Origin of the sequence: Hydrogenophaga sp. (assembly GCF_036675665.1) — a bacterium.
Classification (GTDB): Bacteria; Pseudomonadota; Gammaproteobacteria; order Burkholderiales; family Burkholderiaceae_C; genus Hydrogenophaga.
This window is the reverse complement of sequence record NZ_JAKFEO010000007.1, coordinates 221,964-278,325: the sequence shown is the minus strand read 5'-3', so window position 1 is coordinate 278,325 and position 56,362 is coordinate 221,964. Positions and strand designations below refer to the sequence as shown.

56 protein-coding genes (2 of these 56 only partly in view) are annotated in these 56,362 nt (G+C 64.7%); 32 read left to right on the top strand and 24 right to left on the bottom strand.

The genetic code is table 11. The features are described from left to right. The 17 genes from fabG to nagZ form a co-directional block, all read left to right on the top strand. A protein-coding gene (gene fabG, locus V6M63_RS04090; protein WP_332739711.1) for a 3-oxoacyl-ACP reductase FabG crosses the window boundary here: on the top strand, positions 1–215 show its final stretch. 547 nt of this gene lie to the left of the window's left edge; the window shows 215 of its 762 coding nt (coding positions 548–762); its start codon lies off the left edge, out of view; its stop codon occupies positions 213–215. Positions 216–335: 120 nt separating this feature from the next. After that, positions 336–575 carry an acyl carrier protein gene (acpP, locus tag V6M63_RS04085; RefSeq protein ID WP_332739709.1) on the top strand — a complete coding sequence of 80 codons (240 nt, stop codon included), beginning with the start codon at positions 336–338 and terminating at the stop codon, positions 573–575. Positions 576–667: 92 nt separating this feature from the next. Further along, positions 668–1,912, top strand: coding sequence for a beta-ketoacyl-ACP synthase II (gene fabF, locus V6M63_RS04080; RefSeq protein ID WP_332739707.1), 1,245 nt, complete (start codon positions 668–670; stop codon positions 1,910–1,912). A 33-nt stretch (positions 1,913–1,945) separates the two neighbouring features. Continuing rightward, the gene (locus tag V6M63_RS04075; RefSeq protein ID WP_332739705.1) at positions 1,946–2,419 is read left to right on the top strand and encodes a hypothetical protein; all 474 of its coding nucleotides are present in this window, start codon (positions 1,946–1,948) and stop codon (positions 2,417–2,419) included. A 94-nt stretch (positions 2,420–2,513) separates the two neighbouring features. Beyond that, positions 2,514–3,152 carry an RNA polymerase sigma factor RpoE gene (gene rpoE, locus V6M63_RS04070; RefSeq protein ID WP_332739703.1) on the top strand — a complete coding sequence of 213 codons (639 nt, stop codon included), beginning with the start codon at positions 2,514–2,516 and terminating at the stop codon, positions 3,150–3,152. 60 nt (positions 3,153–3,212) lie between these two features. After that, the gene (locus V6M63_RS04065; protein ID WP_332739701.1) at positions 3,213–3,938 is read left to right on the top strand and encodes a sigma-E factor negative regulatory protein; all 726 of its coding nucleotides are present in this window, start codon (positions 3,213–3,215) and stop codon (positions 3,936–3,938) included. Positions 3,939–4,058: 120 nt separating this feature from the next. Beyond that, a complete protein-coding gene (locus V6M63_RS04060) occupies positions 4,059–5,039 on the top strand; it encodes a MucB/RseB C-terminal domain-containing protein (protein ID WP_332739699.1) in 981 nt (326 codons plus the stop codon). 118 nt (positions 5,040–5,157) lie between these two features. After that, positions 5,158–6,648, top strand: coding sequence for a DegQ family serine endoprotease (locus V6M63_RS04055; RefSeq protein ID WP_442909531.1), 1,491 nt, complete (start codon positions 5,158–5,160; stop codon positions 6,646–6,648). 523 nt (positions 6,649–7,171) lie between these two features. Then, positions 7,172–8,980, top strand: a complete 1,809-nt coding sequence (gene lepA, locus V6M63_RS04050) for a translation elongation factor 4 (RefSeq protein ID WP_332739697.1) — start codon at positions 7,172–7,174, stop codon at positions 8,978–8,980. Next, complete coding sequence (gene lepB, locus V6M63_RS04045) at positions 8,980–9,957, top strand: signal peptidase I (protein ID WP_332739695.1); 978 nt, start codon at positions 8,980–8,982, stop codon at positions 9,955–9,957. The genes lepA and lepB overlap by 1 nt, the downstream gene beginning before the upstream one ends. Positions 9,958–9,984: 27 nt before the next feature. Further along, positions 9,985–10,332 carry a DUF4845 domain-containing protein gene (locus tag V6M63_RS04040; RefSeq protein ID WP_332739693.1) on the top strand — a complete coding sequence of 116 codons (348 nt, stop codon included), beginning with the start codon at positions 9,985–9,987 and terminating at the stop codon, positions 10,330–10,332. A 43-nt stretch (positions 10,333–10,375) separates the two neighbouring features. After that, complete coding sequence (gene rnc, locus V6M63_RS04035) at positions 10,376–11,116, top strand: ribonuclease III (protein ID WP_332739691.1); 741 nt, start codon at positions 10,376–10,378, stop codon at positions 11,114–11,116. Positions 11,117–11,120: 4 nt separating this feature from the next. Next, entirely contained in the window at positions 11,121–12,140 is a 1,020-nt protein-coding gene (gene era / locus V6M63_RS04030; RefSeq protein ID WP_332739689.1) for a GTPase Era, read from the top strand. A 19-nt stretch (positions 12,141–12,159) separates the two neighbouring features. After that, the gene (gene recO / locus V6M63_RS04025; RefSeq protein WP_332739687.1) at positions 12,160–12,975 is read left to right on the top strand and encodes a DNA repair protein RecO; all 816 of its coding nucleotides are present in this window, start codon (positions 12,160–12,162) and stop codon (positions 12,973–12,975) included. Then, positions 12,972–13,742 carry a pyridoxine 5'-phosphate synthase gene (locus tag V6M63_RS04020; RefSeq protein ID WP_332739686.1) on the top strand — a complete coding sequence of 257 codons (771 nt, stop codon included), beginning with the start codon at positions 12,972–12,974 and terminating at the stop codon, positions 13,740–13,742. Before recO ends, V6M63_RS04020 begins: the two co-directional genes overlap by 4 nt. Next, entirely contained in the window at positions 13,739–14,131 is a 393-nt protein-coding gene (acpS, locus tag V6M63_RS04015; protein ID WP_332739685.1) for a holo-ACP synthase, read from the top strand. Before V6M63_RS04020 ends, acpS begins: the two co-directional genes overlap by 4 nt. Positions 14,132–14,159: 28 nt before the next feature. Next, a complete protein-coding gene (gene nagZ, locus V6M63_RS04010; protein ID WP_332739684.1) occupies positions 14,160–15,254 on the top strand; it encodes a beta-N-acetylhexosaminidase in 1,095 nt (364 codons plus the stop codon). Positions 15,255–15,269: 15 nt separating this feature from the next. Here nagZ and V6M63_RS04005 read toward each other — a convergent pair whose 3' ends face one another. The 20 genes from V6M63_RS04005 to V6M63_RS03910 form a co-directional block, all read right to left on the bottom strand. Then, positions 15,270–15,947 (bottom strand): LON peptidase substrate-binding domain-containing protein, encoded by a 678-nt coding sequence (locus V6M63_RS04005; protein WP_332739683.1) that lies wholly within the window; start codon positions 15,945–15,947, stop codon positions 15,270–15,272. Next, positions 15,944–16,822, bottom strand: coding sequence for an acetyl-CoA carboxylase, carboxyltransferase subunit beta (gene accD / locus V6M63_RS04000; RefSeq protein WP_291085960.1), 879 nt, complete (start codon positions 16,820–16,822; stop codon positions 15,944–15,946). Before accD ends, V6M63_RS04005 begins: the two co-directional genes overlap by 4 nt. A gap of 44 nt (positions 16,823–16,866) precedes the next feature. After that, a complete protein-coding gene (trpA, locus tag V6M63_RS03995) occupies positions 16,867–17,676 on the bottom strand; it encodes a tryptophan synthase subunit alpha (protein ID WP_332739682.1) in 810 nt (269 codons plus the stop codon). After that, on the bottom strand, positions 17,673–18,956 hold the full coding sequence (gene trpB, locus V6M63_RS03990) for a tryptophan synthase subunit beta (RefSeq protein ID WP_332739681.1): 1,284 nt from the start codon (positions 18,954–18,956) through the stop codon (positions 17,673–17,675). Before trpB ends, trpA begins: the two co-directional genes overlap by 4 nt. A 43-nt stretch (positions 18,957–18,999) precedes the next feature. Beyond that, positions 19,000–19,677: a phosphoribosylanthranilate isomerase gene (locus tag V6M63_RS03985; protein ID WP_332739680.1), complete on the bottom strand. Its 678-nt coding sequence runs from the start codon at positions 19,675–19,677 to the stop codon at positions 19,000–19,002. Beyond that, complete coding sequence (truA, locus tag V6M63_RS03980; protein ID WP_332740133.1) at positions 19,674–20,462, bottom strand: tRNA pseudouridine(38-40) synthase TruA; 789 nt, start codon at positions 20,460–20,462, stop codon at positions 19,674–19,676. Before truA ends, V6M63_RS03985 begins: the two co-directional genes overlap by 4 nt. Before the next feature lie 68 nt (positions 20,463–20,530). Further along, positions 20,531–23,251, bottom strand: a complete 2,721-nt coding sequence (locus V6M63_RS03975) for a FimV/HubP family polar landmark protein (protein ID WP_442909530.1) — start codon at positions 23,249–23,251, stop codon at positions 20,531–20,533. A 234-nt stretch (positions 23,252–23,485) separates the two neighbouring features. After that, positions 23,486–24,613, bottom strand: a complete 1,128-nt coding sequence (gene asd, locus V6M63_RS03970; RefSeq protein WP_332739676.1) for an aspartate-semialdehyde dehydrogenase — start codon at positions 24,611–24,613, stop codon at positions 23,486–23,488. An 81-nt stretch (positions 24,614–24,694) separates the two neighbouring features. After that, positions 24,695–25,783 (bottom strand): 3-isopropylmalate dehydrogenase, encoded by a 1,089-nt coding sequence (gene leuB / locus V6M63_RS03965; protein WP_332739675.1) that lies wholly within the window; start codon positions 25,781–25,783, stop codon positions 24,695–24,697. Between the two features lie 114 nt (positions 25,784–25,897). Next, a complete protein-coding gene (gene leuD / locus V6M63_RS03960; protein ID WP_332739674.1) occupies positions 25,898–26,551 on the bottom strand; it encodes a 3-isopropylmalate dehydratase small subunit in 654 nt (217 codons plus the stop codon). 17 nt (positions 26,552–26,568) lie between these two features. Continuing rightward, positions 26,569–26,730: an entericidin EcnAB gene (locus tag V6M63_RS03955; RefSeq protein ID WP_332739673.1), complete on the bottom strand. Its 162-nt coding sequence runs from the start codon at positions 26,728–26,730 to the stop codon at positions 26,569–26,571. Between the two features lie 34 nt (positions 26,731–26,764). Continuing rightward, a complete protein-coding gene (gene leuC / locus V6M63_RS03950; protein WP_332739672.1) occupies positions 26,765–28,186 on the bottom strand; it encodes a 3-isopropylmalate dehydratase large subunit in 1,422 nt (473 codons plus the stop codon). Between the two features lie 29 nt (positions 28,187–28,215). Continuing rightward, a complete protein-coding gene (locus tag V6M63_RS03945; RefSeq protein ID WP_332739671.1) occupies positions 28,216–29,142 on the bottom strand; it encodes a LysR family transcriptional regulator in 927 nt (308 codons plus the stop codon). Between the two features lie 159 nt (positions 29,143–29,301). After that, positions 29,302–30,612 (bottom strand): citrate synthase, encoded by a 1,311-nt coding sequence (locus tag V6M63_RS03940; protein ID WP_332739670.1) that lies wholly within the window; start codon positions 30,610–30,612, stop codon positions 29,302–29,304. Between the two features lie 25 nt (positions 30,613–30,637). Continuing rightward, a complete protein-coding gene (locus tag V6M63_RS03935; protein WP_442909529.1) occupies positions 30,638–30,955 on the bottom strand; it encodes an FAD assembly factor SdhE in 318 nt (105 codons plus the stop codon). A gap of 19 nt (positions 30,956–30,974) precedes the next feature. Continuing rightward, positions 30,975–31,679, bottom strand: a complete 705-nt coding sequence (locus tag V6M63_RS03930) for a succinate dehydrogenase iron-sulfur subunit (protein WP_332739668.1) — start codon at positions 31,677–31,679, stop codon at positions 30,975–30,977. A 43-nt stretch (positions 31,680–31,722) separates the two neighbouring features. Continuing rightward, the gene (gene sdhA / locus V6M63_RS03925; protein WP_332739666.1) at positions 31,723–33,528 is read right to left on the bottom strand and encodes a succinate dehydrogenase flavoprotein subunit; all 1,806 of its coding nucleotides are present in this window, start codon (positions 33,526–33,528) and stop codon (positions 31,723–31,725) included. A 4-nt stretch (positions 33,529–33,532) separates the two neighbouring features. Next, positions 33,533–33,898: a succinate dehydrogenase, hydrophobic membrane anchor protein gene (gene sdhD, locus V6M63_RS03920; RefSeq protein ID WP_332739664.1), complete on the bottom strand. Its 366-nt coding sequence runs from the start codon at positions 33,896–33,898 to the stop codon at positions 33,533–33,535. Between the two features lie 29 nt (positions 33,899–33,927). Further along, entirely contained in the window at positions 33,928–34,359 is a 432-nt protein-coding gene (sdhC, locus tag V6M63_RS03915; RefSeq protein WP_056271458.1) for a succinate dehydrogenase, cytochrome b556 subunit, read from the bottom strand. A gap of 164 nt (positions 34,360–34,523) precedes the next feature. Continuing rightward, entirely contained in the window at positions 34,524–35,333 is an 810-nt protein-coding gene (locus tag V6M63_RS03910; protein ID WP_332739661.1) for a GntR family transcriptional regulator, read from the bottom strand. Positions 35,334–35,548: 215 nt separating this feature from the next. On the opposite strand from V6M63_RS03910, the gene V6M63_RS03905 reads away from it, so the two are divergent. The 9 genes from V6M63_RS03905 to V6M63_RS03865 all read left to right on the top strand — a co-directional run bounded on the left by V6M63_RS03905 (position 35,549) and on the right by V6M63_RS03865 (position 46,456). Beyond that, a complete protein-coding gene (locus tag V6M63_RS03905) occupies positions 35,549–36,535 on the top strand; it encodes a malate dehydrogenase (protein ID WP_332739659.1) in 987 nt (328 codons plus the stop codon). Next, entirely contained in the window at positions 36,536–37,552 is a 1,017-nt protein-coding gene (locus tag V6M63_RS03900; protein ID WP_442909540.1) for an HpcH/HpaI aldolase/citrate lyase family protein, read from the top strand. Between the two features lie 66 nt (positions 37,553–37,618). Beyond that, on the top strand, positions 37,619–40,222 hold the full coding sequence (acnB, locus tag V6M63_RS03895; RefSeq protein ID WP_332739655.1) for a bifunctional aconitate hydratase 2/2-methylisocitrate dehydratase: 2,604 nt from the start codon (positions 37,619–37,621) through the stop codon (positions 40,220–40,222). A 98-nt stretch (positions 40,223–40,320) separates the two neighbouring features. Next, positions 40,321–43,266, top strand: coding sequence for a monovalent cation/H+ antiporter subunit A (locus V6M63_RS03890; protein WP_332740129.1), 2,946 nt, complete (start codon positions 40,321–40,323; stop codon positions 43,264–43,266). After that, positions 43,266–43,610 (top strand): Na+/H+ antiporter subunit C, encoded by a 345-nt coding sequence (locus V6M63_RS03885; protein ID WP_332739653.1) that lies wholly within the window; start codon positions 43,266–43,268, stop codon positions 43,608–43,610. The genes V6M63_RS03890 and V6M63_RS03885 overlap by 1 nt, the downstream gene beginning before the upstream one ends. Beyond that, positions 43,607–45,310 (top strand): monovalent cation/H+ antiporter subunit D, encoded by a 1,704-nt coding sequence (locus tag V6M63_RS03880; RefSeq protein WP_332739651.1) that lies wholly within the window; start codon positions 43,607–43,609, stop codon positions 45,308–45,310. Before V6M63_RS03885 ends, V6M63_RS03880 begins: the two co-directional genes overlap by 4 nt. Then, positions 45,307–45,798 (top strand): Na+/H+ antiporter subunit E, encoded by a 492-nt coding sequence (locus V6M63_RS03875; protein ID WP_332739649.1) that lies wholly within the window; start codon positions 45,307–45,309, stop codon positions 45,796–45,798. The genes V6M63_RS03880 and V6M63_RS03875 overlap by 4 nt, the downstream gene beginning before the upstream one ends. Then, the gene (locus V6M63_RS03870; protein WP_056271433.1) at positions 45,795–46,073 is read left to right on the top strand and encodes a K+/H+ antiporter subunit F; all 279 of its coding nucleotides are present in this window, start codon (positions 45,795–45,797) and stop codon (positions 46,071–46,073) included. The genes V6M63_RS03875 and V6M63_RS03870 overlap by 4 nt, the downstream gene beginning before the upstream one ends. Then, a complete protein-coding gene (locus V6M63_RS03865; protein WP_332739644.1) occupies positions 46,070–46,456 on the top strand; it encodes a Na+/H+ antiporter subunit G in 387 nt (128 codons plus the stop codon). Before V6M63_RS03870 ends, V6M63_RS03865 begins: the two co-directional genes overlap by 4 nt. Before the next feature lie 11 nt (positions 46,457–46,467). Here the strand turns inward: V6M63_RS03865 and V6M63_RS03860 are convergent, their stop codons facing one another. Beyond that, a complete protein-coding gene (locus V6M63_RS03860) occupies positions 46,468–47,301 on the bottom strand; it encodes a helix-turn-helix domain-containing protein (protein ID WP_332739642.1) in 834 nt (277 codons plus the stop codon). Positions 47,302–47,415: 114 nt separating this feature from the next. Between V6M63_RS03860 and V6M63_RS03855 the strand changes: the two genes are divergently transcribed. Then, positions 47,416–47,841: a hypothetical protein gene (locus V6M63_RS03855; RefSeq protein ID WP_332739640.1), complete on the top strand. Its 426-nt coding sequence runs from the start codon at positions 47,416–47,418 to the stop codon at positions 47,839–47,841. A gap of 61 nt (positions 47,842–47,902) precedes the next feature. Here V6M63_RS03855 and V6M63_RS03850 read toward each other — a convergent pair whose 3' ends face one another. Then, on the bottom strand, positions 47,903–49,066 hold the full coding sequence (locus tag V6M63_RS03850; protein WP_332739638.1) for an OmpA family protein: 1,164 nt from the start codon (positions 49,064–49,066) through the stop codon (positions 47,903–47,905). Between the two features lie 355 nt (positions 49,067–49,421). Between V6M63_RS03850 and V6M63_RS03845 the strand changes: the two genes are divergently transcribed. Together V6M63_RS03845 and V6M63_RS03840 are read left to right on the top strand one after the other, a co-directional pair. After that, positions 49,422–49,742 (top strand): hypothetical protein, encoded by a 321-nt coding sequence (locus tag V6M63_RS03845; RefSeq protein WP_332739636.1) that lies wholly within the window; start codon positions 49,422–49,424, stop codon positions 49,740–49,742. 30 nt (positions 49,743–49,772) lie between these two features. Next, a complete protein-coding gene (locus tag V6M63_RS03840; protein ID WP_069047099.1) occupies positions 49,773–49,931 on the top strand; it encodes a DUF3309 family protein in 159 nt (52 codons plus the stop codon). Positions 49,932–50,036: 105 nt separating this feature from the next. Here the strand turns inward: V6M63_RS03840 and V6M63_RS03835 are convergent, their stop codons facing one another. Then, positions 50,037–51,203, bottom strand: coding sequence for an OmpA family protein (locus V6M63_RS03835; protein ID WP_332739632.1), 1,167 nt, complete (start codon positions 51,201–51,203; stop codon positions 50,037–50,039). 35 nt (positions 51,204–51,238) lie between these two features. Then, a complete protein-coding gene (locus V6M63_RS03830) occupies positions 51,239–52,057 on the bottom strand; it encodes an ice-binding family protein (RefSeq protein WP_332739630.1) in 819 nt (272 codons plus the stop codon). Positions 52,058–52,419: 362 nt separating this feature from the next. Here V6M63_RS03830 and V6M63_RS03825 point away from each other — a divergent pair, with 362 nt between their 5' ends. The 3 genes in view from V6M63_RS03825 to V6M63_RS03815 are tightly spaced (at most 52 nt apart) and all read left to right on the top strand, a layout consistent with a single transcriptional unit that may run on beyond the window. Next, complete coding sequence (locus V6M63_RS03825; RefSeq protein ID WP_332739628.1) at positions 52,420–55,332, top strand: aconitate hydratase; 2,913 nt, start codon at positions 52,420–52,422, stop codon at positions 55,330–55,332. Between the two features lie 52 nt (positions 55,333–55,384). Next, positions 55,385–56,314, top strand: a complete 930-nt coding sequence (locus V6M63_RS03820; protein WP_332739626.1) for a S1C family serine protease — start codon at positions 55,385–55,387, stop codon at positions 56,312–56,314. A 26-nt stretch (positions 56,315–56,340) separates the two neighbouring features. Further along, a protein-coding gene (locus V6M63_RS03815; protein ID WP_332739624.1) for an AAA family ATPase crosses the window boundary here: on the top strand, positions 56,341–56,362 show its 5' portion. Its footprint extends 980 nt past the window's final position; the window shows 22 of its 1,002 coding nt (coding positions 1–22); the start codon lies at positions 56,341–56,343; its stop codon lies off the right edge, out of view.

Below are 56,362 nucleotides of genomic sequence, written 5' to 3'. Positions count from 1 at the left end.
TCACGGTGAATTGCGTGGCGCCAGGTTTCATCGAAACAGACATGACCGCGGCGCTGCCCGAAGAGCAGCAAAAGGCTTTGTTGGGCCAGATTCCACTCGGGCATCTGGGCAAACCGGCCGACATCGCGCACGCGGTGGCCTACCTGGCCGGCCCGCAGGCGTCTTACGTGACGGGCCAGGAGTTGCACGTCAATGGCGGCATGTTCATGGCCTGAGAGGCCTCTCTTTCAATTTTGTCGAATCGCCGCGCCAGCCGCCCGGCGGGCCATCTGGGGAGACCTCCCTAGCCCGGCTAAAATGGCGGCCTTGTATTTCAACCACCCTCAGAGGGACTTATGAGCGATATCGAAGCACGTGTTAAGAAAATCATTGCCGAACAACTCGGCGTGGAAGAGGGTCAGGTCACCAACGAGAAAGCTTTTGTGGCCGATCTCGGCGCCGATTCCCTGGACACGGTTGAACTGGTGATGGCTCTCGAGGACGAATTCGGTATCGAAATCCCCGACGAAGATGCCGAGAAGATCACGACGGTGCAGAACGCCATCGAATACGCAATGGCCCACCAGAAGGCCTGATTGTCCATTTGCAAACGCTTGATCGTCGCCCGGCCCGCACGTCCGTCAGACGCAGCGTCCGAGGTGCGCGAAACAAGGCGTGGGGGAATTGAATGAGCCGTCGTCGCGTTGTCGTGACCGGTCTGGGCTGTATCAGCCCCGTGGGCAACACGGTGGCAGACGCTTGGACCAATCTCCTGGCCGGACGTTCCGGCATTGATCTCATCACCCGGTTTGACGCATCCAACTTCGCCTGCAAGATCGCAGGCGAGGTGAAGGGCTTCGACCTGGAGTCCTACATGAGCGCCAAAGAGGCGCGCACGATGGACAGCTTCATCCACTACGGAATTGCGGCGGCTCACCAGGCCGTCGTCGATTCGGGACTGCCCTTGGGTGACGCGCTGGATGAGGAGACCGCCATCCGCATCGGTTGCATCATCGGTTCGGGTATCGGCGGGCTTCCGCTGATCGAAAACATGCATGCCGAGCTGGTGAGTCGTGGCCCGCGCCGCATCTCGCCCTTTTTTGTGCCTGCTTCGATCATCAACATGATCGCCGGCCACGTTTCCATTCGATACGGCTTCAAGGGCCCGAACCTGGCGGTGGTCACCGCATGCACCACGGGTTTGCATTGCATCGGCGAGGCCGCACGCAAGATCGAATACGGCGATGCCGACGTGATCGTTGCAGGTGGCTCGGAAGCCACTGTGTCGCCCTTGGGTGTCGGGGGCTTCGCCGCGATGCGGGCGGTATCGACGCGCAACGACGACCCCGCAACCGCTTCTCGTCCATGGGACAAGGACAGAGACGGTTTCGTGCTGGGTGAAGGTGCCGGGGTCATGGTGCTGGAAGAGTACGAGTTCGCCAAGGCGCGCGGCGCGCGAATCTATGCCGAGCTTTCGGGCTATGGCATGAGCGCCGATGCCGGCCACATGACGGCGCCCAGCATGGACGGCCCTCGGCGCGCCATGGTCAATGCACTGCGCAATGCGGGCTTGAACGCCGATCAAGTGGACTACCTCAACGCGCACGGCACCTCGACGCCTCTGGGTGATCTGAACGAAACGAATGCCATCAAGGCGGCTCTGGGTGACCATGCGCACAAGGTGGTGGTGAACTCCACCAAGTCCATGACTGGTCACTTGCTGGGTGGAGCCGGTGGCATCGAGAGTGTGTTCACCGTGCTCGCACTGCATCATCAAAAGAGCCCGCCGACCATCAACATCTTCAACCAGGACCCGGAATGCGACCTGGATTACTGCGCCAACACGGCGCGAGACATGAAGATCGATATTGCGTTGAAGAACAACTTTGGCTTTGGCGGCACCAACGGCTCACTGGTTTTCAAGCGCGTTTGACCTCAACGATCGCTCCTATCCTGAGATACCTCCATGTACAACGCCCCATCCGTGGTCTACCCGGTGGGGCGTTGCGTCTTTCATGCCTTGCTGCTGACGATCATCGGCTTGGTGAGTGCGGCGGTGGGGGCCTTGTTCCTGCTTGGGCTTGTTCAGCGGTTGGACCATTCTTGGGGGTGGACCGCTGTGCTGGCCTGCGTGCTTTTGTGGATGGCTTGGGTTGCGGTGGCTGCCACGAGTTGGCTACGGTCACACCAGGGAACCCTGGAATGGGACTCAAATACAGTGCTCGACGAGGGTGGAGCAGGCGCATGGCTTTGGAGCGACCCGTCCAGTTCCGAGTCTGTAGCACTGAGCCAGATGGAGTGGGTGCTGGATCTTCAGAACAGGATTTTGCTGCGCTTTCGGTCAGTCAGCACTGGCCAGCGCTGGATCTGGCTGGAGAGAAGCAGACATCCGGCGCGTTGGAACGACCTTCGCCGCGCCCTTGTTTCGAGTCGCACGTGAGGAGCGCCTGCCCCCATTTGCCAGGGGCCCGCATTGCAGGTCTTGGATCGCGTCCAGTCCTCCGTTCGACCCCCTGGGTTATATTTCCGCGCGCATGACTCCCGAAGATCACACAGCCCCGCCGCCCGACAGCGATGTCATGTTGGTGCAGCGCACGCTGGGCGGCGAGCAGCGCGCTTTCGAGTTGCTCGTCATCAAGTACCAGCGCCGAGTCGAGCGGCTCATTGGCCGCATGGTGCGCGACTCCGACTTGGTCCAGGACATCGCGCAGGAAACGTTCATCCGCGCGTACCGCGCCCTGGCGCAGTTCCGGGGCGACGCCCAGTTCTACACGTGGCTCTACCGGATTGCGGTCAACACGGCCAAGAAGCAACTGATGGAGCTCAAGCGCGACCCCCTGGTTTTTCAGTCGCAGATGAAATCCTCGGATGAGGATGAAACTTCCTCGTCGGAACGCGAACTAAATTTCAACGCTGCCGATACCGAGACGCCCGAAGCGGTGTTGGCCAGCAAGGAGATCGCCCAGGCGGTCAATGCGGCCATGGATGCGTTGCCCGAAGAGTTGCGCATGGCGATTACCCTGCGGGAAATTGAGGGCATGAGTTACGAGGAAATAGCGCAAGCGCTGGAATGTCCGATCGGTACAGTTCGCTCGCGGATATTCCGGGCCCGCGAGGCGATTTCGGGGCGAATCAAGCCCATGCTGGAGCGCCAGACGGGTAAGCGCTGGTAACGGCGCAGCAATCGAATGACACGGGCTCGGCCGATTGCATTGCAAACGGGGAAATGAATCATGAATGCCGCACAACATCACAACCAGTTGCCAGGTGAAAACGCCGCAGCCCTGACGGGCGGCGCCGACAACGATCTCGCCATCTCGGCGCTGGTCGATGGGGAACTCCGTGCATCGGAGTTGGGCGCTTTGCTGGCTTCCCTTGTCGTTTCAACCGAAGCCATGTCGGACTGGCATGCCTATCAGGTGATCGGGGATGTTCTCCGCGGACATGAAGATCCGGTGGGTTCAACGTCGACCAGGGATTTCCTGGCCGCTGTCAGACGCCGTCTGCAAACACAGGACATCGAAACGGATGTCACACCCCTGCGGCCTGCAGAGGTGATTGCCGTTGGTACCGAAAATCGCCGCAGCGAGGCCGCCAACGATGCCGTCTTTCGCTGGAAGCTGGTGGCAGGGCTTGCCTCCATCGCAGCCGTGATGGCTGTGAGCTGGAGTGTGTTGGTTGGATCGGGGGGAGTGCAGGATGGCGCTGCGGGCGCTCAACTGGCGTTGACTTCGCCTGGCACTGATTCGATGCCCACCCTGCAGCCCACGACGGCGGCAACCGCCGCTGTGCCTTCGACCGCCACGCCAGTGGTGGTCAGCACCGATCGGGGCGTTTTGATCCGCGATGCCCAGCTCGAAGCATTGCTGGCCGAGCACCGCCAGCATGGTGGCATGTCGGCCCTGCAAATGCCTTCCGGGTTCATTCGCAATGCGACGTACGACGCGGCGGGGCGCTGAACTGCCATGACGCCAGACCTGTTTGAGGCCAGACCCGCCGTGCCTGTTTTTGCAGATGCTTCGTTCATGCACATCCCGCGCAGTCTTTCTCGCCGTGGCCGCTGGCGCCCGGTGGGAGCCATGGCCCTGTTGGCCGCGGGGCTGCTGTTGGGCGGTCCCTTGCAGGCACAGGTCAGCCCGGGCGCCCAAAGCGGGACGCGGACCGTCAACGAGTGGCTCACACGCATGCACGAGGCTTCGCGACAGCGGGCCTATACCGGCACGCTGGTGGTGTCGGCAGGACCCGCCATGTCCGCTTCGAAGATCTGGCATGTATGCGACGGTACTCAGCAAATGGAGCGCATCGACACGCTGACCGGTGCGCCTCGCACGACCATTCGCCGCAACAACGACGTCATCACGTTCGAGCCAGAGACCAAGACGGCGTTTGTCGAAAAGCGTGAATCGCTGGGCTTGTTCCCCGAGTTGCTGCGCACACCGAGCAACCTGATTCCACAGTTCTATTCGGCGCGCGAGACCGGTGTGCAACGCGTGGCGGGGCACTTGGCCGACATGGTTGAAATCCTGCCCAGAGATGAGCTCAGGTTCGGCTATCGCATCTGGTCCGAGCAGCAGACAGGTCTGGTGGTGAAGCTGCAGACGCTGGGTGAGCAAGGGGCCGTGCTGGAGCAAATGGCATTCTCCGAACTTCACCTCGATGCTTCGGTCAGCATGGACAAGCTCCAGCGACTGATGAAGGACACGCGTGGCTATGAAGTACACAAACCGGTGCTCAGGAAGACCACGGCTGAAGCTGAGGGCTGGCGGTTGAAAGAAGCCGTGCCCGGGTTCGCGGCCATGAGTTGCCACACCCGCGACACCGGTGCCGGCCAGGCGCCTGGCACAGCGCCGATGCAATGGGTGTTCTCCGACGGCCTGGCCTCGGTGTCCCTGTTTGTCGAACCCTTCGATCCGCAACGGCATGGGCAGGAAAAGGCGGCTGTGGTCGGCGCAACGCACTCTGTCAGCAAGCGGGTTGGCGACCATTGGCTGACGGTGCTGGGCGAGGTTCCTCCGTCGACATTGCGCCGTTTTGCCCTTGCGTTGGAGCGGACTCGGTAAACCTGCCACGCTTGTTTTTGTCTGGTGAAGCCGCATCTGCGCAAGGTTTGATTCGAGTCTTGTGCCGCGGCATGCACGCTGCTCTGTTCTGCCATTTGCGTTTGTGTAAAGGATCACCATGACGTACCTGAAACGTACTCAACAACCCCTGCTGGCACTGGCCGCGATCGGGACGGCATTGCTCATGCTGCATCCCCCTCTTTCAGCGCAGACGGTGGTTCCCGTGACACCTGCGGCGAGTGTGCGAGGCCTGCCGGACTTCACCGATCTGGTCGATCTGGTGGGCCCATCCGTGGTCAATATCCGCACATTGGAGCGCGCCGCAGCTGTTCGTCCTGGCGCTGGAGGTGCGCCCGACGAGCAGATGCTTGAATTCTTCAAGCGTTTCGGCATTCCGGTGCCGCCCGGCATGACCCCGCGCACGCCCAGACAGGAGCGGGGACCGTCGGAGGATGCACAGCCACGCGGGGTGGGTTCCGGCTTCATTCTGAGCGCCGATGGTCTGATCATGACCAACGCCCATGTGGTGGAGGGGGCCGACGAGTTGCTCGTGACCCTGACCGACAACCGCGAATTCAAGGCCAAGGTGGTGGGAGCCGACAAACGCACCGACGTGGCCGTCGTGAAGATCGAGGTCACTGGCCTGGCGCCAGTGAAGATTGGCGATGTGAACCGGCTGCGGGTGGGCGAGTGGGTGATGGCCATCGGCTCACCGTTTGGGCTCGAGAACACCGTGACCGCCGGCATCGTGAGCGCCAAGCAGCGCGACACAGGCGACTTCCTGCCGTTCATCCAGACCGACGTGGCGATCAACCCGGGCAACTCGGGCGGTCCGCTGATCAACATGCGGGGCGAGGTGATCGGCATCAACAGCCAGATCTATTCGCGCTCGGGTGGTTTCCAGGGCATCTCGTTCGCCATCCCGATCGACGAGGCGGTGCGCGTGTCCGATCAGCTCAAGACCTCCGGGCGCGTGACGCGCGGGCGCATTGGCGTGCAGATCGACCAGGTGAGCAAGGAGGTGGCCGAGTCGCTCGGGCTTGGCGGCCCGAAGGGTGCATTGGTGCGGGGTGTGGAGCCCGATTCGCCCGCTGCGAAAGCGGGCGTCGAGCCCGGCGACATCATCTTGAAGTTCGATGGCAAGACCATTGAGAAGTCGGTGGACTTGCCGCGCTTTGTGGGCAACACCAAGCCGGGCAACAAGAGCGCCATGACCGTCTTGCGGCGTGGGGCTCAGAAGGAACTGACCATCACGGTGGCGGAGCTTGAGCCCGAAAAGCCAGAGGTGAAGGCCGCCGTACCCGAGCCCGCCAAACCGCAGGCGAGCAACGCCGTGCAATCGCTCGGCCTTGGTCTGGCTGAGTTGACCGCCGTTGAAAAGAAGGAACTCAACCTCAAGGGTGGTGTGCGCGTCGCATCGGCCGAGGGGCCTGCTGCGCGCGCGGGTTTGCGCGAGGGCGACGTCATCGTGGCCATCGCCAACACGGAGACCGCGAGCTTGAAAGACATGGAAACCGCGCTGACCAAGATCGACAAGTCACGCCCCGTGAATGTGCTGTTCCGTCGCGGTGAGTGGGCGCAGTACGCCGTGATCCGCCCACTGCGCTGACCGTTTCGGTCCGACCACAGGTCGGAGCTCCAAATGCCCTCAGACCCCTTGGAATCTGGGGGTTTTTTCTGAGGGTGGCCGATTCGCCACAGTGCTTGGAGTCAAGTGATCGCGCATCGGATGGCAGGTTTGTTAGTGGATACTCACTATCGATGATCTTGTGTTGACCGATTTCGCTAAAATGGGTCTGTTTTTGGAGAAATTCCTGCGCCGAGATGCTGCATTGACCCACGATGTGGGAGTGGTCTCGGAAGTCCCCAGGTCGTCCACAGTCGGTCCACAAGTTTTCCCGTTGTCTTGTGGATATGCTGTGTATAAAGTTCACGTTGCTGCGTCGCAACAAGGGGCTGTCGGTGGTTCTGTGGTGTGCATTCCGGGCTTTTTGCCTACAATGAAACCCCAACTATCGCAGTTGCCATTGATTGTTGGTTACGGGCGCGTCAACAGCTGACGCGCCCTTTTTTATGGCCGCTCGTTCCTGCTCGGAACCGCGGTTTCCCCCAGTGTTTGAGCCGCTCTCCTGATGAATCACATCCGCAATTTTTCGATCATCGCGCACATCGACCATGGCAAGTCCACGCTCGCCGATCGCATCATTTCCCTCTGTGGCGGCCTGTCCGATCGCGAGATGAGCGAGCAGGTGCTCGACTCGATGGACATCGAGAAGGAGCGCGGCATCACCATCAAAGCGCAGACGGCAGCACTCAAGTACAAGGCGCGTGACGGGCAGGTCTACAACCTCAATCTGATCGACACTCCCGGCCACGTTGACTTCTCATACGAGGTGTCGCGCTCGTTGTCGGCGTGCGAAGGTGCGCTGCTGGTGGTGGACGCCAGCCAGGGCGTTGAAGCCCAGACCGTGGCCAACTGCTACACCGCGCTCGAACTGGGTGTGGAAGTGGTGCCGGTGCTCAACAAGATGGATCTGCCCAACGCCGATCCCGAGAATGCGAAGAGTGAGATCGAGGATGTGATCGGCATTGACGCCACCGACGCCATCCCCTGCTCGGCCAAGACCGGCATGGGCGTCGAAGACATCCTGGAGGCGGTGGTCGCGCGCATTCCCCACCCCAAGGGCGACCCGGACGCACCGCTGCGCGCCATGATCGTGGACAGCTGGTACGACGCCTACGTGGGTGTGGTGATGTTGGTGCGCGTGGTCGACGGCCACCTGCTCAAGGGTGAGCGCTTCAAGATGATGGCGACCAACACGGTCTACAACGCCGACAGCATGGGCGTGTTCACACCGGGCAACGAGCCCCGCGAGTCGCTGCAGGCGGGTGAGGTGGGCTACATCATTGCGGGCATCAAAGAACTGCAGGCGGCCAAGGTGGGTGACACGATCACGCTGGAGAAGAAGCTGCCCAACAACGCAGGCCCGGCCACGGAGGCCTTGCCCGGCTTCAAGGAAGTACAGCCCCAGGTGTTCGCCGGCCTGTACCCGACCGAAGCCAACCAGTACGACTCGTTGCGAGACGCGTTGGAAAAACTCAAGCTCAACGACGCTTCCCTGCAGTACGAACCCGAGGTGTCGCAAGCGCTGGGCTTCGGCTTTCGATGCGGCTTCCTGGGCCTGCTGCACATGGAGATCGTGCAGGAGCGGCTGGAGCGCGAGTTCGACCAGGACCTCATCACGACCGCGCCGAGCGTGGTGTATCAGGTGGTCAAGCCCGACGGCGAGGTGATGATGGTGGAGAACCCGTCCAAGATGCCCGACCAAGGCCGGCTGGAAGAGATCCGCGAACCTATCGTCACGGTGCATCTGTACATGCCTCAGGAATACGTGGGTGCGGTCATGACGCTGGCCAACCAGAAGCGTGGCCTGCAACTCAACATGGCCTACCACGGCAAGCAGGTCATGCTGACCTACGACATGCCGCTGGGTGAGATCGTGCTGGACTTCTTCGACAAGCTCAAGTCGGTGAGCCGCGGTTACGCGTCCATGGACTACGAGTTCAAGGAGTACCGGGCGGCCGACGTGGTCAAGGTCGACATCCTGCTCAATGGCGAGAAGGTCGATGCGTTGTCCATCATCGTGCACCGCTCGCAGTCGCAGTACCGCGGCCGTGCGGTGGTGGCCAAGATGCGCGAGATCATCAGCCGGCAGATGTTCGACGTGGCGATACAGGCGGCCATTGGCGGCAACGTGATCGCGCGGGAAACCATCAAGGCGCTGCGCAAGAACGTGCTGGCAAAATGCTACGGCGGTGACATCTCCCGCAAACGCAAACTTCTCGAAAAACAGAAAGCAGGCAAGAAGCGCATGAAACAGATCGGCTCGGTGGAAGTTCCCCAGGAGGCGTTCCTCGCCATATTGCAGGTGCAAGACTGATGCAGGCGCTCATGGGAACGATCACTGCGGTGATCATGGTGGCCTTTGCTGCCTACACGGGCGCTTGGTACACCGGCGTGGTGGAAGGCAACTTCGCCCTCCTGCTGATGCTGGCCACTGCCGTCACTGGTGTGTACTGGTTGGCAGAAAGGGCCGTGTTTCTGCCGCAGCGCCGGCGTGCGGTGGAGCAGTTGCTGTTGGAGCACAACACGCGCAAGGAAGCCTTGATCAAGCAGGGTTTCAGCCAGATTGAGGGTGACGTGGAGCCCGCGCGGCAAAAGCTGCTCGCTCAACCTTGGTGGTTGGACTGGACCGCGGGTCTGTTCCCGGTGATCCTCGCGGTGTTCGTGTTGCGCTCGTTCCTGTTCGAGCCGTTCAAGATTCCGTCGGGTTCCATGATCCCCACCTTGCGGGTCGGCGATCTGATTCTGGTGAACAAATTCCACTACGGCGTGCGCCTGCCGGTATTCAACACCAAGCTGATCGCCAACAACGAGCCTCAGCGCGGCGACGTGATGGTGTTCCGCTACCCGCCCCAACCCAGCCTGGACTACATCAAGCGGGTGATCGGCGTGCCCGGCGACGAGGTGGCCTACCTGAACAAACAATTGACCGTCAATGGCAAAGCCGTGCCGCGCGTGGCACAGGCCGATTTCTTTGACAGCGATTCGATGCGCTACTCCAAGCAGTTCGCAGAAACGCTCGGCAAGCGCAAGTACAACACCCTCAACGACGACGACCGCCCTGCGTTCATTCCGGGCGCAACCGAATTCCCGTTTGCCGATGGCTGCAAGTACACCGTCGAAGGCGTGACCTGCAAGGTGCCGGCGGGCCACTATTTCATGATGGGTGACAATCGGGACAACTCGCTGGACTCGCGCTACTGGGGCTTTGTGCCCGAGCGCAACATCGTTGGCAAGGCCTTTTTCGTCTGGATGAATTTTGGCGACCTGGGGCGCATCGGGTCCTTTGAATGACAACCATCACCCTTGGAGCATGACGTCATGAAACTGAAGCGACAACAACAAGGCCTGACTTTCATGGGCCTGATCGTCGTGGGCATTCTGCTGGCATTGGCCGGCGTGGTGTTCGCGCAGCTGGTGCCCACCTACATTGAATACATCGCCGTGCAGAAGGCGGTAGACAAGGCGGCTGCCGGCTCCACCGTGGCCGAAGTCCGCAACATTTTCGACAAGGCCGCCACCATCGACGACATCCGGACCATCTCGGGCAAGGACCTGGTCGTGGGCAAGGAGGGTGATCGCGTGGTGGTCTCTTTCGCCTACACCCGCGAAGTGCACCTCACCGGTCCAGCGTACCTGGTCATGAAATACGAAGGCCGCTCGAAGTGACATGCAGCCTGGGCAGGGAGCGCTCGATGGAGCGCCCGCATTCTTGAATCCGGAACTCACGGCGCTGCAACGGCGCCTGCAACACAATTTTGCCAATCCGCGATTGCTCGAGCGGGCGCTGACCCACCGCAGTTTCACCGCCGACCACAACGAACGCCTGGAGTTCCTGGGCGATTCCGTGCTCAACCTGGCCGTTTCCGGGCTCCTGTTCGAAAAGCTCAACCAGTTGCCCGAAGGCGACTTGTCTCGCGTTCGCGCGAATCTGGTCAAGCAGGACACCCTGTTCGAGATCGCCTCGCGCCTGAACCTGTCGGCCAGTCTTCGGCTGGGCGATGGCGAAAAGCGCTCGGGCGGGCAGAAACGCCCCTCCATCCTGGCCGACGCACTCGAAGCCGTGATTGGTGCGGTGTACCTGGACGCTGGCTTTGAAGTGGCTGCCGCATTGGTGCACCGTCTCTACAGCGGTCTGGAGCTCAACGCGCAGATGAGCGCCATGGGCAAGGACCCCAAGACCGAATTGCAGGAGTGGCTGCAGGGGCGCAAAATGAAGCTGCCGGTCTATCGCGTGGTGGCCACGCTGGGCGAGGCGCACAAGCAGACCTTCGATGTGGAGTGCACCGTGACCGAGATCGGCCGCAGCGAGCGCGGCATCGGGGCGTCGCGGCGGGCTGGTGAGCAGGCCGCCGCCGCAGCCATGTTGCAGCACCTCACCGCCGATCCCAAGCAGGCCCAGGCCTTGCCCAACGCGACATCCGATGTCGCCCCTTCCGCCAAGGTACCTTGAAGCCATGCCCCGCACACCCGTGAATCCGCCGTCCAATCCCGACCTCGATGCCATGCTGGCCAAAGCCCTGAGCAAGGAAACAGCAGCCGTGCCGGGGGGCGAGGCCAGCGCGCCGATGGATGAAGCGGCTGAGGTTGATCCCGCCGAACAGCGCTGCGGCTACGTGGCCATCGTTGGCAAGCCCAACGTGGGCAAGTCGACCTTGCTCAACGCCTTGGTGGGACAGAAAGTCAGCATCACCTCGCGCAAGGCGCAGACCACGCGCCACCGCATCACCGGCATGCGCACCGTGGGTCCCACGCAGTTCATCTTCGTGGACACCCCCGGTTTCCAGACCCGCCACGGCAACGCGCTGAACCGCGCGCTGAACAAGACCGTGATGGGCGCCGTGAGCGATGTGGACTTGATCCTCTTCGTGGTGGAGGCCGGGCATTTCAATCTGGCCGACGCCAAGGTGCTGTCGCTGCTGCCGGCCAATGTGCCGGTGATCCTGCTCGCCAACAAATTCGACCTGGTGCACCGCCGGGGCGATCTGGCACCGTGGCTGCGCTCCATGCAGGAGCGCCACCCGTTCACCGAGTTCGTGCCCATGTCGGCCAAGACCGCCAAGGACATCGAGCGCCTGTTCGGCATCTGCGAGAAGTTCCTGCCGCAACAGCCCTGGATGCACGACCCTGACGACCTGACCGACCGCAGTGAGCGTTTCATGGCCAGTGAGATGGTGCGCGAAAAACTCTTCCGCCTCACCGGCGACGAGCTGCCCTACACCTCGACCGTGATCATCGACAAGTTCGAGGAAGAGGGCGCTCTCAAGCGCATCGCCGCCACCATCGTGGTGGAGCGTGAAGGCCACAAGGGCATGGTGATCGGTGAGGGTGGCGAGAAGCTCAAACGCATCGGTACCGAGGCCCGCCAGGAGCTCGAAAAACTCTGGGACTGCAAGGTCTTCCTGGAGCTGTGGGTGAAGGTGCGCTCGGGCTGGGCCGACGACGATGCGCGCGTTCGCTCCTTCGGCTACGAGTGAGCCGCTGGCTGCCTGACCTGTGGCCCTGAAACGCGTCACCGAAGAACCCGCCTTCGTCCTGCACCGCTACGACTGGAGCGAAACCAGTCTGGTGCTTGAAGTGTTCACCCGCCACCACGGCCGTATCGCACTCGTGGCCAAAGGGGTGAAACGCCCTACCTCGCAGTTCCGCCCGGTTTTGCTGCCGTTGCAGCCGCTGCACGTTTCTTGGACGGGTGACTCCGAAGTGCGCACGTTGAAGTCGGCGCAGTGGCAGGGCGGACACGTAATGCCCACCGGCGAAGCGCTGATCTCGGGCAGCTACCTCAACGAACTGCTCATGCGCCTGCTGGCGCGCGACGATCCCCACGCCAGCCTGTTTGACCACTTCACCCTGGCCGTGCAACTGCTGGCCGAGAGGAGCGATGCGCAGCAGGTGATCCTGCGAGCGTTCGAGCTGCTGTTGCTGCGCGATGTGGGACTGCTGCCCGACCTGGCACAGGAGGCCAACACGCTGGCACCTCTCGACCCGGATGTGCTCTACGTGCTCACACCCGAGAGTGGCCTGCGCGCAGCGCATGACGACGATGCACACCCGCTCAGCGGCGAGCAGTGGTTGGGCTTGCAAGCCGCCATGGACAGTCCGGACCCTTTCATCGCAACGTTGCGGGCCTGCGCCAGCGCGCTGCAAGCCCTGCGCCCGCAGCTGCGCCATTTGCTGCACTACCATTGCGGCGTGCGGGTGTTCAAGACGCGGCAACTCATGCTGGATGTGCAAGCGATGACGCGGCCCCGTTCCACCGTGGCACCCGCACAGGGTGAAGCGGCAACCCCCAACCCCGAGCCCTCCCCATGAACGCGGCCACCACCCCACACCTGCGCACCGCGCTGTCGGTCAACCTCAACAAGGTGGCCCTGGTGCGCAACACCCGCCATCTCGGCATTCCATCGGTCACCCGTGCCGCCACGCTGTGCCTCCAGGCAGGCGCGCGCGGCATCACCGTGCATCCACGCCCGGACGAGCGCCACATTCGCGCGCACGACGTGCACGACCTGTCCGAGCTCATGAAGGCGTGGCCGGACCGTGAATACAACATCGAGGGCAACCCGTTTCACAACCTCATGGGCTTTGTGCGCGAAGTGCGGCCCCATCAGGTCACGTTCGTGCCCGACAGCGAAGGCCAGTTCACCAGCGACCACGGCTGGAGTTTCCCCGCCGATGCCGATCGCCTGCGCCCGTTGATCGCCGAGTGTCATGCGCTGGGTGTGCGGGTGAGCCTGTTCATGGACGCCGATGCCCACCAGATGGCCGGCGCGAAGGCCGTGGACGCCGATCGGGTGGAGCTCTACACCGAGCCCTATGCCGCTGCGTGGCACACGCCTCAGCGGGCTGAGCAGATCGAGCGTTTTCGCGCCGCCGCGCAGGCCGCGCTGGATGCCGGGTTGGGTGTGAACGCGGGTCACGACCTCAACCGCGAGAACCTCACCGCGTTTCTGCGCACCGTGCCCGGTGTGAGCGAGGTCTCGATCGGGCACGCCTTGATGGCCGATGCGCTGGAGCTGGGCTACACCGCCACCATCGCCGAATACAACCGCTGTATCGCGGACGCCGCCGACCGATGATCCACGGCATCGGCACCGACATCTGCGACGTCCGCCGCATCCAGGCGACGTTCGAACGCCAGGGTGAGCGTTTTGCGCACAAGGTGCTGAGCGACGCGGAGTTCGCCGTCTGGCAGAAACGCAGCGCGCGCTGGCCACAACGCGGCGTGCGCTTTCTCGCCACGCGCTTTTCCGCCAAGGAGGCCTTCTCCAAAGCCATCGGTCTGGGCATGCGCATGCCCATGACCTGGCGGCACTGCGAGATCACCAATCTGCCCAGTGGCCAGCCGGTCATCGTGCTGCACGGCGAACTCAAGACCTGGTTCGAAGCCCAGGGCCTGCGCGCGCATGTGACCGTGACCGATGAGACCGACTACGCGGCCAGCTTCGTGGTTGTTGAACGCGACTGACGTCGACCCACCTTTGAGATCCGAATCCATGAACCCACACGCCCCCCTCATCATCGACGTGGCTGGCCATGGCCTCACCACGCTGGACCGCCAGCGCCTGGCCCACCCCCTGGTCGGGGGCGTCATCCTGTTTGGTCGCAACTGGCACGACCGGGTGCAGCTCACGCAGCTGTGCCGCCAGATCAAGGCCGTGCGACCCGATTTGCTGATCGCGGTGGACCACGAGGGCGGCCGCGTGCAGCGCTTCCGCACCGACGGCTTCACCCACCTGCCGCCGATGGCCGCGCTGGGCGCCATGGCCATGCGCCCGGTCAAGGCGGGCGAGCCCGAAGGGGTCGCCACCCTGCAGGCCTGCAACGCGGCCACCGCCGCCGGTTTTGTGCTGGGCGCCGAGCTGCGCGCTTGCGGTGTCGACCTGAGCTTCACACCCGTGCTGGACCTCGACTTTGGCGAGAGTTCGGTGATTGGCGACCGCTCTTTCGGCCGCGATCCGCGCATCGTCACGCTGCTTGCGCAGGCATTGATGCACGGCCTGCTGCAAAGCGGCATGGGCAACTGCGGCAAACATTTTCCAGGTCATGGTTTCGTCAAGGCCGACTCACACCTGGCCATTCCGGTGGACCGGCGCAGCCTGAAAGCCATCCTGGCTGAGGACGCCGCGCCCTACGGCTGGCTCTCGGCCAGTCTGCAGGCCGTGATGCCCGCCCACGTGATCTACCCCAAGGTCGACCAGCGTCCCGCGGGCTTTTCCGCACGGTGGCTGCAGGAGGTGCTGCGCCACCGCCTGGGCTTCACCGGCGCCATCTTCAGCGACGACCTCAGCATGGCCGCAGCGCGGCAGATCGATGGTCAGGCGGTGAGCTTCACCGCTGCGGCACTGGCCGCCTTGCAAGCAGGCTGCGACATGGTCCTGCTGTGCAACCAGTCGGTGGAAGAGGGCGGCGCTCCGATCGACGAAGCCATCAACGATCTGTCAAAGGCCTGCCTGCAGGGCGACTGGGTGCCCAACCCGGCGAGCGAAGAGCGCCGTCTGGCCTTGCTGCCGCGTGCGGCGGCGCGCGATTGGGACGCGTTGATGGTGGGTGAGCGCTACATGCAGGCGCTCTCGCTGCTGCCCGATTGAGGCAGGGCGTGGTGATCAGTTCTCCAGTCCCAGCTTGTCCAGCAGGTCCGATACCAGTTCCAGACGCAGCAGCGGGTTGTCCAGCGCCATCAAGCGCTGCTTGAGTTCGGCCGGTGCCGGCAGCAGCTCGGCCCAACGGTTGGCCACCCAGCCGCTGTCGTCCCAGTGGTAAGGCGGCTGCAGCGGCAGTTGCTCCAGGCTTTCGGGGTCGCGCTCCTGCAGGTTGTGCAGCAGGCGCTGCAGCGCATCGCGGGTGTTTGCCAGGTCGGGAGGCACGGCCACCACGGTCTCGTGCTCGTCCAGCGTCACGTCGGCCACCCACAGGCCGTGCGGCAGCTGGCTGCGGCGGTTGACGTGGAAACGTTGCAGGCCGCGGCATTTGATGACCATGAGCCCGGGCTGAGGCCGCTCAAGGCTTTCGATCTGGGCCAGGGTGCCCACTGCGTGAAACACTTCCTTGGCGAAGCTGTCTCCGGTGGCTGCCGCCGAGGGGTTGACCCGACGCACCTCGCTGCCTTCACTCAAGCACACCACGCCAAACGGCGCGCCGGCCTTGTGGCAGCGGCCGATCATGTCGAGGTAGCGGACCTCGAAGATGCGAAGCGGCAACCATCCGCCAGGAAACAGGACGGTCTGCAGCGGAAACAAGGGAAGCTGAGACAGCGTGAGCGCCTCGGCCGGCGCGGAATTCAATCGTTGACCACCGCGTCGGCGCTCTGGCGCTGCAGCATTGCCAGGGTGTTGGCGATGGTGGCGCGCAGCTCGCGCCGGTCGGAGATGAAATCGACCGCGCCTTTGGTTTGCAGGAACTCGGCGCGCTGGAAGCCTTCGGGCAGCTTCACCCGCACGGTGTTCTCGATCACGCGCGGGCCGGCAAAGCCGATCAGAGCCTTGGGCTCGGCGATCACCACGTCGCCCAGGAAGGCGAAGCCCGCGCTCACGCCACCCATGGTCGGGTCGGTGAGCACGCTGATGTAGGGCAGGCCCTTCTTGGCCAGGCGCGTGAGGGAGGCGTTGGTCTTGGCCATCTGCATGAGCGAGAGCAGGCCTTCCTGCATGCGCGCGCCACCGGTGGCCGTGAAGCACACGAACGGCACTTTTTGTGCGATAGCTTCTTCCACGCCACGCACGAAGCGCTCGCCGACCACCGAACCCATGGAGCCGCCCATGAAGTCGAATTCAAAGCACGCCACCACCAGGCTGATGCCGTGCACCGCGCCGCCCATGACGATCAGCGCATCGGTCTCGCCGGTGGTCTCGAGCGCGTCTTTCAGGCGTTCGGGGTACTTGCGGCTGTCCTTGAACTTGAGGGCGTCGACCGGCAGCACTTCCTGAGCGAGTTCGTAGCGACCTTCGGCATCCAGAAACGCGTTGAGCCGCGCACGCGCGCCGATGCGGTGGTGGTGGGTGCAGTGCGGGCAGACGTTCTGGTTCTTCTCCAGATCGTTCTTGTACAGCACGGCCTCGCAGCTGGGGCACTTGATCCACAAGCCCTCGGGCACGCTGCGGCGCTCGGTCGGGTCGGTGGGGGTGATCTTGGGGGGCAGCAGTTTTTCGAGCCAGGACATGTGGTTTTCTCCATGCGGTGGCGCCCCAAGGACGCCATCCGGAATTATGCGTCGAGTGCCTTGCGGATCGTGCGAATGAAGTTGGACGCCACGGCCACCACTTTTTCGTGGGGTTCGTTGTCGATCAACTGGATGATCTTGCTGCCGATCACCACGGCGTCGGCGGCACGGCTGATGGCGCGCGCCGTTTCCGCGTCGCGGATGCCGAAGCCCACGCCCACGGGCACGCTCACGTGCGAGCGGATGCGGGGCAACATCGCCTCGACCTGGCCCACATCAAGCGTGCCGGCACCAGTGACGCCCTTGAGCGACACGTAGTACACATAACCCGTGGCCACACGCGCCACCTGCGCCATGCGCTCGTCGGTGGAGGTGGGGGCCAGCAGGAAAATCAGGTCCATGCCGTGTTCGCGCAACGAGGCGGCAAAGTCCTCGCACTCCTCGGGCGGGTAGTCCACGATCAACACGCCGTCCACGCCGGCGGTCGATGCGTCGCGCACAAACGCACCCGCGCCGTGCTTCTGGTCGTAGCGCTCCACCGGGTTGGCGTAGCCCATGAGCACCACGGGAGTGGTGTCGTTGCGCTCGCGAAAGCTGCGCACCATGGCAATCACCTGGGTCAGACCGATGCCGGCGGCCAGTGCGCGGTCACCCGCCTTCTGGATCACCGGGCCATCGGCCGACGGGTCGGAGAAGGGCACACCGAGTTCGATCACGTCGGCACCTGCCTCGGCCATGCCGTGCATCAGATCGGGCGTGATGTCCGCGTAAGGAAAACCGGCGGTGACGAAAGGAATCAGGGCCTTGCGGTCCTGTTTCTTCAGCGCGGCAAAGGTGGTGTCGATCCGGCTCATTTTTTCACCTCGATGGTGGCCACGCCACCTTTGACCGACTGCCCGCGGCAGCTCGGTCGGCAATAAAAGTCGGCGTTGGACAGGTCGGCCACGGTGCCGATGTCCTTGTCGCCGCGGCCCGAGAGGTTGACCAGGATCGACCGGTCGGGCTTCATGGTCCTGGCCAGCTTCATGGCGTAGGCCACAGCATGGCTCGACTCGAGCGCGGGGATGATGCCTTCGGTGCGGCACAGGTAGTGGAAAGCCTCCAGCGCCTCGACATCGGTGATGCCCACGTACTCGGCGCGGCCGATGTCTTTCAGGAACGCATGCTCCGGCCCGACGCCGGGGTAGTCCAGGCCGGCGCTCACGCTGTGGGTCTCGGTCACCTGGCCGTTGTCGTCCTGAAGCACATAGGTGCGGTTGCCGTGCAGCACGCCCGGGCTGCCTTTTTGTAGCGAGGCCGAGTGTTTGCCACTCTCCATGCCTTCGCCGGCGGCCTCCACGCCGATCAGGCGTGTCTTCGGGTGGTTGATGTAGGGGTAGAAGATGCCCATGGCGTTGCTGCCGCCGCCCACGCAGGCGATCACCGCGTCGGGCTGCTCGTTCTTGCACCCTGCGGCGGCGAGCATCTCGGGCATCTGCACCAGGCACTCTTCGCCGATCACGCTCTGGAAGTCGCGCACCATCATCGGGTAGGGGTGCGGGCCTGCCACGGTGCCGATGATGTAGAAGGTGTTGTCCACGTTGGCGACCCAGTCGCGCATGGCCTCGTTGAGCGCGTCTTTGAGCGTGCGACTGCCGGAATCGACCGGCACCACCGTGGCACCCAGCAGCTTCATGCGGTAGACGTTGGGGCTTTGGCGCTTGACGTCTTCGCTGCCCATGTACACCACGCATTCCAGTCCGTAGCGCGCGCAGATGGTGGCGGTGGCCACGCCGTGCTGCCCGGCGCCCGTCTCGGCAATGATGCGTGGCTTGCCCATGCGCCTGGCCAACATGGCCTGACCGATGGTGTTGTTGATCTTGTGTGCGCCGGTGTGGTTGAGGTCCTCACGTTTGAGGAAGATCTGCGCTCCACCCGTTTCGCGGCTCATGCGCGCGGCATGGTAGACCGGGCTGGGCCGGCCCACGAAGTGCGCCAGTTCGTTCTTGAATTCAGCGAGGAACTCGGGGTCGTGCTGGTACCGGGCGTAGGCCGCCTTGAGTTCGTTGATGGCATGGGTGAGCGTTTCACTCACGAAGCTGCCGCCGTAAATGCCGAAGTGGCCGCGGGCATCGGGTTGTTGGTAAGTCTGCATGGGGTGATCTCGGTTCGACTGCCCAACCCAAGATCGGGAACGATCAGGGCAGGCGGGAAAGGTGTTCATCGGCTGCCCGAACGGCAGCGACGAAGGCGTTCATGAGGTCCGGGCTCTTGATGCCCTTGGACACCTCGACGCCTGAACTCACGTCAACGGCCCAGGGCCGCACGCACGTGATGCCATCGGTCACGTTTGCAGGCGTGAGTCCACCAGACAAAACGAGGCGAGAGCTGGCGTTTAGAAGCGGATGTGACCAAGGAAATGCCGTCCAGTCGAAGGATTGACCGCCACCGCCGTAGCCTTCGACGTGTGCGTCGAGCAAGATGGCCTGGGCTGCTGAGAAGTCAGAGGCGTATTTTAGGAGATCGAAGTCATGCCCAGCGGATCCTGCGGGTATGCGTGCCGCGCGCACAAAGGGCCGGCCTGTTGCCAGGCAATCGGCGGGCGACTCGTCACCGTGGAATTGCAGCAAGGCGTTGGGCACTTCAGCGCAACCCCGCTGGATGTGTTCAGGGCTGGCGTTGACGACCAGCAGCACTGGCGTCACGAAGGGCGGCAGGCGCCGAGCAAGTTCGCCAGCGCGCTCGGGCGTGACGTGGCGCGGGCTCTTGTCGTACAGCACGAAGCCCACGGCATCGGCGCCAGCGCGGGCGGCCGCGTCCACATCGACCTCGCGCGTGAGGCCGCAGATCTTGATGCGGGTGCGGTGAGTGCTCATGGCAACCAGTCGAAGGTGGGCGTGCGTTGTGGCAAGCCCCAGGCCGGATCGTAGACCGGTCCGAGGAAATACAGGCCGTCAGGGGAAAAGGTGGGGGCGGCCACGTCCCGGCTGCGAGCCAGCAGCACCTCCGTCATCCACTCGGGTGGATGGCTGCCATTGCCGATGGCGATCAGGCAGCCCATGATGTTGCGGATCATGTGGTGAAGAAATGCCGACGCCTCGAACTCGAAGCGCCAGTAGGCGCCGCGGCGCGTGACCTCGGCGCGCATCAGGTGCTTGACCGGCGAATGGGCCTGGCACTGGGCGGCACGGAAGGAGGAGAAATCGTGTTCACCCACCAGCGCCTGCGCGGCTTGCACCATGGGCTCCAGGGTCATGGGACGAAACACCCAGCCCACTTGACCAGCGTCCACGCTGGGTCTCACGGGGGACTCGAGCAGCACGTACGCATAGCGGCGCGAGCGTGCGCTGCCGCGAGCGTGGAAGCTGCTGTCGACGTGACGCGCCCACTGGATCGCAATGTCGGGGGGCAAGAAGCTGTTGGTGCCCCGTACCCAGGCGTTTTCGTCACGATTCAGCGAGGTGTCGAAGTGCACCACCTGCATGAGACCGTGCACGCCTGAGTCGGTGCGGCCCGCGCACAGGGTTTTGATGGGCTCGACGGCCCCGAAGCTGGTGAGGGCCTGCTCCAGCTTGTCCTGCACGGTTCGACCCCCCAGCTGGCTCTGCCAGCCTTCGTAGGCCCGGCCGTTGTAGCTCACACCCAAGGCGATGCGAGTCAGGTCAGGCACGGAATTCCGCGAGGTCTGTCGCTGGTCCGAGGGGTTCGGTTCGTGGTTGGCTGAGCGGTTCAAGCCAGATCGGCCAGAAAAGTGCCAGCTTTCGTCTTGAGCGAGCCAGACGCTTCCGCCAGCACTTCTTCGGCCAACGATCGCGCACCTTCGAAGTCACCAATCGCGCGGAATTCCTCGGCCAGCGAGAGCTTGGTTTCCAGGGGATTCTCCTGGCCCGAACCTTCGCCGGAGGCATGGGTGTCCTCCGCTGGTGAGTCCAGATCGAGACTGAGGTCGTTCAGATCAAACGTCATCAACTCGGGTGAGCCCGCCAGGGAAGCTTTCGTCGCGGGCGCTGGAGAAATCGCTTCGGCGGGAAAGTCCATGTCGAGACCGAAATCCGGTGTTTCCTCGCTCATGTCGAAAGTGGGCGCGTCCTGAGCGGCCTGCATGGCAGGGGAGGCATCTCCGGGCGCTGGGGTCGCGTTCAACACCGAGGTCTGCAGGTGATCGGGTTGCGACGGAAAGTCGAGGTCGAAGTCCATCGACATGGATGACGGACCGGACGTCTCAGCGGCTTGGCTGGTCAATGCTTCCGTGGACTGCAGGTCTCCCATGTCCGACATGGCCGCGTCGCGCGCCCTATCGGCCGGCGCCGCGTCGATGTGTTCTTCCGGTTGGGGTTCTTCGTCCAGCGAGAAGTCCAGATCGAGATCAAGATCGAGGTCGCCCGTGCCCGAGGCCTGAGCACCTGAAGAATCTGACATCGTGCTGCTTGCGAACGGCATGGTGTTGGCACCGGCACCCACGAAGCTTTCCACGGCGCCAGATTTGGTGATCGGTTTGCCACCCGGCTGGTACAGGGGGTTGTTCGGATCCAGTTCCTTGCCCAGTTCGCATGCTCGATCCCACTCGGGGCCCTGGCCTTGCGTCAGCCCGAAAGCTTCGGTCGCCACCACCTCGAAGGCCCTGGCGTCGCGCCGCTTGGCGTAAATCTCCAACAGCTTGTTGTGAATGGCCACGCGGGTCGGCGTGCTGCGCATCGCTTCCTTGAGGATCTCCTCGGCCTGCAGATCGCGTCCGTAGGCGAGGTACACATCCGCCTCCGCCACGGGGTCCACATCGCCGGCCGCGTCGAGTTGGCTGGGTGAATACACCATTGAAGATCCGGAGGCGACGGACTCTGCCGTGTCGATGCGCTGCCCACCGCTGGATCCGAAGAAGGAGTCGGGTTGCAACCGGCTTTCCAGGAACGAGCTGTCGACACTGGAGCCACCTTTGCGCTGGCGCATGCGGTAGATGCCGAAGCCAGCCAGCAGCGCCAGCAGGCCGCCGGCCAGCGGCAGCATCAAGGGGTTGTCCCGCAATTGATCGATGAACGAAGGCTCGTCTGGCAGCGGCACGGGTGCCGGTGGAGGTGCCTGGGGGGATGGCGTTGGAGTGGGGGCTGGAGCGGGTGCATCAGCAGCCACTGGCGGTGCAGCTGGCGGCGTCGTCGGCGTGGCGGCGTCGGGCGTTGGCGTTGGCGTTGGCGTTGGCGTTGCGGCGGTCACTGCCGGCGCTGTGCTGCTCGGCGAGGCAGGCGTTGCCGGTGCGGCGGGCGTCGCAGCCGGAGCGGTAGCTGCAGGCGCCGTGGCTCCAGGCGCAGGCGTGCCGAGCTTGGACAGCTCTTCGATGTTGCGCGAGAGTTCGGCCACGCGGTTCGATGCTTCCTTGGCCTGGCGATCCTTGGCGATCTGTTCTTCGCTGGCAGTCTGCGCGGGTGTCGCCCCTTTGGACAGCGTGAGCTTGTCCGCAGCGGGCGCTGCAGGCGCCGCGTCTTTCACTTCAGCCTGCACGCGTCCGGCCGCCTGGCGATCTGCAGCGCCAACCTCGGCCTCCGGTGCAGCACCGGCCAGACGCCGACGGAAATCGTTGAAATCACGGCTTTGGGCCGCGATGGTTTGCCGAGCCTCACCCGCGCTGACCGCCCCCGCTTGATCGGCAGTCGGGAGATCGACCACCGCGCCGGCCTTGATCCGGTTGACATTGCCACCGATGAATGCGTTCGGGCTGGAGCGAAGCATGGCAACGAGCATCTGGTCCAACGACACGTTGGCCGGCTTGTTGGCTGCTGCAATGCGGCCGGCGGTATCGCCTGCCTGGACGCGCACTTGTCCGCCACCGGTGGAGCCGATGGGCGCCTGGCTTGGAGTTGCGCGTGGGGGCTGTGCAGGTGCTGCCGGTGCAGGAGCTGCAGGGCGGCTCACCGAAGGTGCCGGTGTGGCTTGCGCCGCAGGCGGCAGGGGCGTGCTGGGCAGCACTGGCTGGGCACGTGTGGATGCGGGCGGTGAACTCACACCGGGTGCAACAGGCGCGGGCTGAGGCGCGGGGCGCAGGTTGGGCGGATCAAAAAGAAGGGTGTAGTCGCGAACGATCCGACCAGATGCCCAATTGGCTTCCACGATCAAGTCCACGAAAGGTTCGTTCACCGGGCGAGGACTGGTCAGTCGAAGGAATGACCGACCATCGGCGCGCTTTTGCAGCGAAATCTGCAGTCCGGCCAGGGCCGCGTTCATCTCCATTCCGGAGCCGCGAAAGGTCTCGGGTGATGCCAGTCCCACCCGTAGGCTCGCCGCTTCTTCAGCGTTGATGTCGGGAACGTCGATCTCCGCTCTCAGGGGTTCGCCGAGTGCAGACTGCACGACCACTCGACCCAACGCCAACGCTTGAGCAGCACCATGGTGTGTGAGCGTGGCACACAGCAAGGCGGCCGCGGCGATTGCTTGCAAGCCACCAAACCCGGTGATTTGTCGCACCTGGCGCGCCGATTGGAATGGGGTAGGGCGGGGTTTGAATGGCACTTGGACCTCGAAGGAAAAAACCTAATTTTGACCTTAACATCAACGGATTACGGTGACAAGCTGAGAATCCGCTTGAGTTTCCCAGCCCACCGCCTGTCGTGTTTGGCCCTTGAATTTACGTTGCTGACTTGCAACGAATCATTTCCACATATTTCCATGCCGCGCCACCCATGCGCCCGACCAGCGGGTTCACGCGTCGAGCAGGATTCGCAACATGCGGCGAAGTGGCTCGGCTGCGCCCCACAGTAGCTGGTCCCCAATGGTGAATGCGCCCAGGTATTCGGGACCCATGGCCAGCTTGCGGATGCGACCGACCGGAATCGTCATGGTGCCGGTCACGGCCACCGGAGTCAGGTCCTTGATCGTGGCCTCGCGCGTGTTCGGCACCACTTTGACCCAGGCGTTGTCGGCCGCGATCATGGCTTCGATATCGGCCAGAGGCACGTCCTTCTTGAGCTTGAAGGTCAGGGCCTGGCTGTGGCAGCGCATGGCACCCACACGCACGCAGAAGCCGTCCACAGGAATGGCCGGCGCGCTGAAGCCCTCGCCCATGCCGAGGATCTTGTTGGTCTCGGCCATGCCCTTCCACTCTTCCTTGGACATGCCGTTGCCGAGGTCCTTGTCGATCCAGGGGATCAGCGAACCGCCCAGCGGGACGCCGAAGTTGACCGTCTCTGTGTCCGTGAGCGCGCGTTGCTTGGCGATCACTTTGCGGTCGATTTCGAGGATCGCGCTCTTGGGGTCGTCCAGCAGCGACTTCACTTCGGCGTTGAGCGTGCCGTACTGCGTGAGCAGTTCGCGCATGTGTTGCGCACCTCCGCCCGATGCGGCTTGGTAGGTCTGTGTGCTCATCCACTCGATCAGACCGGCCTTGTACAGCGCGCCCACGCCCATGAGCATGCAGCTTACGGTGCAGTTTCCGCCAATCCAGTTCTTGCCACCGCTGCTCAAGGCGGTCTTGATCACGGGCAGGTTGACCGGGTCCAGGATGATGACCGCGTCCTTGTCCATGCGCAGGGTTGAGGCGGCGTCGATCCAATGGCCGTTCCAGCCCGCGGCGCGCAGCTTGGGGAACACGTCACTGGTGTAGTCACCACCCTGTGCGGTGACGATGATGTCGCAGCGCTTGAGGGCGGCGATGTCGTGCGCATCCTGCAGTGTGGTTTCGTTTTTCGCCATCGCAGGGGCCTTGCCGCCGGCATTGGAGGTGGAGAAAAACAGCGGCTCGATCAGGTCGAAGTCGCTTTCCGCGACCATGCGGTCCATCAGCACGGAACCGACCATGCCGCGCCATCCAACGAGTCCTACGAGTTTCATGTCAACGCCCTTTCAAAGTTGAAAAACCTTTTGAGCCCCGGCTCGTCGTGCCGGGGAGGGGCGTGACGAACCGGAGCTGGATCAGCCCTTGGTAATGGTTTTGGTGATGGCCGCCACGACCGCATCACCCATGTCGCGGGTGCTGACTTTCGTGGTGCCCTCAGACCAGATGTCGGTCGTGCGCAGGCCAGACGCAAGCACGCTGCTGACCGCACGTTCAATGCGGTCGGCAGCGTCGGACTGGTTGAGTGAAAAACGTAACATCATGGCAGCGGACAGTATTGTAGCCAGTGGATTGGCAATGCCCTTGCCGGCGATGTCGGGTGCGCTGCCATGGCTGGGTTCGTACAGGCCCTGGTTCTTTGTGTTCAGCGAAGCCGAGGGCAACATGCCGATGGAGCCGGTGAGCATGGACGCCTCGTCGGACAGGATGTCGCCGAACATGTTGCCGGTGACGACCACGTCGAATTTCTTGGGCGCGCGCACCAATTGCATGGCGGCGTTGTCCACGTACATATGCTCGAGTTCGACGTCAGGGTACTCGGCATGCACTTCCGTCACCACGTCTTTCCAGAACTGGAAGGTTTCCAGCACGTTGGCCTTGTCGACGCTGGTGACCTTCTTGCTGCGCTTGCGTGCCGCCTGGAAGGCCACGTGCGCGATGCGCACGATCTCCGGCTTGCTGTAGCGCATGGTGTCGAAGGCTTCTTCGGCACCGGGGAAATGGCCATCGGTGGCCACGCGACGCCCCCGTGGTTGCCCAAAGTAGATGTCGCCGGTGAGTTCGCGGATGATGAGGATGTCCAGACCAGAGATGATCTCGGGCTTGAGGCTGGAGGCACCCACCAGTTCGGGGTAGCAGATGGCGGGGCGGAAATTGGCGAACAGGCCCATGTGCTTGCGCAAGCCCAGGATGGCCTGCTCCGGGCGCAGCGGGCGGTCGAGCTTGTCGTACTTCCAGTCGCCCACGGCGCCAAACAGCACGGCGTCGGCATCCATGGCGAGTTTCAGGGTCGATTCAGGCAGCGGGTGGCCGTGCGCCTCGTAGGCCGCGCCACCAACCAGGGCCGATTCCATCTCGAAAGGGAGGTCGAGTGCGTCAAGGACCTTGACGGCTTCGGCGACGATTTCGGTACCGATGCCGTCACCCGGAAGAACTGCGATTTTCATGTTGGAAGTAGAAGAAGGAGATTCAGAAACACCGCGGAACCGGCTTTGCCGGGCCGCAGGTGTTGCCCCCTTGAGGGGGGATGCGGCTACACGAAGTGAGCAAGCGACGGGGGGTCAGGCAACCGGCATCGTGTGCGCGAGCCAGGGCTTGGTCGCCAGGCGTTCGGCTTCGAACGCCGCGATCTTGTCCTTGTAGCGCAGCGTGAGCCCGATGTCGTCCAGGCCGTTGAGCAGGCAGAACTTGCGGAACGCCTGCACCTCGAACGGCAGTTCTTCGCCTTGCGGTTTGACGATCACCTGGCGCTCCAGATCGACAGTCAACTCATAGCCGGGGAAGGCCGCAACTTCGTCGAACAACTGCGCGACCTGGGCTTCGGGCAACTGGATCGGCAGCAGGCCGTTCTTGAAGCAGTTGTTGAAGAAGATGTCAGCGTAGCTCGGCGCAATGATGGCGCGAAAGCCGAACTGGTCGATGGCCCAGGGCGCGTGCTCGCGGCTGGATCCACAACCAAAGTTCTTGCGCGCCAGCAGCACCGACGCACCCGCGTAGCGCGGCTGGTTCAACACGAAGTCGGGGTTGGGCTTGCGGCTGGTCGGATCTTGTCCCGGTTCGCCTTTGTCGAGGTAGCGCCATTCATCAAACAGATTCTCACCAAAGCCGGTCTTGCGAATGGACTTCAGGAACTGCTTCGGGATGATGGCGTCGGTGTCGACGTTCTCGCGGTCCATCGGGGCCACCAGGCCCTTGTGGAGGGTGAATTTCTGCATGATGTGGTCCGCGGGCGTTACTTGGCGACGCCCTGAATTTTCTCGCCGGCCTTTTCAATGCCTTTGCCAGCGGCTGTGCCGACCTCCTTGGCGTCCTGTTTGACGCCGGACCAGGTGTTGCACGCGGCCAGCGTCAGCGAGAGGGCGAAGGCCGTTGCGATCCATGCGATGCGTTTCATTGGGGTCTCCTGAAGGTGGTTGTCGGGCGGAAGGTCAGGCGATGGTGCGCACGTCCACGAAGTGGCCGTGCACCGCGGCCGCGGCGGCCATGGCGGGGGACACGAGGTGCGTGCGGCCGCCCGCTCCCTGGCGGCCTTCGAAATTGCGGTTGCTGGTGGAGGCGCAGCGCTCGCCGGGCTCGAGCCGGTCGGCGTTCATGGCCAGGCACATCGAGCAGCCCGGCTCGCGCCACTCGAAGCCGGCGGCCTTGAAGATTTCGTGCAGGCCTTCGCGTTCGGCCTGCGCCTTCACCAGCCCGGAGCCGGGAACCACCAGCGCGAGCTTGACGTTCTTTGCGACCTTCTGGCCGAGCTTCTTGACCACGGCAGCCGCCTCGCGCATGTCCTCGATGCGGCTGTTGGTGCATGAACCGATGAAGACCTTGTCGACAAAGATGTCGTCGAGCGCCTTGCCGGGTTGCAGGCCCATGTAGGTCAGGGCGCGCTCGATGGCGCCGCGCTTGTTCGCGTCCCTTTCGCGATCGGGATCGGGCACGTTGCCGTCGATGCCCAGCACCATTTCGGGCGAGGTGCCCCAGGTCACTTGCGGCACGATCTTCGAGGCATCCAGCTCGACGACAGCGTCAAACGTCGCGTCGACGTCGGACTGCAAGGTCTTCCAGTAGGCAACCGCCTGGTCCCATTCCACCCCGGTGGGCGAGAGCGGGCGGCCCTTGACGTATTCGATGGTCTTGTCGTCCACCGCCACCAGGCCGGCGCGCGCGCCGCCTTCGATGGCCATGTTGCAGACCGTCATGCGGCCCTCGACGCTGAGCGCCCGGATCGCCGAGCCGCCGAACTCGATGGTGTAGCCGGTGCCACCGGCGGTGCCGATCTTGCCGATGATGGCCAGCACGATGTCCTTGGCGGTGCAGCCCTTGGGGAGTTGCCCGTCCACGCGAACCAGCATGTTCTTCGCCTTCTTGGCCAGAAGGGTCTGCGTGGCGAGCACATGCTCGACTTCGCTGGTGCCGATGCCGTGGGCCAGCGCGCCGAACGCGCCGTGGGTGGAGGTGTGGCTGTCGCCGCAGACCACCGTCATGCCGGGGAGGGTGGCGCCGTTTTCGGGGCCGATCACGTGCACGATGCCCTGGCGCTTGGACATGAAGGGGAAGAACGCCGCAGCGCCGAACTCGGCGATGTTGCTGTCCAGCGTGGTGATCTGTTCCTTGCTGATCGGGTCGGTGATGCCGTCGTAGCCCAGTTCCCAGCCGGTGGTGGGCGTGTTGTGGTCTGCGGTGGCGACCACCGAGCTCACGCGCCAGACCTTGCGGCCAGCCTGACGCAGTCCTTCAAACGCCTGCGGGCTGGTGACTTCGTGCACCAGATGCCGGTCGATGTAGAGCACGGACGTGCCGTCCTCTTCGGTGTGGACGACGTGTTCGTCCCAGATCTTGTCGTAGAGCGTGCGTGGCATGGCGTGGGGCCTTTTGTAGAGCGATGATTTTATGCGGCTTGCGGGGTTGCGTCGGCGGTGAGGTGATCGACCAGCAGGCGCGCGGTGGCGGGCAGGCTGGAGAAGTCGCGCGCCACCAGCGCCAGTTGGCGCTGGGCCCAGGTGTCGGTCAGTGGCACCGCTTGCAACACCTCGCCCGTGTGGAGCAGTTCAAAGGCGCGCGCGGGCATGACGCCCACGCCCAGACCGTTGGCGATCATGCGACACATCGCATCAAGGCCGGTCACACGGATGCGCACGCGCACGGTGGTGCCGGCCTGGGTCGCCGCCTGGTGCGTGGCCAGGTGGATGGAGCTGTTGGCATGCAGGCCCACATGGTCGAAGGGCAGGGAGGCTTCGAACGCCACCGGCCCATCGCTGGCCAGCGCGTGCCCATGCGGTACCACCAGCACCAGGCTGTCGCGTCGGTAGGGGAGGCTCTGCAGACCGCCGGTGCCCATCGCGCCATTGCACAGGCCCAGGTCGGTGGCGCCTTCCTGCACAGCGCGCAGCACCTCGGGGCTGAGGTGTTCCTCCAGATCGATCTTGACCTGCGGGTGAAGGCGCGCGAAGGCGCCCAAGTCCTCGGGCAGGAACTGCACGATGGCCGAGATGCTGGCATGCACCCGCACATGGCCGCGCACACCGTCGGCGTATTCGGCCAGCTCGACCTGCATCTGTTCCAGTCCGTACAGCACGGCGCGCGCGTGGTGGAGCAGCCCTTCACCGGCGGGCGTCAGGCGCACGCCCCGCGTGTGGCGGTGCAGCAGCGTGGTGCCCAGCGTGCCTTCGAGGTCCGACAGGCGTTTGCTGATGGCCGACGCGGCGATGAACTCCCGTTCGGCCGCACGGCCGATGCTGCCCAGCTCGCACACGGCGACGAAGAGCTGCAGCGAGGTGAGGTCGATCTGACGGGCGAAGTTGCGTTCGGAGAGCATGGGGTTGTGGCTTCTCGTTTCGAGATGCGAAGAGGGATTTTCCTCCAGTTGTTGGCGGCTTGACATCTTGAAGCACGATGTCCGGGTTGCCGTCCCGCGAAGGCGCGGGCGAAAAAAAAGCCCGCTTGGTGGCGGGCTTCTTCAGAAGGCGGGCACCTGTCAGCGGCTGGCCAGGGGCTTGATGTCGCGGCGGGGCGAGCCGGTGAAGAGTTGGCGTGGACGGCCGATCTTGTACTCGGGGTCGCCGATCATTTCGTTGAGCTGGGCAATCCAGCCGACCGTGCGGGCCAGCGCGAAGATGCCGGTGAACAGGTTGACCGGGATGCCGATGGCGCGCTGCACGATGCCGGAGTAGAAGTCCACGTTGGGGTAGAGCTTGCGCGAGACGAAGTACTCGTCTTCCAGGGCGATTTTCTCCAGCTCCTTGGCCAGCTTGAACAGGGGGTCGTTTTCCAGGCCCAGCTCCTGCAGCACCTCGTTGCAGGTTTCCTGCATGAGCTTGGCGCGCGGATCGTAGTTCTTGTAGACGCGGTGGCCAAAGCCCATGAGTTTGACGCCGGAGTTCTTGTCCTTGACCTTTTCCATGAACTCGCCGACCTTGGACACGCCGCCGCTGCGCTGGATGTCTTCCAGCATGTTCAGGGCTGCCTCGTTGGCACCGCCGTGGGCGGGGCCCCACAGGCAGGCCACGCCGGCGGCGATGGCTGCAAAGGGGTTGGTGCCCGACGAACCGCACAGGCGCACGGTGGAAGTGGACGCATTCTGCTCGTGGTCGGCGTGCAGGATGAAGATGCGGTCAAGCGCGCGCTCGAGCACCGGGTTGACCACGTACTCTTCGCACGGTGTGCCAAACATCATGCGCAGGAAGTTGCCCGAGTAGCTCAGGTCGTTCTTCGGGTACATGTAGGGCTGTCCGATGCCGTACTTGTACGACATGGCCACCAGTGTGGGCATCTTGGCAATCAGGCGGATCGCGGCGATTTCCCGGTGCTTCGGATTGTTGATGTCGGTGCTGTCATGGTAGAAGGCCGAGAGGCCGCCGACCAGACCCGTGAGCACGGCCATCGGGTGGGCGTCGCGGCGGAAACCGCGCAGGAAGAACTGCATCTGCTCGTTGACCATGGTGTGGTTGATGACGAGCTTGTGGAAGGCCTTGCGCTCTTCCTCGTTGGGCAATTCACCGTTGAGCAGCAAGTGGCAGGTGTCGAGGTAGTCGCACTGGGTGGCGAGCTGCTCGATGGGGTAACCGCGGTACAGCAACTCGCCCTTGTCGCCATCGATGTAGGTGATGGCCGACTGGCAAGAGGCGGTGGACAAAAAGCCCGGGTCATAGGTGAACATGCCGGTCTGCGCGTACAGCTTGCGGATGTCCAGGACATCCGGGCCGATGCTGCCGGCGTACACCGGCAGATCCACGCTGGGGCTGCCGTTGGAGAACGACAGGGTGGCTTTGTTGTCAACGAGTTTCATTCGGGTTCCTTCTTGTGGGAATGGCTTAAGCGGATTGCGAGGTTGCACGAAGCATGCCCAGCACACGGGTGACGTCGTCACGGGCCAGATCGTCCAGGGGTGCTTTGCGGCCAAGCAACAGATCGAGGAGATCGTTGTCGGACAGGTCCATCAGCAGTCCCAGGGCATCGGCTTGACGAACCGTCAAGCCAGATTCGTACCGAGCGAAGAAGCGCTCGATGAATAGATCGTTTTCCAGCAGTCCACGCCGGCAACGCCACCGGAGCTTGCTCAGGGCGCGCTCGTCCAGCAACGCGTCAAGCATTGCTTCGTGAGGTTGGTCGGGGAGGGTTGCGGCGTTCATGGCAGGGTGGTCAACGCACTCAGATGGAGCGCATCACCATCATTTCCTTGATCTTGCCGATGGCCTTGGTGGGGTTCAGGCCCTTGGGGCAGACGTCCACGCAGTTCATGATGGTGTGGCAGCGGAACAGGCGGTATGGGTCTTCGAGGTTGTCCAGACGCTCGGCCGTGCCCTGGTCGCGGCTGTCGGCGATGAAGCGGTAGGCCTGCAGCAAGCCAGCGGGGCCGACGAACTTGTCCGGGTTCCACCAGAAGCTGGGGCAGCTCGTGGAGCAACTCGCGCACAGGATGCACTCGTACAGGCCGTTGAGCTCGTCGCGCTCTTCGGGGCTCTGCAGGCGCTCCTTTTCAGGCGGCACGGTGTCGTTGATCAGGTACGGCTTGATGCTGTTGTACTGCTTGAAGAACAGCGTCATGTCCACGATCAGGTCGCGCACCACGGGCAGGCCGGGCAGCGGCTTGAGCGTGATCACGCCCGGCAGCGTGTTCATGTTGGTCAGGCATGCCAGTCCGTTCTTGCCGTTGATGTTCATGGCGTCCGAGCCACACACGCCTTCGCGGCACGAGCGGCGGAACGAGATGGAGGGATCGACCGCCTTGAGCTTGCCCAGCGCGTCGAGCAGCATGCGCTCGTGGCCGTCGAGTTCCACCTCGATGGTCTGCATGTAGGGCTTGGCGTCCTTTTCGGGGTCGTAGCGGTAGATCTTGAATGTGCGTTTGGCCATGGTGTTTTTTCTCCGTGCGTCGTGGGTTCGGAATGAAGAGGCTTCAGAAGGTGCGCACTTTGGGCGGAACCGACGCCACGGTCAGGGGCTTGAGGTTGACAGCCTTGTAGCTCAGGCTGTTGTCGGCGCTGTGCCAGAGCGTGTGCTTCATCCACTCCGCATCGTTGCGGCCCAGCGGGAACTGCGCGTCATCGGCGGGGCGCTCGTAGTCGTTGACCGTGTGCGCACCGCGGCACTCATGGCGAGCGGCGGCCGAGGTCATGGTGGCCTGGGCACATTCGATCAGGTTTTCCACTTCCAGCGCTTCGATGCGGGCGGTGTTGAAGACCTTGGACTTGTCCTTGAGCGCGATGTTGTTGACCCTTGCGCGCATGGCGTTGATCTTGGAGACTCCTTCGTCCATGCTGGCCTGGGTGCGGAACACGCCGGCATGCTGCTGCATCGCGGCGCGCAGGTCGTTGGCCACGTCCTGTGCGTATTCGCCGCCGGTGGTGTTGTCCAGCCGGGCCAGGCGCGCCAGGGTCTTGTCGGCGGCGTCGGCCGGCAGCGGCTTGTGCGTCTTGTTCTTGTCGTTGAACTGCACGATGTGGTTGCCGGCCGCGCGGCCGAACACCAGCAGATCCAGCAGCGAGTTGGTGCCCAGGCGGTTGGCGCCGTGCACGCTCACGCATGAGCATTCGCCCACGGCGTAGAGGCCATTGACCACGGCCTGGTTGCCCTGACCGTCGGGGGTGACGACCTGGCCATTGATGTTGGTCGGGATGCCACCCATCTGGTAGTGGATGGTGGGCACGACGGGAATGGGCTCGCGCGTGATGTCCACGTTGGCGAAGTTCACGCCGATCTCGTAGACCGAGGGCAGGCGCTTGTGAATCGTTTCCGCGCCCAGGTGATCAAGCTTGAGCAGCACGTAGTCCTTGTTGGGACCACAGCCGCGACCTTCCTTGATCTCCTGGTCCATGCAGCGGCTGACGAAGTCGCGCGGTGCCAGGTCTTTCAAGGTGGGCGCGTAGCGCTCCATGAAGCGCTCGCCTTCGCTGTTGAGCAGGATGGCGCCTTCGCCACGGCAGCCTTCGGTCAGCAGCACACCGGCGCCGGCCACGCCGGTGGGGTGGAACTGCCAGAACTCCATGTCTTCGAGCGGGATGCCGGCGCGTGCCGCCATGCCCAGGCCATCACCGGTGTTGATGAAGGCGTTGGTGGACGCCGCGAAGATGCGGCCTGCGCCACCAGTGGCCAACAAGGTGGTCTTGGCTTCCAGGACGTAGGTCTCGCCGGTTTCCATTTCCAGCGCGGTCACGCCGAGCACGTCGCCGCTGGCGTCCCGGATCAGGTCCAGTGCCATCCATTCGACGAAGAAGGTGGTGCGGGCTTGCACGTTCTGCTGGTAGAGCGTGTGCAGCATGGCGTGGCCGGTGCGGTCGGCCGCGGCGCAGGCGCGCTGCACGGGTTTTTCGCCGTAGTTGGCGGTGTGGCCGCCGAACGGACGCTGGTAAATGGTGCCATCGGGGTTGCGGTCGAACGGCATGCCGAAATGCTCGAGCTCATACACGACCTTGGGCGCTTCGCGGCACATGAACTCGATCGCATCCTGGTCGCCGAGCCAGTCGGAGCCCTTGATGGTGTCGTAGAAGTGGTAGTGCCAGTTGTCCTCGTTCATGTTGCCGAGCGAGGCGCCGATGCCGCCTTGCGCGGCCACGGTGTGCGAGCGTGTGGGGAACACCTTGGAGAGCACGGCCACCTTGAGGCCGGCACGTGCCAGCTGCAGCGAGGCGCGCATGCCGGAGCCGCCGGCTCCGACGATGACAACGTCAAACTGACGCTTGGGAAGATTTGCGGTTGCGGTCATTGCTTCAGAGCCTCCAGAGAACTTGAACAGCCCAGCCCAGGCAGGACAGGAGCCAAACCATGGTGAACACGTGCAGCACCAGGCGGATGCCCGCGGGCTTGACGTAGTCCATCCAGATGTCGCGCATGCCGACCCACACGTGGTAGGTCAGGGCGAGGAAGACGGCAAAGGTCAGGGCCTTCATCCACTGGGCGGCGAAGATGCCGGCCCAACCGTCGTAGCCCAGGGGGCCGCTGGTGAACAGCACCTGCACCAGCAGGATCAGGGTGAACACAGCCATGATGGCGGCGGTGATGCGCTGGGCCAGCCAGTCGCGCAGACCGTAGTGGGCGCCGGTGACGACGCGCTTGGAACCGTAGTTGACAGACATCTTGTGGGTCCTTGGGTGGGTTCGCGGGATCAGTAAAGGCCGAACAGCTTGGCGCCGAGCAGCACGGTCAGGCCGATGCTGACCACCAGCGTGAAGATGGCGGAGGACTTGCCGAATTCCTTGGTGACGGCGTGGCGCGCGTCCATGTAGAGGTGGCGCACACCGGCAATGAGATGGTGCAGGTAGGCCCAGATCAGGGCCAGCACCACGAGCTTGAAGAACCAGCCCGGCACGAAGCCCAGGCCCGCCGAGAAGGCCGCGCTGAACCGTTCGAAGGAAATCTCTGAGGACACCGAGGTGTCGAACAGCCAGACGATCAGGGGCAACAGGATGAACATCAGGCCACCGCTGGCGCGGTGAAGGATCGAGACCCAGCCTGCGGGGGGCAGGCGGTAGGTGGTGAGATCCTTGAATGCGTTGATGTTGCGGAACTCGGGCCGCTTTTTGGTCAACTCGGTCATGGTGGGGACTTTCTTGCGCAGAAGGGGTGCGGGGAAGGGGATGTCGGTGGTGTAACGCGTTGGTAACCGGAGCCACCGAGTGTCAAATTCTATTGCAATGCACCAATCGTCAGGCTGACACCGAGTGCACGTGCGGGGCTATCAAGGACATAGCACCGCATGCCTCAGCTCAGTTCATTGCGATAGTGACGGGCGTCGGTTCGGTACAGGCCGCGCCGCAGTTCCATCGGGGTGTCGTTGTACGTGAATGCCAATCGCTCGACGCTGAGCAGCGGAGAGCCTTCGGCCACGCCGAGCAGGTTCGCGCTCTCGCTGTCGGCCGCGACGGCCTTGATCTTCTCCACCGCGCGCACCATGCGCACTCCAAACTGGGCTTCAAACAGGGCATACATCGGCCCCTTGTCGTCAGACAGGGTCTCGATGGTCAGGCCCTTGAACGGCACGCCGGGCAGCCAGAGTTCTTCGAGGATGGCCGGCACCTGGGCAAAAGTGAGCACGCGCTTGACCTGTAGCACCGGGTCACCGGTGCGCAGAGCGAGTTGGCGCGCCACTTCGGCGGGCGCGCGCAGGCGGCGGCATTCGATGATGCGACGCTCTGCCGGGCCCTGGTCCTCCAGAGAGCCGGTATCTGGCAGCAGGCGCAAAAAGCGGTACTGGATGTGCTGCTCGGAATGCGTGGCGACAAAGGTGCCCTTGCCCTGTCGGCGCACCAACAGGTTGTCGGTGGCGAGTTCGTCGATCGCCTTGCGCACCGTGCCCTGGCTCACCTTGTAACGGGCCGCCAGGTCGAATTCGCTCGGGATCATGTCGCCGGGCTTCCACTCGCTGGCCTGCAGGCTGCGCAGGATGAGCGTCTTGATCTGCTGATAGAGCGGGCTGAAGGCCGGTGCGGAGTGCTCAAGCGCACCAACGTCGGCTGCCTGGCGGCCGTCGTGCGGTGATGCGTCTGAGGTGCTGAGGGGGGTCGTGGCCATGGTTTTTGGGTGCGCCCGGAGGCCGCGCACGAATGGCGAATCATATCTTATATAAGACATAAGACAAATTGACGTATCAGGGTTTGCGAGGGTACACTCTTCGCCTGACCTTGACTCACCTGCGGCGCGACATCCGCCCGCTTCTGTCGCCTTTGTCTCGGGGTGTTCCCTCCCCAACCCCATCCCCTTCCTCGTCTCATTCTGGAGTTCTCACCATGCACAAGAAGCCCGTTCGTGTTGCCGTCACAGGCGCCGCTGGCCAGATCGGTTACGCCCTGCTGTTCCGCATCGCCTCCGGCGAAATGCTGGGCAAAGACCAGCCCGTGATCCTGCAACTGCTGGAAGTGCCGGTGGATGGGCCGCAAAAGGCGCTCAAGGGCGTGATGATGGAACTGGAAGACTGCGCGTTTCCGCTGCTGGTGGGCATGGAAGCGCACAGCGACCCGATGACCGCGTTCAAGGGCACCGACTACGCGCTGCTGGTCGGCTCCATGCCTCGCAAAGCCGGCATGGAGCGCGCCGAGCTGCTGGCCATCAACGGTGCCATCTTCACCGCCCAGGGCAAGGCGCTCAACGCCGTGGCCTCGCGCAACGTCAAGGTGCTGGTGGTCGGCAACCCGGCCAACACCAACGCCTACATCGCGATGAAGAGCGCACCCGACCTCAATCCGGGCAACTTCACCGCCATGCTGCGCCTGGACCACAACCGCGCCCTGAGCCAGATCGCGGCCAAGACCGGCAAGGCCGTGGCCAGCATCAAGAAACTGGCCGTGTGGGGCAACCACTCGCCCACCATGTACGCCGACTACCGCTTCGCCACCATCGACGGCGCTTCGGTCAAGGACATGATCAACGACCAGGTCTGGAACAAGGACGTGTTCCTGCCGACCGTGGGCAAGCGCGGCGCCGCCATCATCGAAGCGCGTGGCCTGTCTTCTGCCGCATCGGCTGCCAACGCCGCCATCGACCACATGCGCGACTGGGCGCTGGGCACCAACGGCGAATGGGTCACCATGGGCATTCCTTCGCAGGGCTGGTACGGCATTCCCAAGGACATCATGTTCGGCTTCCCCGTTACCTGCGAGAACGGTGAGTACAAGGTGGTTGAAGGCCTGGACATCGACGCCTTCTCGCAGGAATGCATCAACAAGACCCTGGCCGAGCTGCAAGGCGAGCAGGACGGCGTGAAGCACCTGCTGTAACTGCCTGGTAACCGCGCAGTGACCCATCCCCGTTCCATCCTGCTGGGTGCTCAGGCCGGCGCGTTCGCGCTGCCGGTCTGCGACCACTACAGCGGGGTGGAGGCGCGGATGAAGAAGAGCCTGCAGCTGCAGGCCGAGATGACCGAAGAGTTCGGCACCTGTGTGTTCGACGTGACGCTCGACTGCGAGGACGGCGCGCCCGTGGGCGGCGAGGCCGAACATGCCTCGCTTGTCACCGAACTGGCGCTGGCCGCCGCCCCCGATGCCCGTGTGGCCGTGCGCGTGCACCCGGTGGATCACCCGGCGTTCGACGCCGACGTGGCCACCATTGCCGGCCGCGCGGGCCAACGCCTCGCGCACCTGATGGTGCCCAAGGTCGAGTCGGTGGCCGATGTCCAGCGCGCCGTTGCGGCACTGGATGCGGCAGGCGCGCAGGCACTGCCGCTGCACGTGCTCATCGAGTCGCCCGCCGCCGTGCATCGCGCCTTCGACATCGCGGCCCACCCGCGCGTGCAGAGTCTGAGCTTTGGCCTGATGGACTTTGTCTCGGCGCATGGCGGGGCCATCCCCGCCGACGGCATGAGCGTGGCCGGCCAGTTCAGCCACCCGCTGGTGCTGCGCGCCAAGCTGGACATCGCCTCGGCCTGCCATGCGCACGGCAAGGTGCCCTCGCACTGCGTGGTCACCGAGTTCAAGGACCTGGCCGCGCTGCAGAACGCCGCGAAGACGGCCGCCATTGAGCTCGGCTACACCCGCATGTGGAGCATCCACCCCGATCAGATCCGCCCCATCCTGGCCGCGTTCGCACCCTCGGAGCGCGAGGTCGACACCGCTGCGGCGCTCATTGAATGCGCCATGGCCGCCGACTGGGCGCCGGTTCAGTTCGAAGGCCGCCTGCACGATCGGGCGAGTTACCGCTATTTCTGGCAGGTGCTGGAGCGCGCGCACCACACCGGCCTGTCACTGCCCGGCACCGTGCAGAGCTGTTTCGACGAGCCGGTCGCACCGCGGCATTGAGCTTGCTTGCCCTGTTTCCATCTGTTTTCCGACCCCCACGCACACCACTTCCCTCTGGAGATCGCCATGTCCACCACCTTCCTCACCGACTACCGCGCCCACACCGCCGAACGCGCGGCACTGGGCATTCCACCATTGCCGCTGGATGCGAAGCAGGTCGCCGACCTGATCGAACTGGTCAAGGCGCCGCCCGCGGGGGAAGACGCCTTCCTGCTGGACCTGCTCACGCACCGTGTGCCTCCCGGCGTGGACGACGCCGCCAAGGTCAAGGCCAGCTTCCTGGCCGCCGTGGCGCATGGTGACATCGCCGTGGGACTGGTCTCCAAGGCCAAGGCCACCGAGTTGCTGGGCACCATGGTGGGCGGCTACAACGTGCACCCGCTGATCGACCTGCTCGACCAGGCCGATGTGGCCGCGGTGGCGGCCGAAGGCCTGAAGAAGACGCTGCTGATGTTCGACTTCTTCAACGACGTGGCCGAGAAGGCCAAGGCCGGCAACGCCAAGGCGAAGGAAGTGATCGAGAGCTGGGCCAACGCCGAGTGGTTCACCTCGCGCCCCGAAGTGCCGAAGACGATCACCGTGACCGTGTTCAAGGTGCCCGGCGAGACCAACACCGACGACCTCTCGCCCGCGCCCGACGCCTGGAGCCGCCCGGACATTCCGCTGCACTACCTGGCCATGCTGAAGAACACGCGCGAAGGTGCGGCCTTCAAGCCCGAAGAAGACGGCAAGCGCGGCCCGATGCAGTTCATCGACACCCTCAAGAAGAACGGCCACCTGGTCGCCTACGTGGGCGATGTGGTGGGCACCGGTTCCTCGCGCAAGTCCGCCACCAACAGCGTGATCTGGGCCACCGGCCAGGACATTCCCTTCGTGCCGAACAAGCGCTTCGGTGGCGTCACGCTCGGCGGCAAGATCGCGCCGATCTTCTTCAACACGCAGGAAGATTCGGGCGCGCTGCCGATCGAAGTCGACGTGAGCAAGCTCGAGATGGGCGACGTGATCGACATCCACCCCTACGACGGCAAGATCACCAAGGGTGGCGCCACGGTGGTGGAGTTCCAGCTGCGCAGCGACGTGCTGTTCGACGAAGTGCGTGCCGGTGGCCGCATCAACCTGATCATCGGCCGCTCGCTCACCGCCAAGGCGCGTGAGTTCCTGGGCCTGCCGGCCTCCACGCTGTTCCGACTGCCGACCACGCCCGTGGCGACCAAGGCCGGCTTCACGCTGGCGCAAAAGATGGTGGGCCGCGCGGTCGGCCTGCCCGAAGGCCAGGGCGTGCGCCCGGGCACCTACTGCGAGCCCAAGATGACCACCGTGGGCAGCCAGGACACCACCGGCCCCATGACGCGCGACGAGTTGAAAGACCTGGCCTGCCTGGGCTTCAGCGCCGATCTGGTGATGCAGTCCTTCTGCCACACCGCGGCCTACCCGAAGCCGGTGGACGTGAAGACCCACCGCGATCTGCCGGCCTTCATCAGCAACCGGGGCGGCGTGTCCCTGCGTCCCGGTGACGGCGTGATCCACAGCTGGCTCAACCGCCTGCTGCTGCCCGACACCGTGGGCACCGGTGGCGACTCGCACACCCGTTTCCCGATCGGCATCAGCTTCCCCGCCGGCTCCGGCCTGGTGGCGTTTGGCGCGGCCACCGGCGTGATGCCGCTGGACATGCCCGAGTCGGTGCTGGTGCGCTTCAAGGGCCAGATGCAGCCTGGCATCACCCTGCGCGACCTGGTGCACGCGATTCCGCTGTACGCCATCCGTGCCGGTCTGCTGACCGTGGCGAAGGCGGGCAAGAAGAACGTGTTCTCCGGCCGCATTCTTGAAATCGAAGGTCTGCCTGATTTGAAAGTGGAGCAGGCGTTTGAACTCTCCGACGCTTCGGCCGAGCGTTCCGCCGCTGGCTGCACGGTCAAGCTCAACCCCGAGCCGATCAAGGAATACCTCACCAGCAACGTCGTGCTGATGAAGAACATGATCGCCGACGGTTATGCCGACGCCCGCACGCTGGCGCGGCGCATCGAAAAGGTCGAAGCCTGGCTGGCCAACCCGAGCCTGCTCGAAGCCGACAAGGACGCCGAGTACGCCGCCGTGATCGAGATCGACCTGGCCGATCTCAACGAGCCCGTGCTGTGCTGCCCGAACGATCCGGACGACGCCAAGCTGCTGAGCGAAGTGGCCGGCGCGAAGATCGACGAGGTGTTCATCGGTTCGTGCATGACCAACATCGGCCACTTCCGTGCCGCCTCCAAGCTGCTCGAAGGCAAGCGCGACATCCCGGTGAAGCTGTGGATCGCCCCACCCACCAAGATGGACGCGGCCGAGCTGACCAAGGAAGGCCACTACGGCGTGTTCGGCACCGCCGGTGCGCGCACCGAGATGCCGGGCTGCTCGCTGTGCATGGGCAACCAGGCGCAGGTGCGCGAAGGCGCCACCGTGGTCTCCACCTCCACGCGCAACTTCCCCAACCGCCTGGGCAAGAACACCAACGTGTACCTGGCCTCGGCCGAGCTGGCGGCCATTGCGTCCAAGCTGGGTCGCATCCCCACCGTGGCCGAGTACCAGGCCGACATGGGCGTGATCAACAAGGACGGCAGCCAGATCTACAAGTACCTGAACTTCGACCAGATCTCGGAGTACGCCGACACGGCCAAAGGCGTCACCGCCTGAGCCGCTGCAACGGCATGAAGAAAAGGCGGCCTGCGGGCCGCTTTTTTTTGGCGCCGCGTCTTGCCACGAGCAGCCGATAGACTCAAAGCCACATGACCCTGCCGCTCTACAGCCTCGTCCTCCTGCCTTTCGTGGGCAGTCTCGTTGCCGCCCTGCTGCCGTCGAACGCTCGAAACGCCGAGTCCACGCTGGCCGGTGCCATCGCGCTGTTCTGCGCGGTGCAGGCCGCGCTGCTGTTTCCCGAGATGGCCGCCGGTGGTGTGGTTCGCGAAGAGATCGTCTGGCTGCCGTCGCTGGGCTTGAACCTGGTGTTCCGCATGGACGGGTTCGCGTGGATGTTCTCCATGCTCGTGCTGGGCATCGGCGCGCTGGTGGTGCTGTACGCGCGTTACTACATGTCGCCCACCGACCCGGTGCCTCGCTTCTTCTCGCTGCTGCTGGCTTTCATGGGCTCCATGAGCGGTGTGGTGCTCTCGGGCAACCTGATCCAGCTGGTGGCGTTCTGGGAGCTGACCAGCCTGTTCTCGTTTCTGCTCATCGGTTATTGGCACCACCGCAGCGATGCGCGGCGCGGTGCCCGCATGGCGCTGACGGTCACCGGCACGGGCGGTCTGTGCCTGCTGGCCGGCGTGCTGGTGCTGGGCCACATCGTGGGCAGCCACGACCTGGATGTGGTGCTGCGCGCGGGCGACGTGATCCGCGCCCACCCGCTCTACAGCACGGCGCTGGTGCTGATCCTGCTGGGGGCCCTCACCAAGAGCGCGCAGTTCCCTTTTCATTTCTGGTTGCCGCACGCCATGGCCGCGCCCACGCCGGTGTCGGCCTACCTGCACTCGGCCACCATGGTCAAGGCCGGGGTGTTCCTGCTGGCGCGGCTGTGGCCGGTGCTGGCCGGCACCGACGAGTGGTTCTGGATCGTGACCGGCTCGGGCCTCATCACCCTGCTCATCGGAGGCTTTGCGGCCATCTTCCAGAACGACCTCAAGAGCCTGCTCGCCTACTCGACCATTTCGCACCTGGGTCTCATCACCACGCTGCTGGGCCTCAACAGTCCGCTGGCTGCCGTGGCGGCGGTTTTCCACATCATCAACCACGCCACCTTCAAGGCCTCGCTGTTCATGGCGGTGGGCATCATCGACCACGAGACCGGCACGCGCGACATGCGTCGCCTCAGCGGCCTCTGGCGCTACATGCCCATCACCGCCACCCTGACCATGGTGGCGGGGGCGGCCATGGCGGGCGTTCCGCTGCTCAACGGATTCATCTCCAAGGAGATGTTCTTCACTGAAGCCGTGTTCGTGAATGCCGCGCCCTGGTTCGACAGCCTGCTGCCGATGGCCGCGGTGGTGGCCGGTGCCTTCAGCGTGGCCTATTCGCTGCGTTTCACCGTCCACGTGTTTTTCGGGCCCGATACCTGCCAAGCCCTGCCGCGCACGCCGCACGAGCCGCCGCACTGGATGCGCGTGCCGGTCGAACTGCTGGTGCTGGCCTGTCTGGTGGTGGGTGTGCTGCCGCATTGGTCCATTCAGGACATCCTGTCCACCGCGGCCACGCCGGTGGTGGGTGGGGAGTTGCCCCCCTTCGATCTGGCGGTGTGGCATGGCTTCAACCTGCCGCTGTGGATGAGTTTCCTCGCCCTGGCCGGTGGCATCGTGCTGTTCCTGTTGCTGCGCCGACCGCTGCAGACGGGGCGCATCAAGCGCACGCCGGTGCTCAGCCGGGTGAGCGGCAAACGCGTGTTTGAAGGCACCCTGGCGTTCGTCACCGGTGCCAGCCGCAACCTGCAGCGCTGGCTGGGCACGCGGCGCCTGCAGACACAGCTGCTGCTGTTGGTGCTGGTCACCTTGCTGGCTGCGTTCGCGACCCTGCGTGGCGTGGGCGAGGCGACCTGGCTCGCGGGTGAGCGGCGCGTGTTGCCGTTCTCGCCCATGTTTGCGCTGCTCTGGCTGGTGGGCATCGGCAGCGCCATCGGTGCGTCGTGGCAGGCCAAGTACCACCGGTTGACGGCGCTGGCCCTCATGAGCGTGGCCGGCCTGGTCACGGTGGTCACCTTCGCCTGGTTCTCCGCGCCCGACCTGGCCTTGACGCAGCTCTCCGTGGAGGCCGTGACCACCGTGCTGATCCTGCTGGGTCTTCGCTGGCTGCCCAAACGGTTCGAAGAAGTCGATCGCAGACAACCGCTGCTCAAGCGCCTGCGCACCAGTGCGCGGCGCGGGCGTGATCTGGCCGTGGCGCTGACCGCCGGCGGCGGCATGGCGGCGCTGTCGTATGCGCTGATGATGCGCGACTTCCCGCAGAGCATCTCTCCGTTCTTCCTGGAACGCGCCAAGCCCGAGGGCGGTGGCACCAACGTGGTCAACGTGATGCTGGTGGACTTCCGCGGCTTCGACACGCTGGGCGAAATCGCCGTGCTGGGCATCGTGGCGCTCACGGTGTATGCGCTGCTCAGGCGCTTCCGGCCCGCGCCCGAGAGCATGGACCTGCCGCCGCAACAGCGGGCCCTGCCCCCCGACCTGATGACCGATCTCGTGAACGCGCAAACCGCTGCCGACACCGCACGCGGTTACCTGCTGGTGCCCGCGGTGCTGGTGCGGCTGATCCTGCCGATCGCAGCCGTCATCGGTGTGTACCTTTTCATGCGCGGGCACAACGAACCGGGGGGTGGCTTCGTGGCCGGGCTGGTGCTCTCGACCGCGTTCATCCTGCAGTACATCGTCTCGGGCACGCAGTGGGTCGAGGCCAACATCAGCCTGCGGCCCGTGCGCTGGATTGCGGCCGGCCTGCTGCTGGCCACCGCCACCGGCCTGGGCTCGCTCTTCTTCGGCTATCCCTTCCTCACCACGCACACCGCCCACCTTGATCTCCCGCTGCTGGGCGAGATCCACGTGGCCAGTGCGCTCTTTTATGACATCGGCGTGTTCACCCTGGTGGTGGGCGCCACGCTGCTCATCCTCACGGCGCTGGGCCACCAGTCGGTGCGCGGCCACCGCCGCGTGAGCACCGACGCCCGGGGCGCCGGTGGACAAATCCCGGGAGATCTCTGATGGAAATCGTGCTGGCGCTGGCCATCGGTGTGCTCACCACCTGCGGCGTGTGGCTCATGCTGCGCCCCAGAACCTTCCAGGTGATCATGGGCCTGGCGCTGCTGGGCTACGGCGTGAACCTGTTCATCTTCAGCATGGGACGGCTTTCGGTCGACAGCGAGCCGATCCTGGTGGCCGGCTTTCCGCCCACCTTCGAGTTCTACGACGACCCCATGCCGCAGGCCCTGGTGCTCACCGCCATCGTGATCGGCTTTGCCATGACCGCGCTGTTCCTGGTGGTGATGCTGGCCCAGCGGGGCTTCTCCGGCAATGACCATGTGGACGGCCAGGAGGACGGCCAATGACGGCCTTGGCCCAGGCCCTGATGCCGCACCTGATGGTGGCGCCCATCCTGCTGCCGCTGCTGGCGGCGTGCCTGCTCATGTTCGTGAGCGAACGCCGGCACCGCACCAAGGCCACGCTGGGCCTGCTGGCCACCGCCGCCAACCTCTGCGTGGCGGTGCTGCTGGTCTTCTGGGTCAAGGCCGGCGACGAGCCCAGCGCCTTCGGCATCTACCTGCCGTCCAACTGGGACGTGCCCTACGGCATCGTGCTCGTGCTGGACCGGCTCTCCGCCCTGATGCTGGTGATGACCGCGCTGGTCGCCCTCATGGCCCTGCTGTTCTCGCTGGCGCGCTGGCACAAGGCGGGTGCGCATTTCCACCCGCTGTTCCAGATCCAGATCATGGGCCTCAACGGTGCCTTCCTCACCGGCGATCTCTTCAACCTGTTCGTGTTCTTCGAGGTCATGCTCGCCGCCTCCTACGGTCTGCTGCTGCACGGCTCCGGGCCGGCCCGCGTGAAGGCCGGTCTGCACTACATCGCCATCAACCTGGCCGCGTCCTCGCTGTTCCTCGTGGGTGCCGCCCTGATCTACGGCGTGTCGGGCACGCTCAACATGGCCGACCTGGCCGCGCGCATCCCCGAGGTGCCCGACGCCGACCGGGCCTTGCTGCACGTGGGCTGTGCCATCCTCGCCGTGGCTTTTCTGGCCAAGGCGGCGATGTGGCCGATGAACTTCTGGCTCGTGCCCGCGTACGCGAGTGCCAGCGCGCCGTCGGCCGCGGTGTTCGCCTTGCTCACCAAGGTCGGCATCTATGTGCTGCTGCGGCTGTCGACGCTGCTGTTTTCCGACGAGGCGGGTGAATCGGCCGGCTTCGGCAGCCCATGGCTGCTGTGGGGCGGCCTGAGCACCCTGGCCTGTGGCGCCGTCGGCATGATGTCCGCGCAGCGACCGGCGCGCATGGCGGGCTTCGCGGTCATCATCTCCTGCGGCACGGTCATGGCGGTGCTGGGGCTGGCACGGCCCGAGGTCACGGCCGGTGCGCTGTACTACCTGCCGGTGTCCACCTTCGCGGTGGCGGCGTTTTTTCTGCTGACCGAACTCATGGAGCGCTCGCGCCAATCCGATCCGGCACGCCAGAAGGCGCCGGAGGACGAAGAAGACCACCTGCCGTTCTCCCTGGCCGAGCTGGAGCTCCCCCGCGGCGCCAACCTGGACGAGGACGAAGTGCCGCTGGTCGGGCGCGCCATCCCCGCGTCCACCGCGCTGCTCGGTCTGGCCTTCATCGTCTGCACGCTGCTGCTGGCGGGCCTGCCACCGTTCTCCGGTTTCATCGGCAAGTTCGCCATGCTCTCCGCCTTGCTGGACGCGCCCGGCGCGGCGGTGGCGCCGGTGAGCTGGTTGCTCATGGCCTGCATCATCGTCTCGGGTCTGTTGGCGCTGCTGGCGTTGTCGCGCACCGGCATCCGCTTTTTCTGGGCGCCGGTGGATCGCCCACCCCCGGTGCTGCGCGTCGTGGAGTACCTGCCGATCGCCGTGCTGATCGCGTTGTGCGTGGTGTTCACCGTGCGCGCGGAAGCGGTGATGCGCTACACCCGCGCCACGGCCGCCGCACTCTACCAACCCCGTCTCTACATCGACGCCGTGATGAGCTCGCGGCCATTGCCCACGCCCACCAACGCCGATCGGCTGGGCCTGCCTGTGCCGGGGGTGGCGCGATGATGCGGCGCCTGTTTCCCGCACCGCTGCTGTCCCTGGCATTGGTGGCCCTGTGGCTGCTGCTCAACAACTCGCTTGGCCTGGGCCAGTGGTTGATGGCCCTGCTGCTGGGCTGGCTGGTGCCCTGGCTCACGCATTCACTGCGTCCCACGCCCGTGCGTTTCAGCCACCCGCTGGTGGCGCTGCGTTTGTTCTTGCGGGTCGGGCGCGACGTGATCGTCTCGAACTGGCGCGTGCTCCTGGGCACGCTGGCGCCCGCGAGCAAGGTCCCGCAGGGCGGCTTCGTGGTGGTGCCGCTGGACCTGCGCGATCCCAACGGCCTGGCCGTGCTCGCGGCGATCATGTGCGTGATCCCGGGCACCATCTGGTCGGAGCTCGCGCTGGACCGCAGCGCGCTGCTGATCCACATGTTTGATCTGGACGACGCGCAGGCCGAGATCGACCTGATCAAACACCGCTACGAGCGGCCGTTGATGGAGATATTCGAATGACCCCGGTGCTGTTTGCCGCCATCGTCTTTGCGCTGTCCTGCTACGCGCTGGCCATGGGCCTGTCGCTGTTGCGGCTGTACCTCGGCCCATCGGCGCAGGACCGTGTGCTGGCCATGGACCTGATCTGCACCATCGCCATGTTGATGATGATGGTGCTGGCCATCCGCTACCGCAGTTCGATGTATTTCGAAGCGGCGCTGCTGATCTCCATCTTCGGCTTCATCGGTTCGGCGGCCATGGCCAAGTTCCTGTTGCGCGGCGAGGTGATCGAATGAGCGGCAACCTGTCCTGGTGGATCGATGTTCTGGTGGCGCTCCTGCTGGTGCTCAGCGGCGTGTTCGCCCTGGCGGCGGCGGTGGGCGTGTTGCGCTTCAAGACCTTTTTCCAGCGCATGCATCCCCCGGCGCTTGCTTTCACTTTCGCTGCCTGGTGCGTCACGCTCGCGAGCATCGTCTACTTCTCGGCGCAGGACGACAGGCTCGCACTGCGCAGCTGGCTCATCATCATCTTTCTGGCGCTCACCGTGCCGGTGACCACCATCCTGCTGGCGCGCACCGAGCTGTTCCGCCGCCGCACGTCCACCGGTGGCAGTGGCGAGATTCCACCCCCGTTGAACCACGAATCGGCCGCGCCCGCGCCCGCCGACCACCAACGCTGATCTGGCGCCGATCAGGCCGTCGTTGAAGCCAGCAACCCGCGCAGCACGGCTGCCGTGGCTTCGTCCGCCGGAAAGAACGTCTCGAGCGCGAGCTCCTGCAAGGTGATGTCCACCGGTGAGCCGAACACGGTGGTGGTGCTCACCAGCTGCAGCACGCCGTGCGTGGTGTGGAACTGGAACGGCATCAGCACACCCGGGTGTTCACCAGGCAAGGCCACGTGTTCCGCGCCGAAGGCATCGGGGTAGCCCTTGAGTTCTTCCAGCAGCGCGGCCAGCACCGCGTCGCCGGTGGCCCGGATCTGCTGGCGCAAACGCTCGAACAGGTGTTCGCGCCACTGCCGCAGGTTGGCGATGCGCGGCGCCAGGCCCTGCGGGTGCAGACTGATGCGCAGCACATTCACCGGGCCTTGCAGCAACTCGGGCGCGGCACCGGCCATCAGCATCGGCACGAGGCGGTTGTGCATCACCAGATTCCAGTGCCGGTCCATGGCCAGCGCGGGGCAGGGCTCGTGGCATTCGAGGATGCGCTGAACCGCCGCGCGGGCCGAGGCCATCTCGGGGTCGTCCAGCGGCCGCGCGCGGTACATGGGCGCAAAGCCCGCCGCCACCAGCCAGGCGTTGCGCTCGCGCAGCGGCACGTCCAGCCGCTCCACCAGGCGCAGCACCATCTCGCGGCTCGGGCTGGCGCGGCCGGTTTCCACGCAGCTCAGGTGGCGCGTGGAGACCTCCGCCACGTGCGCCAGATCCATCTGGCTGAAGCGTCGGCGCTGGCGCCAGTGGCGCAGGTGTTCACCGAATGTGGAGGGCAGGGCGCCGCGGGGGTGGGGGAGGGCAGAGGTGTCCATGGCCGCCATGTTAGGCCGCTCCGGGTGCTGCTTCCATGACCTGTGAGGTCATCGACGCGGTGCACGACCACGCCCACGATGAAGGCCTCTTCAACCCCCGCAAGGAGTGCTTCCATGTCCATCACCTCCCAACTCTCTTCGCCCACCGTGCTGCGCCGCGTGCTCGCATTCGACGCCTTGTCGGGCGCCGGCACCGGCGTGCTGCACCTGCTGCTGGCGTCCACGCTCTCAACCTGGCTCGGTCTGCCCGAGGCGCTGTTGCAAGCCTCCGGTGTGGCGATCTTCGCGTTCGTGGCGCTGGCCGGATGGCTGGCGCTGCAGGCCTCGCCGCCGCGCGGGCCACTGATGGCGATCGTGCTGCTCAATTTCGCCTGGGCACTCGGCTGCCTGTGGCTGGCCTTCGGTGCTGCGTTCAACCCCACACCGCTGGGCCTGGCCTACCTGCTGGTGCAGGCCGCCGTGGTGTTCGTGCTGGCCGAGCTGCAATGGATGGGGTGGCGCCAGCTGGCCACCGGCGAGCGCATGCCGTTCGCAGCCTGATCCCGTTGCACCACAAAAAAGGCGGCCCGAAGGCCGCCTTTTTTGTGTCCGACGACAGTGCTCAGCGGGTGCCGGTCACTTCCACGTCAACGCGGCGATCCGGCTGCAGGCAGGCCACGAGCGCGGCGGTGCGCTTCGTGCCTTTGCAGTCGTCCGGCTTGGTCACGGGCATGGTTTCCCCCTTGCCCATGGCGGAGATTTTCGAGCTGTCGAGCTTGCCCGAGGTCACCAGGTAGTTCTTGACGGCCAGGGCGCGCTCTTGCGACAGCTTCTGGTTGTACGTGTCCGAACCCAGACGGTCGGTGTGGCCTTCGACCGTCACGGTCTGGTAGTTGGCGCTGGAGAGGTCACGGGCGAATTTGTCGAGGTCGGCGCGGCCTTCGGGCTTCACGGTGGAGGCGTCAAAGCCGAACAGCGACTCGGCCGACATGCTCACGCGCTGGGGCGCGGGTGCCGGCGCGGGCATGGGGGCTGGTGCCGGTGCCTGCACCATCGGTGCGGGAGCGGGTGCCGGTGCCACGTAAGGCGCAGGCGCCGCGGCCACATAGGCGGGCTGAACCGGTGCGCGGTTGAACGGGAACACGAGGCCCACGGTCACCACGTCGACGTTGGTGCGACCGGCGCTGGCGGTCTTCACCCGGTAGCGCTCGATCTCGGCGCGCAGCCACATGGAGCGGCTCAGTTCGTACTGAACGCCCAGGCCGACCTTCACGTCGGTCTTGCTGTCGCGGCTGCCCTGCACACCGGCAGCGGTGGCGCCAGCGCCCGAGTAGTTGCTCTGGGTGCGGCCATGGGCAGCGCCCACGCGACCCAGCATGGAGAAGCGCTCGGTGATCGGCAGCGTGCCCACCAGATCCAGGTTCAGGCCATGGCGGCGGGTGCTGTTGTTGAAGGCGCCAGCGGGCGTGGTGGACGAGAAGCTGGTCTTGCCCAGATCGTAGTAACCACCTTCGAGCGCGATGTTGCGGTTGAACTGGTAACCGCCGAAGAGCTTGTAGGCGGTGTCCTTTTCGTCGCTGCTGAAACCGGTGGCCGGGCCGTTGGCGCCGAGCAGGTTGTTCGAAACACCGGCCTCATCCACCTTGGCACGGGACTCACCGGCGGACACGCCACCGTAGAAGAAACCGGGTTCCTGGTATTGAACCGACGATTGGGCCGATGCCGATGTGGCGGCGACCGAAAGGATGGCGAGTGTCAGTGCACTGAAGGCGTGACGGGATTTCATGAGGGGCTTTCGGGAGACTGTGAGCTTCGTTTGCACGAAGGGAATTTGCAGCGGCGACGCACTCGTGAGTGAAGGGCGTTTCGTTGTCTGACGCGTTTTTAGTTGGGCGCCCCAAGTGGGTCTGTGCGTTTGCAGACACAGCCTGGCGAGGGTTGTTTTGTGGACACAGGTGCCCGCAGGTTTCTGCATGAATCGTTCATCGGGTGTTCGCCAGCGAACAGATGGCGCGCCAACGAACCCCTAGGCTGCATTCACACCGACGGAGTTCATGCAATGTGCATGTGCTTCTTTGGTCCGACCGTGCAACTCAAGCAACCGCTCAAGCCCCGGTCACAGATTCCACAAGGAACACCACATGAACAAAGTACTTCTGCTGGCCGTTGTTGCCACCACCTTCGCTCTGGCCGCTTGCGACCGCGAACCCGTGGTGGTGAACACACCTCCCTCCACCGTGCCCGGCCCCGCAGGTCCTGCTGGCGCAACGGGTGATACCGGCTCCACGGGTTCCACCGGTTCGACCGGCTCGATGGGCTCCACGGGTTCCACCGGAGCAACGGGTGACACCGGCGGCACCGGTGCAACCGGTGCAACCGGCAGCACGGGTGCCACCGGTGATACCGGCAAGACCGGTGGCGGTACCGTGATCGTTGTGCCACCTGCAGAACCGGCCAAATAACCGGTCTCTGTCCAAAACAAGGAGATAGCCATGAGCATTGGAACCATTCTTTTGATCGTTCTGGTCTTGCTGTTGCTGGGCGTGATTCCCAGCTGGAACCACAGCCGCAGTTGGGGCTACGGTCCCAGTGGCGTGCTCGGCGTGGTGTTGATCATCGTGGTGGTGTTGCTGCTCACGGGCAGGCTCTGACGCCACGGAGCGCCTTCCTCGCGGTAGGTGTCTCCTTCGTTAAGAAGCCCCCGCAGGTTCGCCTGCGGGGGCTTTTTCTTTGAACCGCCGCAGTCGGCGGCTTGCTCAGCGGGTGCCGGTCACTTCCACGTCCACGCGGCGATCAGGCTGGAGGCAGGCCACGAGTGCGGCGGTGCGTTTCGTGCCTTTGCAGTCACCCGGCTTGGTCACGGGCATGGTTTCGCCCTTGCCGACGGCGGAGATCTTCGAGCCATCGAGCTTGCCGGAGGTGACCAGGTAGTTCTTGACTGCCGTGGCGCGCTGTTCCGAGAGCTTCTGGTTGTACGAGTCCGAACCCAGACGGTCGGTGTGACCTTCGACGGTCACGGTCTGGTAGTTGGCGCTGGCGAGGTCACGGGCGAATTTGTCGAGGTCGGCGCGGCCTTCGGGCTTCACGGTGGACGCATCAAAGCCAAACAGCGACTCGGCCGAGAGGCTCACGCGCGTGGGCGGGACCACCGCAGGGGCCACTGGCGCCGGTGGCGGTGCCTGCACGACGACGGGAGCCGGTGCCGGCGGAGCCACGAATACAGGTTCGGGTGCCGCGGCCCGTTGCATGGGTTGGGGTGCGGGGCCTCCGAAGCGGTACACCAGGCCCACCGACACCATGTCGATGTCGCCCTTGTTGCCGATGGCGTCGTTCACGCGGTAGCGCTCGACCTCCAGCCGCATGTTCAGCGCATCGTTGAAGGCGTAGTTCAAGCCGACGCCATACTTCACGTTCGCCTGGCTCTTGCTCGCTGTGCTGTTCTGAATGATCGAACCGCTGCCCACAAAACGGTCATTGGCCTTGGCGTAGTTCAGGCCGACGCGACCCAACGCCGAGAGCTTACCCGTCAGGGGCAAAGTGCCCACGAGGTCCAGGTTCAGGCCCCTCACGCGCATCTCTCCATCCAGTGTCCCGGGTACGCCAAGGGCGTTGGCCCCAAAGGCGGTATAGCCGAACTTTCCCAGGTCGAAGTAGCCGCCCTCCACTGCAAGGTGGGGGTTGAACTGGTAGCCACCGTACAGCTTGAAGCCGGTGCTGCGATCCCGGTCGTCGATCGAGGTGGTGCTGAAGCCACGTGCCTGCAAGCCGCTGGTGATGCGTGGGTCGTCGATCTCGGCACCGGTTCGACCGGCGTTGCCACCGACGTACCAGCCGCTGGATTGCCCCCATGCCTGGGGATGAACGAACAGGGCAAGTGTCAGCAAGCTCAAGGCGCCTGCGCAATTGTTGAATGTGTGTTTCATGATGGCTCCAGTGGGAGGGTGTGTTGCGCGGCGCCTCAAGGGGCCGGCACGTTGATCACGGTGTTCACCATGGTGACGGACGCGACCAGCGAGAGCGCGCGGCCATCGAGTCGGGTGATGGCGACGTTGCCCGCGGTGGAGAAGGTCACGCCGTCTTGAGCAATGATGGTGCCGACCATGGTGCCGCCGCCGCCTGCGTTGATGGTGGCCGCGCTGCCCACCTGCCAGTACACGTTTTTCACCTGGGCCCCGTTGATCAACACCACGCTCTGAGGAAAGGCCACGCCCGGGCCTCCCACCGTGAGGGACTGGGCCATCTGGAACACCCAGGTCGCATTCGGATCGCCCTGGCCGTCCAGCGTCAGGTTGCCGCCCTGGATCATGAACGTGCCGCCCGCCGCCTTGTAAACACCGGGTGCGAGCACCAGGTTGGCCAGGTTACCCGCCCCGGGGTCGAAGCCACCGGGCAGGCCGGCCAGGGTGTTGTAGGCCGTCAGCGCATCCGCTCGTGCCGCGATCGCAATCGCCTCGGTGGCGCCTGTGCCTTCGGTGGGACAGTCGATGGTGGGTGGAGGCGGGGCGGTGTTGATGCTTCCGTTGACCAAGCCGGCGTTGGCACCGGTCACGGTGTAGCGGCAATTGGTCGGCTTGGTGTTGTAGAAGCCGGTGACCGCGGTCGAGACGGCCGTGGTGCCCAGGTCGCCGTTGATGACGGTGAGCAGACCCTGGTTGGTCATGCCGGCCGAACCGCCGAAGGCTCCAAAGGTGGAGGCCACGGCCAATGGGACCAAGGTGCCCCCGGGAGGCGCCACCAGCGGAGGTCCGGGCGGCACCACGACAATTGCAGGGTTCACGGGTGATGTCCCAGTGCCTTCAAAACCAAGCACGGGATCGCCGCCTCCGCAGGCAGCCACCAGCGTGCTCAGCAACAAAGGGGCAAGCCATTTCAAGGGACGGTGGGGGGAGTGTGTGTGATGCATGGAGTTCTCGCTGGGGGAATTCGAGGGAGTGAGCCGCCTTGCAGTATTCGGAGGATGTGCACAAGAGTCGGTGCGTTGGGATACCAAGGAAAGCGACATGCGTTGCACAGCGGCTACTGTGTTTGTCGCGAACCGCGATCCGCCGGTCGCGACCTGAAAATCCACTACAGACAGCGCGGACACCGTCCCTGCTGACAGAATGGATTTGTCAGCCCCTGTCTTCATCTGGAGTTTTCATGGCCACACCCGCCCGTTTCGCGCACCCGTTCGCCAACACCGTCAAGACCTTCAAGACCGCTTCGGGCAAGAACGGGCGCTTCTACTCGCTCCCGGCCCTGGCCAGACAGTTTCCCGAGATCAAGCGCCTGCCCGTGTCATTGCGCATCGTGCTGGAGAGCGTGCTGCGCCACTGCGACGGCGAACGGGTGATGCCCGAGCACGTGGCCCAGCTCGCACAGTGGAAGCCGCAGGGCGAGCGCACCCAGGAGATCCCGTTCACCGTGGCGCGCGTGGTGCTGCAGGATTTCACCGGCGTGCCCCTGCTGGCCGACCTGGCCGCCATGCGCAGCGTGGCCGAGCGCCTGGGCAAAGATCCCAAGAAGATCGAGCCACTGGTGCCGGTGGACCTGGTGGTCGACCACTCGGTGATGGTGGACCACTACGGCACCAAAAGCGCGCTCGACCTCAACATGAAGCTGGAGTTCCAGCGCAACCGCGAGCGCTACGAGTTCATGAAGTGGGGCATGCAGGCCTTCGACACCTTCGGCGTGGTGCCACCGGGCTTCGGCATCGTGCACCAGGTGAACCTGGAGTACCTGGCGCGCGGCGTGCACCTGAAGGGCGGCCTGTACTACCCGGACACGCTGGTGGGCACCGACAGCCACACCACCATGATCAACGGCATCGGTGTGGTGGGCTGGGGCGTGGGCGGCATCGAGGCCGAGGCCGCCATGCTGGGCCAGCCGGTGTACTTCCTCATGCCCGACGTGGTGGGCTTCGAGCTCACCGGGCGCCTGCGCGAGGGCGTGACCGCCACCGACCTGGTGCTCACCGTCACCGAGATCCTCAGGCAGCACAAGGTGGTGGGCAAGTTCGTTGAATTCTTCGGCGAAGGCACCGCCTCGCTGGCCTTGCCCGATCGCGCCACCATCGCCAACATGGCGCCCGAGTACGGCGCCACCATGGGCTTCTTCCCGGTGGACGGCAAGACGCTCGACTACTTCCGAGGCACCGGCCGCAGCAAGGCCGAGATCGAGGCGTTTGAAGCCTACTTCCGCGCGCAGGGTCTCTTCGGCGTGCCGGGTGCGCCCGGCGCCTCCATCAAGGCCGGCGAGATCGACTATTCGCAGGTGGTCAAGCTCGACCTGGGCCAGGTCACCCCCAGCCTGGCCGGCCCCAAGCGCCCGCAAGACCGCATCGAGCTGGGCCAGGTGGCCAGGCAGTTTGCCGAGCTCTTCAGCAAACCCAATGCACAGAACGGGTTCAACCGCCCCGCGGCCCTGCTGCACACGCGCTACCAGCCTGGCAGCAGCGACGAGGTGGACACGCTCGTGCCCGGCCAGGAGCGCACCACGCCGCCTGGCGCGCCGCGCTTCGTGGCCGAGATGGAAGCCAACAAGCCCACGCTGGCCTCGGCCACCGCGCTGGCAGAGCCCACCGCGGTGGTGGCCAACAAGGCCAGCAAGCTGGCCATCGGCAACGGTGACGTGCTGATCGCCGCCATCACCAGCTGCACCAACACCTCCAACCCCGGCGTGCTGCTCGCGGCGGGTCTGCTGGCCAAGAAGGCGGTCGAGGCGGGCCTGAAGGTCAAGCCGCACATCAAGACCTCGCTCGCCCCCGGCTCGCGCATCGTCACCGAATACCTCACGCAGACCGGTCTGCTGCCCTACCTGGAGAAGCTGGGCTTCTCGCTGGCGGGTTACGGCTGCACCACCTGCATCGGCAACGCGGGTGACCTCACGCCCGAGCTCAACGAGGTCATCACCAGCAACGACCTGATCTGCGCGGCGGTGCTCTCGGGCAACCGCAACTTCGAGGCGCGCATCCACCCCAACCTCAAGGCCAACTTCCTGGCCAGCCCGCCGCTGGTGGTGGCGTATGCGATCGCGGGCAACGTGATGACGGACCTCATGACCGAGCCGCTGGGCAAAGGCAAGGGTGGCAAGCCGGTGTACCTGGGCGACATCTGGCCCACCAGCGACGAGATCTACCAGCTCATGAAGTTCGCCATGAACGGGCGCGCCTACCGCGAGAACTACGCGCGTGTGAAGGCCGAGCCCGGCAAGCTGTGGGAACGCATCAAAGGCGTGAGCGGCAACGCCTACACCTGGCCCACCAGTTCCTACATCGCCGAACCGCCGTTCTTTGCGTCGTTCGAGATGGCGCTGCCCGCCGCCACCGAGCCACCCACGGTGCGCGGCGCGCGTGTCATGGCCCTGTTTGGCGACTCCATCACCACCGACCACATCTCGCCCGCGGGCAACATCGCCGAGAACTCGCCGGCCGGCCGGTGGCTGCTGGCGCGCGGCGTGCTCAAGGCCGACTTCAACAGCTATGGCGCGCGTCGGGGCCACCACGAGGTGATGATGCGCGGCACGTTTGCCAACGTGCGCATCAAGAACCTCATGCTCGCCGCCGGTGCCGACGGTTCGCGCGAGGAAGGCGGCTGGACGGTCTACCAGCAGGAAGGTGTGGGTCACGGCCAGAAGATGAGCATCTTCGACGCCGCCATGCGCTACCAGGGCGCGAAGATTCCGACCGTGATCTTTGCCGGCGAGGAATACGGCACCGGTTCCAGCCGCGACTGGGCCGCCAAGGGCACACAGTTGCTCGGCATCAAGGCCGTGGTGGCGCGCAGCTTCGAGCGCATCCACCGCTCCAACCTGGTGGGCATGGGCGTGCTGCCGCTGCAGTTCAAGGACGGCGATTCGTGGGAGAGCCTGGGGCTGCGCGGCGATGAAACCATCGATGTGCTGCCGCACCCCGACCTCACGCCCCAAAGTGATGCACGGCTGGTGATCACGCGCGCCGATGGGTCCAGCAAAACCGTCACCGTGACCTTGCGCATCGATACACCGGTGGAGGTGAACTATTACCGCGAAGGTGGAATCCTCCCCTACGTCCTCAGGCAATTGCTGAGCGCTTGAGCCCGATGCCGCAAAGCGGCATGATGTGTTGTCCGTCGCACCAGGAGCCGCCATGCGAAAGCCTGCCTTGTACAGCCCGTCCCACCGAGCGGGGTCTTCGCAGACGGATGAGCGCGCAGCCCCGGCGGCCGAGCCCGAACCCGCACCCGCGCCCGCGCCAGCGGGCCGTGTGCGCCGCTTTCGCCAGGCCAGCGCGCGCGCCGCGTCCAGCCCGCGCGTGATGTGGTCGGCCATGGCGCTGCTGGCCGCGTTGTTGGCCGCCAGCGTGTGGCAGGCCGGCGTGGGTGGCCCCAAGGCCCTCACGCAGAAAGACATCGACGCAGCCGTGCTGCGCACCCTCACCACACAAAACCTGCCCTCGCGCGCGGCGCGCGCGGCCGAGAAGATCCGTCCCGCCGTGGTGCGTGTGATGTCCTACGCCAAGAACAGCGAGGGCAAGGAAGTGGAGCAGGGCGTGGGCACCGGGGTGGTGATCACCGACAAGGGCATCATCCTGACCAACCTGCACGTGGTGCAGACCGCCCTGAGCGTCAAGGTGGTGTACGCCGATGGCTCCGAATCACCCGCCACCGTGACCGGCGCGCAGCCGCAGAACGACCTGGCCGTGCTGCAGGCACAGATCATTCCCGACGACCTCATCGCGGCCACCATGCGCTCCACCAACGACCTCGTGTCCGGCGAAGAGGTGGTGGCGGTGGGCTTTCCCTTCGGCATCGGACCCTCGGTCTCCTCGGGCGTCATTTCGGGCTTTGACCGCGCCTTCAAGTCGCCCGAGGGCGTGCAGGAAATCGGCAACCTGATCCAGTTCGACGCGGCGGCCAACCCCGGCAACTCGGGTGGCCCGCTGGTCACCATGGACGGCGAAGTCATCGGCGTGGTCACCGGCATCCTCAACCCCACCAGCCACCGCACCTTTGTTGGCATCGGTTTTGCTGTGCCCATTGAAAGCGCGGCATCCGCTGCCGGTTTGCCACCCTTCTGAAATCCCTCACCGCCACAGGAGCTTCCATGGACCAGAACGCAGCCCCCG

Bases quoted from the DNA above. Each gene is read 5' to 3' on its own strand.
- acpP (WP_332739709.1), top strand. From the start codon at position 336: ATGAGCGATATCGAAGCACGTGTTAAGAAAATCATTGCCGAACAACTC.
- fabF (WP_332739707.1), top strand. From the start codon at position 668: ATGAGCCGTCGTCGCGTTGTCGTGACCGGTCTGGGCTGTATCAGCCCC.
- V6M63_RS04075 (WP_332739705.1), top strand. From the start codon at position 1,946: ATGTACAACGCCCCATCCGTGGTCTACCCGGTGGGGCGTTGCGTCTTT.
- rpoE (WP_332739703.1), top strand. From the start codon at position 2,514: ATGACTCCCGAAGATCACACAGCCCCGCCGCCCGACAGCGATGTCATG.
- V6M63_RS04065 (WP_332739701.1), top strand. From the start codon at position 3,213: ATGAATGCCGCACAACATCACAACCAGTTGCCAGGTGAAAACGCCGCA.
- V6M63_RS04060 (WP_332739699.1), top strand. From the start codon at position 4,059: ATGGCCCTGTTGGCCGCGGGGCTGCTGTTGGGCGGTCCCTTGCAGGCA.
- V6M63_RS04055 (WP_442909531.1), top strand. From the start codon at position 5,158: ATGACGTACCTGAAACGTACTCAACAACCCCTGCTGGCACTGGCCGCG.
- lepA (WP_332739697.1), top strand. From the start codon at position 7,172: ATGAATCACATCCGCAATTTTTCGATCATCGCGCACATCGACCATGGC.
- lepB (WP_332739695.1), top strand. From the start codon at position 8,980: ATGCAGGCGCTCATGGGAACGATCACTGCGGTGATCATGGTGGCCTTT.
- V6M63_RS04040 (WP_332739693.1), top strand. From the start codon at position 9,985: ATGAAACTGAAGCGACAACAACAAGGCCTGACTTTCATGGGCCTGATC.
- era (WP_332739689.1), top strand. From the start codon at position 11,121: ATGCCCCGCACACCCGTGAATCCGCCGTCCAATCCCGACCTCGATGCC.
- V6M63_RS04020 (WP_332739686.1), top strand. From the start codon at position 12,972: ATGAACGCGGCCACCACCCCACACCTGCGCACCGCGCTGTCGGTCAAC.
- acpS (WP_332739685.1), top strand. From the start codon at position 13,739: ATGATCCACGGCATCGGCACCGACATCTGCGACGTCCGCCGCATCCAG.
- nagZ (WP_332739684.1), top strand. From the start codon at position 14,160: ATGAACCCACACGCCCCCCTCATCATCGACGTGGCTGGCCATGGCCTC.
- accD (WP_291085960.1), bottom strand. From the start codon at position 16,822: ATGTCCTGGCTCGAAAAACTGCTGCCCCCCAAGATCACCCCCACCGAC.
- trpA (WP_332739682.1), bottom strand. From the start codon at position 17,676: ATGAGCCGGATCGACACCACCTTTGCCGCGCTGAAGAAACAGGACCGC.
- trpB (WP_332739681.1), bottom strand. From the start codon at position 18,956: ATGCAGACTTACCAACAACCCGATGCCCGCGGCCACTTCGGCATTTAC.
- V6M63_RS03985 (WP_332739680.1), bottom strand. From the start codon at position 19,677: ATGAGCACTCACCGCACCCGCATCAAGATCTGCGGCCTCACGCGCGAG.
- asd (WP_332739676.1), bottom strand. From the start codon at position 24,613: ATGAAACTCGTAGGACTCGTTGGATGGCGCGGCATGGTCGGTTCCGTG.
- leuB (WP_332739675.1), bottom strand. From the start codon at position 25,783: ATGAAAATCGCAGTTCTTCCGGGTGACGGCATCGGTACCGAAATCGTC.
- leuD (WP_332739674.1), bottom strand. From the start codon at position 26,551: ATGCAGAAATTCACCCTCCACAAGGGCCTGGTGGCCCCGATGGACCGC.
- V6M63_RS03955 (WP_332739673.1), bottom strand. From the start codon at position 26,730: ATGAAACGCATCGCATGGATCGCAACGGCCTTCGCCCTCTCGCTGACG.
- leuC (WP_332739672.1), bottom strand. From the start codon at position 28,186: ATGCCACGCACGCTCTACGACAAGATCTGGGACGAACACGTCGTCCAC.
- V6M63_RS03945 (WP_332739671.1), bottom strand. From the start codon at position 29,142: ATGCTCTCCGAACGCAACTTCGCCCGTCAGATCGACCTCACCTCGCTG.
- V6M63_RS03940 (WP_332739670.1), bottom strand. From the start codon at position 30,612: ATGAAACTCGTTGACAACAAAGCCACCCTGTCGTTCTCCAACGGCAGC.
- V6M63_RS03935 (WP_442909529.1), bottom strand. From the start codon at position 30,955: ATGAACGCCGCAACCCTCCCCGACCAACCTCACGAAGCAATGCTTGAC.
- V6M63_RS03930 (WP_332739668.1), bottom strand. From the start codon at position 31,679: ATGGCCAAACGCACATTCAAGATCTACCGCTACGACCCCGAAAAGGAC.
- sdhA (WP_332739666.1), bottom strand. From the start codon at position 33,528: ATGACCGCAACCGCAAATCTTCCCAAGCGTCAGTTTGACGTTGTCATC.
- sdhD (WP_332739664.1), bottom strand. From the start codon at position 33,898: ATGTCTGTCAACTACGGTTCCAAGCGCGTCGTCACCGGCGCCCACTAC.
- sdhC (WP_056271458.1), bottom strand. From the start codon at position 34,359: ATGACCGAGTTGACCAAAAAGCGGCCCGAGTTCCGCAACATCAACGCA.
- V6M63_RS03910 (WP_332739661.1), bottom strand. From the start codon at position 35,333: ATGGCCACGACCCCCCTCAGCACCTCAGACGCATCACCGCACGACGGC.
- V6M63_RS03905 (WP_332739659.1), top strand. From the start codon at position 35,549: ATGCACAAGAAGCCCGTTCGTGTTGCCGTCACAGGCGCCGCTGGCCAG.
- acnB (WP_332739655.1), top strand. From the start codon at position 37,619: ATGTCCACCACCTTCCTCACCGACTACCGCGCCCACACCGCCGAACGC.
- V6M63_RS03885 (WP_332739653.1), top strand. From the start codon at position 43,266: ATGGAAATCGTGCTGGCGCTGGCCATCGGTGTGCTCACCACCTGCGGC.
- V6M63_RS03880 (WP_332739651.1), top strand. From the start codon at position 43,607: ATGACGGCCTTGGCCCAGGCCCTGATGCCGCACCTGATGGTGGCGCCC.
- V6M63_RS03875 (WP_332739649.1), top strand. From the start codon at position 45,307: ATGATGCGGCGCCTGTTTCCCGCACCGCTGCTGTCCCTGGCATTGGTG.
- V6M63_RS03870 (WP_056271433.1), top strand. From the start codon at position 45,795: ATGACCCCGGTGCTGTTTGCCGCCATCGTCTTTGCGCTGTCCTGCTAC.
- V6M63_RS03865 (WP_332739644.1), top strand. From the start codon at position 46,070: ATGAGCGGCAACCTGTCCTGGTGGATCGATGTTCTGGTGGCGCTCCTG.
- V6M63_RS03860 (WP_332739642.1), bottom strand. From the start codon at position 47,301: ATGGACACCTCTGCCCTCCCCCACCCCCGCGGCGCCCTGCCCTCCACA.
- V6M63_RS03855 (WP_332739640.1), top strand. From the start codon at position 47,416: ATGTCCATCACCTCCCAACTCTCTTCGCCCACCGTGCTGCGCCGCGTG.
- V6M63_RS03850 (WP_332739638.1), bottom strand. From the start codon at position 49,066: ATGAAATCCCGTCACGCCTTCAGTGCACTGACACTCGCCATCCTTTCG.
- V6M63_RS03845 (WP_332739636.1), top strand. From the start codon at position 49,422: ATGAACAAAGTACTTCTGCTGGCCGTTGTTGCCACCACCTTCGCTCTG.
- V6M63_RS03840 (WP_069047099.1), top strand. From the start codon at position 49,773: ATGAGCATTGGAACCATTCTTTTGATCGTTCTGGTCTTGCTGTTGCTG.
- V6M63_RS03835 (WP_332739632.1), bottom strand. From the start codon at position 51,203: ATGAAACACACATTCAACAATTGCGCAGGCGCCTTGAGCTTGCTGACA.
- V6M63_RS03825 (WP_332739628.1), top strand. From the start codon at position 52,420: ATGGCCACACCCGCCCGTTTCGCGCACCCGTTCGCCAACACCGTCAAG.
- V6M63_RS03820 (WP_332739626.1), top strand. From the start codon at position 55,385: ATGCGAAAGCCTGCCTTGTACAGCCCGTCCCACCGAGCGGGGTCTTCG.